56 protein-coding genes (2 of these 56 running past the window's edge) are annotated in these 55,327 nt (G+C 69.6%); 29 read left to right on the top strand and 27 right to left on the bottom strand.

The features are described 5' to 3' along the window. From BM393_RS23185 to BM393_RS23155, 7 genes are all read left to right on the top strand, one after another. A protein-coding gene (locus BM393_RS23185) for an ABC transporter ATP-binding protein (RefSeq protein ID WP_217648508.1) crosses the window boundary here: on the top strand, positions 1-64 show its 3' portion. The gene continues 1,706 nt to the left of window position 1, outside the view; the window shows 64 of its 1,770 coding nt (coding positions 1,707-1,770); its start codon lies beyond the left edge, outside the window; the stop codon is at positions 62-64. Beyond that, positions 61-1,248: an ABC transporter permease gene (locus tag BM393_RS23180; RefSeq protein ID WP_175538477.1), complete on the top strand. Its 1,188-nt coding sequence runs from the start codon at positions 61-63 to the stop codon at positions 1,246-1,248. Before BM393_RS23185 ends, BM393_RS23180 begins: the two co-directional genes overlap by 4 nt. Then, positions 1,245-2,228 carry an ABC transporter permease gene (locus BM393_RS23175; protein ID WP_091733478.1) on the top strand — a complete coding sequence of 328 codons (984 nt, stop codon included), beginning with the start codon at positions 1,245-1,247 and terminating at the stop codon, positions 2,226-2,228. Before BM393_RS23180 ends, BM393_RS23175 begins: the two co-directional genes overlap by 4 nt. A 14-nt stretch (positions 2,229-2,242) precedes the next feature. Next, on the top strand, positions 2,243-3,328 hold the full coding sequence (locus BM393_RS23170; protein WP_091733476.1) for an ADP-ribosylglycohydrolase family protein: 1,086 nt from the start codon (positions 2,243-2,245) through the stop codon (positions 3,326-3,328). After that, a complete protein-coding gene (locus BM393_RS23165) occupies positions 3,321-4,238 on the top strand; it encodes a carbohydrate kinase family protein (protein ID WP_091733474.1) in 918 nt (305 codons plus the stop codon). The genes BM393_RS23170 and BM393_RS23165 overlap by 8 nt, the downstream gene beginning before the upstream one ends. Before the next feature lie 310 nt (positions 4,239-4,548). Further along, on the top strand, positions 4,549-9,351 hold the full coding sequence (locus tag BM393_RS23160; protein WP_091733472.1) for a hypothetical protein: 4,803 nt from the start codon (positions 4,549-4,551) through the stop codon (positions 9,349-9,351). A gap of 89 nt (positions 9,352-9,440) precedes the next feature. Next, complete coding sequence (locus BM393_RS23155) at positions 9,441-9,917, top strand: YhbY family RNA-binding protein (RefSeq protein ID WP_091733470.1); 477 nt, start codon at positions 9,441-9,443, stop codon at positions 9,915-9,917. Positions 9,918-10,003: 86 nt separating this feature from the next. On the opposite strand, the gene BM393_RS23150 is transcribed toward BM393_RS23155, so the two are convergent. From BM393_RS23150 to BM393_RS23130, 5 genes are all read right to left on the bottom strand, one after another. Further along, a complete protein-coding gene (locus BM393_RS23150; protein ID WP_091733468.1) occupies positions 10,004-10,441 on the bottom strand; it encodes a DUF4149 domain-containing protein in 438 nt (145 codons plus the stop codon). 11 nt (positions 10,442-10,452) lie between these two features. Next, positions 10,453-10,932 (bottom strand): transcription elongation factor GreA, encoded by a 480-nt coding sequence (gene greA, locus BM393_RS23145; protein WP_091733466.1) that lies wholly within the window; start codon positions 10,930-10,932, stop codon positions 10,453-10,455. An 83-nt stretch (positions 10,933-11,015) separates the two neighbouring features. Beyond that, positions 11,016-14,282: a carbamoyl-phosphate synthase large subunit gene (gene carB, locus BM393_RS23140; RefSeq protein ID WP_091733465.1), complete on the bottom strand. Its 3,267-nt coding sequence runs from the start codon at positions 14,280-14,282 to the stop codon at positions 11,016-11,018. 18 nt (positions 14,283-14,300) lie between these two features. Continuing rightward, positions 14,301-15,461: a glutamine-hydrolyzing carbamoyl-phosphate synthase small subunit gene (gene carA / locus BM393_RS23135; RefSeq protein ID WP_091733463.1), complete on the bottom strand. Its 1,161-nt coding sequence runs from the start codon at positions 15,459-15,461 to the stop codon at positions 14,301-14,303. A gap of 431 nt (positions 15,462-15,892) precedes the next feature. After that, the gene (locus BM393_RS23130; protein WP_091733461.1) at positions 15,893-16,294 is read right to left on the bottom strand and encodes a heme-binding protein; all 402 of its coding nucleotides are present in this window, start codon (positions 16,292-16,294) and stop codon (positions 15,893-15,895) included. A gap of 105 nt (positions 16,295-16,399) precedes the next feature. Between BM393_RS23130 and BM393_RS23125 the strand changes: the two genes are divergently transcribed. Further along, on the top strand, positions 16,400-17,095 hold the full coding sequence (locus tag BM393_RS23125; protein ID WP_091733890.1) for a Bax inhibitor-1/YccA family protein: 696 nt from the start codon (positions 16,400-16,402) through the stop codon (positions 17,093-17,095). 78 nt (positions 17,096-17,173) lie between these two features. Here BM393_RS23125 and BM393_RS23120 read toward each other — a convergent pair whose 3' ends face one another. Further along, the gene (locus BM393_RS23120) at positions 17,174-17,593 is read right to left on the bottom strand and encodes a hypothetical protein (RefSeq protein WP_091733459.1); all 420 of its coding nucleotides are present in this window, start codon (positions 17,591-17,593) and stop codon (positions 17,174-17,176) included. Continuing rightward, complete coding sequence (locus tag BM393_RS26320) at positions 17,590-17,712, bottom strand: hypothetical protein (RefSeq protein ID WP_255488672.1); 123 nt, start codon at positions 17,710-17,712, stop codon at positions 17,590-17,592. Before BM393_RS26320 ends, BM393_RS23120 begins: the two co-directional genes overlap by 4 nt. A 376-nt stretch (positions 17,713-18,088) precedes the next feature. Here BM393_RS26320 and BM393_RS23115 point away from each other — a divergent pair, with 376 nt between their 5' ends. Together BM393_RS23115 and BM393_RS23110 are read left to right on the top strand one after the other, a co-directional pair. Beyond that, positions 18,089-18,310, top strand: a complete 222-nt coding sequence (locus tag BM393_RS23115; protein WP_091733457.1) for a hypothetical protein — start codon at positions 18,089-18,091, stop codon at positions 18,308-18,310. A 90-nt stretch (positions 18,311-18,400) separates the two neighbouring features. Beyond that, positions 18,401-18,616 (top strand): CsbD family protein, encoded by a 216-nt coding sequence (locus BM393_RS23110; protein WP_091733455.1) that lies wholly within the window; start codon positions 18,401-18,403, stop codon positions 18,614-18,616. Between the two features lie 169 nt (positions 18,617-18,785). On the opposite strand, the gene BM393_RS23105 is transcribed toward BM393_RS23110, so the two are convergent. Then, positions 18,786-20,084, bottom strand: coding sequence for an MFS transporter (locus BM393_RS23105; protein WP_091733453.1), 1,299 nt, complete (start codon positions 20,082-20,084; stop codon positions 18,786-18,788). A 145-nt stretch (positions 20,085-20,229) separates the two neighbouring features. Between BM393_RS23105 and BM393_RS23100 the strand changes: the two genes are divergently transcribed. Further along, positions 20,230-20,709 carry a carboxymuconolactone decarboxylase family protein gene (locus BM393_RS23100; protein ID WP_091733451.1) on the top strand — a complete coding sequence of 160 codons (480 nt, stop codon included), beginning with the start codon at positions 20,230-20,232 and terminating at the stop codon, positions 20,707-20,709. 206 nt (positions 20,710-20,915) lie between these two features. On the opposite strand, the gene BM393_RS23095 is transcribed toward BM393_RS23100, so the two are convergent. The 11 genes from BM393_RS23095 to mltG form a co-directional block, all read right to left on the bottom strand. Further along, entirely contained in the window at positions 20,916-21,464 is a 549-nt protein-coding gene (locus BM393_RS23095; RefSeq protein ID WP_091733449.1) for a hypothetical protein, read from the bottom strand. A 65-nt stretch (positions 21,465-21,529) separates the two neighbouring features. Continuing rightward, on the bottom strand, positions 21,530-21,691 hold the full coding sequence (locus BM393_RS23090; RefSeq protein WP_091733447.1) for a DUF1328 domain-containing protein: 162 nt from the start codon (positions 21,689-21,691) through the stop codon (positions 21,530-21,532). 248 nt (positions 21,692-21,939) lie between these two features. Further along, positions 21,940-22,644, bottom strand: a complete 705-nt coding sequence (locus BM393_RS23085) for a hypothetical protein (RefSeq protein WP_091733445.1) — start codon at positions 22,642-22,644, stop codon at positions 21,940-21,942. Positions 22,645-22,671: 27 nt separating this feature from the next. Continuing rightward, positions 22,672-23,337 (bottom strand): OmpA family protein, encoded by a 666-nt coding sequence (locus tag BM393_RS23080; protein ID WP_091733443.1) that lies wholly within the window; start codon positions 23,335-23,337, stop codon positions 22,672-22,674. A 173-nt stretch (positions 23,338-23,510) separates the two neighbouring features. Next, on the bottom strand, positions 23,511-23,777 hold the full coding sequence (locus tag BM393_RS23075; protein WP_091733441.1) for a hypothetical protein: 267 nt from the start codon (positions 23,775-23,777) through the stop codon (positions 23,511-23,513). Between the two features lie 198 nt (positions 23,778-23,975). Beyond that, positions 23,976-24,764 (bottom strand): ankyrin repeat domain-containing protein, encoded by a 789-nt coding sequence (locus BM393_RS23070; protein WP_175538476.1) that lies wholly within the window; start codon positions 24,762-24,764, stop codon positions 23,976-23,978. A 1-nt stretch (position 24,765) separates the two neighbouring features. Then, a complete protein-coding gene (locus tag BM393_RS23065) occupies positions 24,766-25,551 on the bottom strand; it encodes a TatD family hydrolase (RefSeq protein WP_091733437.1) in 786 nt (261 codons plus the stop codon). A 133-nt stretch (positions 25,552-25,684) separates the two neighbouring features. After that, positions 25,685-26,074, bottom strand: a complete 390-nt coding sequence (locus tag BM393_RS23060) for a PilZ domain-containing protein (RefSeq protein ID WP_091733888.1) — start codon at positions 26,072-26,074, stop codon at positions 25,685-25,687. A 65-nt stretch (positions 26,075-26,139) separates the two neighbouring features. Then, positions 26,140-27,204 (bottom strand): hypothetical protein, encoded by a 1,065-nt coding sequence (locus BM393_RS23055; protein WP_091733435.1) that lies wholly within the window; start codon positions 27,202-27,204, stop codon positions 26,140-26,142. Continuing rightward, a complete protein-coding gene (tmk, locus tag BM393_RS23050) occupies positions 27,198-27,809 on the bottom strand; it encodes a dTMP kinase (protein ID WP_091733433.1) in 612 nt (203 codons plus the stop codon). The genes BM393_RS23055 and tmk overlap by 7 nt, the downstream gene beginning before the upstream one ends. Before the next feature lie 39 nt (positions 27,810-27,848). Continuing rightward, a complete protein-coding gene (mltG, locus tag BM393_RS23045; protein ID WP_091733886.1) occupies positions 27,849-28,844 on the bottom strand; it encodes an endolytic transglycosylase MltG in 996 nt (331 codons plus the stop codon). 110 nt (positions 28,845-28,954) lie between these two features. Between mltG and BM393_RS23040 the strand changes: the two genes are divergently transcribed. The 9 genes from BM393_RS23040 (at position 28,955) to BM393_RS23000 (ending at position 36,426) form a co-directional block, all read left to right on the top strand. Then, positions 28,955-29,932: a folate-binding protein YgfZ gene (locus BM393_RS23040; RefSeq protein ID WP_091733431.1), complete on the top strand. Its 978-nt coding sequence runs from the start codon at positions 28,955-28,957 to the stop codon at positions 29,930-29,932. Next, positions 29,929-30,273 (top strand): DUF4936 family protein, encoded by a 345-nt coding sequence (locus BM393_RS23035; RefSeq protein WP_091733429.1) that lies wholly within the window; start codon positions 29,929-29,931, stop codon positions 30,271-30,273. Before BM393_RS23040 ends, BM393_RS23035 begins: the two co-directional genes overlap by 4 nt. Next, positions 30,273-32,006, top strand: coding sequence for a YbaL family putative K(+) efflux transporter (ybaL, locus tag BM393_RS23030; RefSeq protein WP_091733427.1), 1,734 nt, complete (start codon positions 30,273-30,275; stop codon positions 32,004-32,006). Before BM393_RS23035 ends, ybaL begins: the two co-directional genes overlap by 1 nt. Before the next feature lie 128 nt (positions 32,007-32,134). Continuing rightward, positions 32,135-33,394 carry a hypothetical protein gene (locus BM393_RS23025; RefSeq protein WP_091733425.1) on the top strand — a complete coding sequence of 420 codons (1,260 nt, stop codon included), beginning with the start codon at positions 32,135-32,137 and terminating at the stop codon, positions 33,392-33,394. Positions 33,395-33,437: 43 nt separating this feature from the next. Beyond that, entirely contained in the window at positions 33,438-33,968 is a 531-nt protein-coding gene (locus tag BM393_RS23020) for a GbsR/MarR family transcriptional regulator (RefSeq protein WP_091733423.1), read from the top strand. 66 nt (positions 33,969-34,034) lie between these two features. Further along, positions 34,035-34,637 carry a thiol-disulfide oxidoreductase DCC family protein gene (locus BM393_RS23015; RefSeq protein WP_091733421.1) on the top strand — a complete coding sequence of 201 codons (603 nt, stop codon included), beginning with the start codon at positions 34,035-34,037 and terminating at the stop codon, positions 34,635-34,637. Continuing rightward, positions 34,634-35,515, top strand: a complete 882-nt coding sequence (locus BM393_RS23010; protein ID WP_091733419.1) for an NAD-dependent epimerase/dehydratase family protein — start codon at positions 34,634-34,636, stop codon at positions 35,513-35,515. Before BM393_RS23015 ends, BM393_RS23010 begins: the two co-directional genes overlap by 4 nt. Beyond that, the gene (locus tag BM393_RS23005; protein ID WP_091733417.1) at positions 35,497-35,886 is read left to right on the top strand and encodes a DoxX-like family protein; all 390 of its coding nucleotides are present in this window, start codon (positions 35,497-35,499) and stop codon (positions 35,884-35,886) included. The genes BM393_RS23010 and BM393_RS23005 overlap by 19 nt, the downstream gene beginning before the upstream one ends. Positions 35,887-35,949: 63 nt before the next feature. Next, positions 35,950-36,426, top strand: a complete 477-nt coding sequence (locus tag BM393_RS23000) for a DUF2269 domain-containing protein (protein ID WP_091733415.1) — start codon at positions 35,950-35,952, stop codon at positions 36,424-36,426. A gap of 42 nt (positions 36,427-36,468) precedes the next feature. Here the strand turns inward: BM393_RS23000 and BM393_RS22995 are convergent, their stop codons facing one another. Further along, positions 36,469-37,113 carry a hypothetical protein gene (locus tag BM393_RS22995; RefSeq protein WP_091733413.1) on the bottom strand — a complete coding sequence of 215 codons (645 nt, stop codon included), beginning with the start codon at positions 37,111-37,113 and terminating at the stop codon, positions 36,469-36,471. Here BM393_RS22995 and BM393_RS25485 point away from each other — a divergent pair. Genes BM393_RS25485 through BM393_RS22985 form a run of 3 tightly spaced genes read left to right on the top strand, consistent with a single transcriptional unit; the run spans position 37,112 to position 39,807 of the window. Then, positions 37,112-37,306, top strand: a complete 195-nt coding sequence (locus BM393_RS25485; RefSeq protein ID WP_141225461.1) for a hypothetical protein — start codon at positions 37,112-37,114, stop codon at positions 37,304-37,306. The genes BM393_RS22995 and BM393_RS25485 overlap by 2 nt on opposite strands. Positions 37,307-37,327: 21 nt before the next feature. Beyond that, positions 37,328-37,843 carry a GAF domain-containing protein gene (locus BM393_RS22990; RefSeq protein ID WP_404932677.1) on the top strand — a complete coding sequence of 172 codons (516 nt, stop codon included), beginning with the start codon at positions 37,328-37,330 and terminating at the stop codon, positions 37,841-37,843. 5 nt (positions 37,844-37,848) lie between these two features. After that, positions 37,849-39,807 carry a bifunctional 2',3'-cyclic-nucleotide 2'-phosphodiesterase/3'-nucleotidase gene (locus tag BM393_RS22985; protein WP_217648507.1) on the top strand — a complete coding sequence of 653 codons (1,959 nt, stop codon included), beginning with the start codon at positions 37,849-37,851 and terminating at the stop codon, positions 39,805-39,807. Positions 39,808-39,846: 39 nt separating this feature from the next. Here the strand turns inward: BM393_RS22985 and BM393_RS22980 are convergent, their stop codons facing one another. The 3 genes from BM393_RS22980 to sbcB form a co-directional block, all read right to left on the bottom strand. Beyond that, complete coding sequence (locus BM393_RS22980; RefSeq protein ID WP_091733411.1) at positions 39,847-40,152, bottom strand: flagellar basal body protein; 306 nt, start codon at positions 40,150-40,152, stop codon at positions 39,847-39,849. A 213-nt stretch (positions 40,153-40,365) separates the two neighbouring features. Next, positions 40,366-41,295 (bottom strand): sensor domain-containing diguanylate cyclase, encoded by a 930-nt coding sequence (locus BM393_RS22975; RefSeq protein WP_091733409.1) that lies wholly within the window; start codon positions 41,293-41,295, stop codon positions 40,366-40,368. Between the two features lie 116 nt (positions 41,296-41,411). After that, complete coding sequence (gene sbcB, locus BM393_RS22970; protein WP_091733407.1) at positions 41,412-42,869, bottom strand: exodeoxyribonuclease I; 1,458 nt, start codon at positions 42,867-42,869, stop codon at positions 41,412-41,414. Positions 42,870-42,991: 122 nt separating this feature from the next. On the opposite strand from sbcB, the gene BM393_RS22965 reads away from it, so the two are divergent. From BM393_RS22965 to BM393_RS22940, 6 genes are all read left to right on the top strand, one after another. Further along, positions 42,992-43,870: a CPBP family intramembrane glutamic endopeptidase gene (locus BM393_RS22965; protein ID WP_091733406.1), complete on the top strand. Its 879-nt coding sequence runs from the start codon at positions 42,992-42,994 to the stop codon at positions 43,868-43,870. Positions 43,871-44,070: 200 nt separating this feature from the next. Beyond that, positions 44,071-46,536: a penicillin-binding protein 1A gene (locus BM393_RS22960; protein ID WP_254783577.1), complete on the top strand. Its 2,466-nt coding sequence runs from the start codon at positions 44,071-44,073 to the stop codon at positions 46,534-46,536. Positions 46,537-46,561: 25 nt separating this feature from the next. Further along, complete coding sequence (locus BM393_RS22955) at positions 46,562-47,368, top strand: transporter (RefSeq protein WP_091733403.1); 807 nt, start codon at positions 46,562-46,564, stop codon at positions 47,366-47,368. A 187-nt stretch (positions 47,369-47,555) separates the two neighbouring features. Beyond that, positions 47,556-48,824: a serine hydrolase gene (locus tag BM393_RS22950; RefSeq protein WP_175538475.1), complete on the top strand. Its 1,269-nt coding sequence runs from the start codon at positions 47,556-47,558 to the stop codon at positions 48,822-48,824. 94 nt (positions 48,825-48,918) lie between these two features. Further along, on the top strand, positions 48,919-49,944 hold the full coding sequence (locus BM393_RS22945) for a ribonuclease T2 family protein (protein WP_091733398.1): 1,026 nt from the start codon (positions 48,919-48,921) through the stop codon (positions 49,942-49,944). 124 nt (positions 49,945-50,068) lie between these two features. Next, positions 50,069-51,070: a hypothetical protein gene (locus BM393_RS22940; RefSeq protein ID WP_217648506.1), complete on the top strand. Its 1,002-nt coding sequence runs from the start codon at positions 50,069-50,071 to the stop codon at positions 51,068-51,070. A 74-nt stretch (positions 51,071-51,144) separates the two neighbouring features. Here BM393_RS22940 and BM393_RS25475 read toward each other — a convergent pair whose 3' ends face one another. The 4 genes from BM393_RS25475 to BM393_RS22925 all read right to left on the bottom strand — a co-directional run. Next, positions 51,145-51,696 (bottom strand): hypothetical protein, encoded by a 552-nt coding sequence (locus BM393_RS25475; protein ID WP_141225460.1) that lies wholly within the window; start codon positions 51,694-51,696, stop codon positions 51,145-51,147. A gap of 273 nt (positions 51,697-51,969) precedes the next feature. Beyond that, positions 51,970-52,290: a hypothetical protein gene (locus BM393_RS25470; RefSeq protein ID WP_141225459.1), complete on the bottom strand. Its 321-nt coding sequence runs from the start codon at positions 52,288-52,290 to the stop codon at positions 51,970-51,972. A 4-nt stretch (positions 52,291-52,294) separates the two neighbouring features. Further along, positions 52,295-54,667, bottom strand: coding sequence for an RHS repeat-associated core domain-containing protein (locus BM393_RS22930; RefSeq protein WP_175538474.1), 2,373 nt, complete (start codon positions 54,665-54,667; stop codon positions 52,295-52,297). A 2-nt stretch (positions 54,668-54,669) separates the two neighbouring features. Next, positions 54,670-55,327: the final stretch of a DUF6531 domain-containing protein gene (locus BM393_RS22925; RefSeq protein WP_217648505.1), read on the bottom strand. It continues 1,790 nt past the right edge of the window; 658 of the gene's 2,448 nt are visible here — the last part of the coding sequence; its start codon lies off the right edge, out of view — the gene reads right to left on this strand; the stop codon is at positions 54,670-54,672.

The following is a 55,327-nucleotide window of genomic DNA, read 5'->3' as shown; positions in this document are numbered from 1 at the left end:
CGAGCCCTTCGTGCCCTCCGCTCCCTCCACGCCCTCCGCCCCCGACGAGGAACGCCTGCCGTGACGTCCGCCGCCCCTCCCGCGCCTCGGGCCTCGCGCCGCGCCGGCCTCACCGTCCTGCTCCGGCGCGCCGGTGCCGGCATCGGCACGCTGCCGCTGTCGCTGGCCGCGGCGCTGCTGGTCGGCTTCGCCTTGACCGCGCTGGTCAGCGACGACCCGCTGCGCGCCTGGCTGGCGCTGCTCACCGGCCCGCTGCCGGAGTTCCACCTCGGCGCGCAGGGCTGGGAGCTGCGGCGCGTGGTGCTCTTCGGCGCCGCGATCGAGGACGCCATCACGCTGGCGCTGCTGGGCCTGGCGATCGCGCTGCCCTTCCGCGCCCGGCAGTTCACGCTCGGCGCGGACGGGCAGATGTTCCTGGGCGCGCTGGCCGCCGTGGCCACCAGCCTGGCGCTGGCCGCCTGGCCCGCGGTGGTCGTGCTGCCGGCCTCGCTGCTGGCCGCGATGCTCGTGGGCGGTGCCTGGGGGCTGCTGCCCGGCTGGATGAGGGTGCGCCATGGCGCCAGCGAGATCGTCACCTCCCTGATGCTCAACCTGGTCGCGGTGCAGCTGTTCCGGCTGATCCTCAGCGAGTGGATGAGCGATCCCGGCGCGGGTTTCATCGCCACGCCGCTGCTGCCGCCGGCCGCGTCGTTGGGCGCGCTGATCCCCGGCACGCATGTGAGCGCGATGCTGATCGCGGTGCCGCTGCTGGCCTGGGCCGCCCAGGCGATGCTGGACCGGACCAGTGCCGGTTATGCGCTGCGCGCCGTCGGCCAGGCGCCGGACTTCGCGCGGCGCATGGGACTGCCGGTGGCGCGCACGGTGATGCTGTCGACCGCGCTGGGCGGGCTGTTCGCGGGACTGGCGGGGTTGCATGTCAGCCATGCGCTGCTCGGGCGGCTGCCGGTGGACCTGCCCGCCGGCCTCGGTTACGAGGGCCTGGTGGTGGCGCTGCTGGCGCGCAACCAGCCGCGCGCGATCCCGATGGCGGCGCTGCTTTATGCCTACCTGCGGGCCGGCGGGCAGGCGATGGAGCGCGGCACCGACGTCCCGCGCGAGATGGTGCTGGTGATCCAGGCGCTGATCATCCTGTTCGTCGTCTCCGAGCGCCTGTGGCCGCGGCTGGCCGAGGGCCTCGCGCGCTGGCGGAGCCGGCGCGGCGCGCCCGCCGTCGAGACCGCCGAGCCCTCCCCCGGAGTCGCCTCATGACCGACACCTGGACCCTCGTCGTCGCCGGGCTGGTCGTCGCGCTGCTGCGCGCCACCACGCCCATCCTCTTCGCGGCGCTCGGCGCGCTGGTGTCGGACCTGGCCGGCTGCGTCAACGTGGCGCTGGAGGGCCTGATGCTGGTCGCCGCGTTCTTCGGCGTCATGGGCGCGGTGCAGGCCGCCGAGCTCTGGCCGGCGCTGCCGGTCTGGGCCCACGCGCTGATCGGCGGCGGCGCGGCGCTGCTGGCGGCGCTCGCGCTCGCGCTGCTGCTGGCGGTCTTCCATCTCGAGTTCGGCGCCGACCTGATCGTCGCCGGCATCGCCATGAACCTGCTGGCCGCCGGGCTGACCGTGTTCCTGATGGCCAGCTGGGTCGGCGACAAGGGCTCCACCGCCACGCTCGTCAGCCCCGCGCTGCCCGCGTTGCGGGTGCCCGGCCTGGCCGGCTGGCCGGCGCTGGACCTGCTGGTCAACGGCGAAGGCGGCCGCGGCCATCCCCTGCCGCTGCTGCTGGCACCGCTGGCGGTGGCGGCGGTGTGGCTGCTGCTGCAGCGCACCCCCTGGGGCCGCTGGCTGCGCGCCACCGGCGAGAACCCGGCCGCCGCGCTCGCCGCCGGCATTCCGGTCAAGCGCATGCAGTACCTGGCGCTGCTGGCCAGCGGCGCGCTGGCCGGGCTGGGCGGCGTCTACCTCAGCATGGGCTACGTGACCCTGTTCCAGGCGGACATGAGCGCCGGTCGCGGCTTCCTGGCGCTGGCGGCCGTCTTCCTCGGCGCCCGCGCGCTGGCGGGGACCACCGCGGCGGCGCTGCTGTTCGGCGCCAGCGCGGTGCTGGCCACCCAGCTCGGCGCGCTGGCCTGGCGGCCCCAGCTGCCGCAGATGCTGCCGCCCATCGTCACCCTGCTCGCCATGGCCGTGGCCGGCGCGCGCCGCGCGCGGCGGCCCAGGCCCGCCGCGCCCGAGATTTCCCAGAGACCTTGAAGGACCTTCCCAGGATGAACCAAGAGCAATTGCGCGAGCGCATCCAGGCGTCGCTGACGCTGGCCGGCATGGGCGACGCGCTCGGCGCGCCGACCGAGCAATGGAGCATCGACGAGATCGCGGCCCACTTCGGCGGACTGGTCACGCGTTTCGAGACCCCCACGCCGGACACCTTCGCCGGCGTGAATGGCGGCCTGCGGGCCGAGGTCACCGACGACGCGAGCCAGATGTACTACCTGGCCCGCGCGCTGGTGGCCGCCGAGGGCCGGCTGGACCAGGCCGGCTGGGTCGAGTGCCTGCTGGACTGGGTGCGCACCAGCCCGAAGGCCGGCTTCATGGGCCCCAGCACCGCGGGCATCGTCAAGGCGCTGCAGGAGGGCACGGACCTGGCCAGCGTCGGCGTGATCGGACAGTCGCGCCGCAAGCTCACCGGCATGGGCACAACCAACGGCGCGGCGATGCGGGTCGCGCCGGCCGGCCTGGTCCACCCCGGCGACCTGGCCGCCGCCTGCGAGCAGGCCTTCGTCACCTGCATGCCCTCGCACGACACCGGTGTCGCGATCTCGGCGGCCTGCTCGATCGCCGCCGCCGTCTCGCGCGCGCTGGTCACGCCGCCGTCGCCCGACGCGCTGGGCGAGGTGCTGGCCGCCGCGGTGGAAGGCGCGACCCGCGGCGAGGCGATCGCCCGCCAGCGCGCCCGCGACGTCGCCGGCCCCCGTTACCTGGCGCGGCTGGAGGCGGCGCTGGCGATCGCCGCCCAGGCGCCGGACGACCGCAGCTTCATGTCGCGGATGGAGGGGCTGGTGGGCAACTCGGTGCTGGCGGCGGAGTCCGTGCCCGCGGCCGTGGGCATCGTGGCCTACACCGGCGGCGATCCGATGCGGACCATCGCCATCGGCGCCTCGATCGGCAACGACACCGATTCCATCGCGACCATGGCCGGCGCGATCGCCGGCGCGTGGCGCGGACTGGCCGGCGTGCCGGCGGCGATGCGCGCCGAGTTCGAGACCGCCAACCGCGCCGACTTCGACCTGGACGCGATCGCGGCCGGCCTGGGCGGTCTGGCCTGGCGCCACTGGCAGGAGCGCGGCCATGGCTGAGCGCCGTCGCTGGGACCTGCTGGCCTTTGGCGATCCCTGCATGGACCTGAGCCTGGACGTCGACCAGTGGCCTGAGGCAGGCGGCAAGGTGATGGCGCGCGCGGCGGGCCATTCGGCGGGCGGCACCACGGCCAACGCGGCCTGTGCGCTGTCGCGGCTGGGCGGCCGCGCGGCCGTGTTCGGCCGCATCGGCGCCGACCTGTTCGGCGAGCAGCTGCGGCGCTCGCTGCGCGACGACGGCGTCGATGTGGAGCACCTGCAGGTCGTGGCCGGCGTGGCGTCGGGTCTGGCGCTCTCCCTGCTGCCGCCGGGCGGCGACCGCGGCCTGGTGGTCGCGCCGATGGCCGCCGCCCCACCGCCCTTCCCCGTGCAGCGCCTGCACGACGCGCTGCTGCAGTCGCGCGTGCTCTACGCCATGCCGCGCGACCTGGCGGAGCTGACGCGCATCAGCCAATTGGCGCGGCGCACCGGCACGCGGGTGGCGCTCGACCTCGAACCCTCGGTGGTCGGCGACGCGCGGGCGCTGTCGCAGCAGCTGTCGCTGGCCGACCTGGTGTTCTTCAACGAAGCCGGCTTCCGGGCCGGCACCGGCGAGGCGCCCTCGGCCGACGGGCTTCGCCGCCTGCTGGACCAGGGGCCGTCCTGCGTCGTCGTCACGCTGGGCGCCCAGGGCGCGATGGCGGCCGACCGCGACGGCGTGGTGCGGCAGGCCGCGTTCGACGTGCCGGTGCGCGACACCACCGGGGCGGGTGATGCCTTCAATGCCGCCTTCGTGCTCGCCCGGCTCGAGGGCCAGTCGCTGGCGGCCAGCCTGCGCTTCGCGTGCGCGGTCAGCAGCTTCGTGATCGCGGAGGTCGGCGCCCGCGCCGGCTTGCCCTCGCGGGCGGCGGTCGACGCGCGGCTCGGGTGACTCACAAGACCCTCACCCCAACCCTCTCCCGCAAGCGGGCGAGGGAGCTCCTCCGCCCCCGCCAGCGTGAGAGGGAGTTCAAAGCGCCACGCGGCGCAGTCGCCCCCTCGCCCCCTTCGGGGGAGAGGGAGGGGTGAGGGGGCTCGTGCCACAGCGCCGCTCTCCCGCAAGCGCGCCGACGCTGCCCATCCGGGCGCCGCTTCGCCTCCCCGCTCCGCGCTGCGCATGCGGTGCCGACCCGATGCGGCCTTGACCTAGCCTGCGTTCCAGCGCGCGAGTCCTCGCGCATCGCATCCTGGAGCGCCCCGCCATGGTCACGCTGACGCCCGTCGGTCCGACAACCTCTTCGTCCTCCGCCGTCGAACTCACGCCCCCGCCGGGCGCCACCACGGGCGCCCCGCCCCGCCCCGACACCGCCGGTTCGATGCCCACCGGCTCGGGCGGCCAGGCGCTGGAGCCGAACCCGCGGGCGTCGTCGCAGTCCATGCAACCGCCGCCCCGCGCCGACGTGACCACGCTGGCGCAGCTGCGGACGCAAAACCCGCCCCCCACGACGCCAGCGCCCGCGACGTCGTCCACCTCCGCCGTGGCCCAGGCCCGGCCCGTCCAGCGCACCGACCCCGTCACCGCGCTCGAGGGCGTGCTCGCCGCGCCCCCGGCCGATCCGGCGCGGCTGGCCCAGCTCAAGACCGAGTACGGCGCCACCCGCGAGGACATGACGCGCTTCCTTGGCCGCTTCGAGGCGGCGCTGGTGCCCTCCGCGTCGGCGGGCGCGCAGCTGGCGGACCTCAACGACCACAGCCACGTGCTGAAGCTCACCGCCCACGGCCCGCACGGCATGACGGTGGCCGAGCGCCTGCCGGTCATCAGCCAGACGCTGCCCGGCGAGGCCGAACCGCGCTTCTTCGTCAAGGGCTATGGCGACCGGCTGATCAAGCTGGCCGACCTGGAGGCGCTCGAAGGCACGGGCATGCTCGCCCACCGCCCGCCGCGCGGCGGCGCCGAGCCCGATCTGGAGGCCGGCCCGCCCCGCGCGGACCGCCCCTCGCTGCCCCGCGGCGACATGGAGACCTCGCTGCGCTCCTCGATCAAGCAGCTGTCGATGGATTCGGCGCTGCACGCGCGGCGCTCCCTGGCCGAGTCCGACGACCCGATCATGCAGATGCCGCCCAACCCGAGCGCGATGCCCAAGGAAGCGCAGTGGTGGTCCAGTCCCGAGACCGCGACGCTGCCCGGCTTCGGCCCGACGCTGGCCAATGGCCTGACCGCGCTCACCCCGCATTTCTACAAGTCGGAGCGCCTGTTCCTCATCACCGCGATGGAGGGCTACGAGGAGTTCCAGGGCCGCCCCACCCCGCCGTCCGACCGGCCGCCCGCCCTGCGCGCGCAGACCGCCGGTGACCTGGAACATCCGCCCTCGGCGGTGAACGTGGGCGGGCCGGTGCTGGCCAAGATCCGGGGCGTCAAGCAATGGGAGGTGGTCGGCCCGGCCGAGTTGACCGGCGTGAAGTCCGCCAAGGGCGCGCGCGCCTTCGAGGCGCTGATGGACACGCTGCGCGAGCAGCTCGGCCAGGCCCGCGCGGAAGGGGCGAGCGCCAAGCCCGTCGTCATCCGCTTCACCACCGACGACCAGGCGGTGCACGAGCTGACGGCCAGCACCCAGGGCGCCCGGCTGCGGCTGGTCAACCCGACACCGAGCTTCGGACACAGCGACAGCGCCGGGATGATGCAGGCCGGCCATGGCGCCGCGGCCGACATCGACCTGTACTCCTACGAGGGCCAGTACAACGGCCTGCGCGCCAGCAAGTCCGGCACGCCCGAGCCGGCGCTGGTGCTCTCCACCGGCGAGGCGCTGCCCGCCGGGCCGCTGATCAAGGGCGCCGGGCCCCTGGTCCCCACGGTCCTCAAGCGCACCTTGGTCGCCGCGAGTCGGCTGGCGACCTCGCAGCCGGCGTTCGGCCTCGGCAACCAGCGCCCGCTGGACTACACGATCAACACCGCCGTCAAGGTGGCCGCCAAGACCGGCGTGGTCTACGGATTCAACATGCTGGGCCGCATGGCGTCCGCCGGCATCGGCGTCGCCGGGCTGAGCAGCCAGGGCGGCGGCAACATCGGCTTCGACGGCCTGGCCAAGGCGGTGGGCTGCATGGTGGCGGCGCAGGAGGCCACCACCTTCGCGATGGCGCAGTTCGGCAAGATGATGCCGGCCCACTTCCAGTGGCCCGAGGGCCGGATGGGCCGGTTCGCGATCCGCGCCATGCTGCCCAGCGCCGAGGAGATGCTGCGCCTGTCCCTCAACATGAAGCTGCAGCAGGCCTTCGGGCTGCACCGCGGCAACGCGGTGGACGTGATGGCGCTGGCCTCCGCCTCGGTCGCCAAGGGCGGCGTCGAATGGATGAAGTCGCGCGCCGGCGATCCCGCGAACCACGCCGCCGCCCACCTGTCGCTGACCCTGCTCTACAACACGATCTACAACGTCGCGCGCGGGGTCTCCAACGCGTTCACGCTGCCGGGCGGCGACGGCCATCCGTCCGCGCGCACCGTCGGCGCCACCCTGGCCGCGCGCGCCATCGGCCGGCTCGACACGATGTACGAGCCCATGCTGACCACGATGCTCAACAGCGCCGGCTTCGTGGGCGACAACGCCAGCGCCTACGACCACCAGATGAGTCGCGAGACCCGCGGGATGGGCGACCCGATCTCCATCATCGACCGCGCCATCACCGACGTCTCCAACGCCGCCGCCGGGCTGGCGGGGCGCAAGCTCGAGGAGAACCGGACCGCGATGATGATGCTGCTGAACGTGCGCGAAGGCATGGAGGGCGTGCGGCAGTACCTGAGCCGCTTCCCGCTGGAGCACGAGGCCGGCCGCTTCAGCGAGATCGGCGCCGAGCTGGCGGCGGTCCACGATTCGATCCAGCATGCCTCGCATCCGCTGCATCCCGAGCGCGAGAAGGAGATGGACCTGCGCCTGCAGGAGAAGCTGGATGCGCTCATCGAGGCGGCGGATGGCGGGCCGGCGGCCGACGAGGCGCAGGACCGCCCCGAGGCGCTGCGCTACGACGTCGCGCTGCTGGATGCCAAGGACCGCGAGACCTTCGAGCGGCAGAGCCGCGCCGCGCGCGAGCAATGGTCCTCGCGCGGCAGCCTGCCGCAGACCAGCCAGTTCCACGAGATCGTCAACGACTACAGCAACCGCGGCCGGCCGGTCGACGCGCGCCCGGGGCTGCTGCTCGATTCGGCCGAGGTGCCGCGCAACGTGACCACCTGGACGCGGCGCGGCCAGGCGGCGGCGTGGCCCACCACCCAGCTGATGGCCGGCGCGCGCGGCATCCACACGCCGCGCACCGACACCGGCCTGCCACCGGTGTCCGAGCTGCTGCAGAAGCGGGCCACGAACTCGGCCTTCCTCTACACCGTCGAGTCCGGCATGTTCCACCTGCCGCTGCGCTTCGACTACGTCGGCCAGCTGCAGTACCAGCCGATCCGCCCCAAGAGCGCGATCAGCGTGCCGCACATGGTGCTCACCGCCTCGGCCCACAAGCCGGACGGCGGCGAGGGCCTGGTCGATCCCAGCGCCATCCTGGACGTCAACCTGGCGGCGCGCTACGCGCCGAAGTTCCCCGCCAACCTCGACCGCGCCGCGGTCACCGAGGCGTCCTACATCGCGCCCGGCGGCCAGACCCGCTTCGGGCAGCCGGTGGAAGCCGGGCAATCGCCCAACAAGACCGTCACCGAGGGCGAGGTGGTGGCCCTCACCGAGATGTATTCGGCCACCACCTCCAGCCGCATGGCGGCCTACTTCGGCGCCGGCATCAACGCCGGGGCGACGCGCGACCGCAGCCTGCGCATCCACGCCAAGCTGCTCAGCGGCGTGAACTTCGCCAAGGTGAGCGACCTGGCCCAGGGCGAGGTGGTGGCCGTGCCCGGCGTGCTGATGCGGGTCCGCAAGATCGACGCCGACGCCGGCAAGGGCCCAGGCGTGGACGCCCCGGGGAAGAACGTGCAGGACCTGGGCCAGGTGGTCTATTTCGAGCAGGTCAACACCTACGAGCTGGAGCAGCGCTTCCTGGCGAAGAAGGCGCAGCCGTCGGTGGACCTGCGCGAAGGCGAGGAGGCGATGGAGCCGCGCTCGGGCCATCTGCTCAAGGCCACCCGCCAGCCGGCGCCGGACGCCTGGGTCTTCGACCTCGGCGAGGACCGCTTCCGGCGCCTGGACGCCGTGAAGGACGCGGGCCGGCAGGTGCTCGAATGGTCCAACAACAAGAGCTACTTCCTCGGCCGCGGCCTGGAGGACATGGACCGCGCCGGCGAGCAGGGTCCGCCCGAGCGCGCGCGCTGGCTGCATCCCTACAGCGGCGACCAGTCGATGCGGGCCATCAAGGAGGCAACGCATGCGCTGATCCTGGGCAAGGACCCGCTGGTGTCGGAGGGGCTGCTGGACCTGGCGACGGAGAACGTCCATCACGCCCACTTCCGCGAGGCCGGCGGTTATGCCGCCACCGACGCGGCCCGCGAGGCCGCCGCGCAGCGCCAGGCCATCCGGGAGCAGGCGGGCGCCGTGGCCGACGCCATCGGCGAGAAGGCGCTGTCCAGCCCGCTGTCGACGCAGGACGCCGCGTCCTTCAGCTGGCTCATGACCAGCCTGCTGCGCAAGCGGATCGAGCTGGTGGTGCTCGACGCGGCCGGCCAGGCCGAGCACACCCCCTTCGACATGACCTACGACAAGATCGACCTGAAGCGGGAAGCCGCGCTCAGCGACCTGTCGGACAAGCGCCACGAGCCGGCGCATGTGATCGTGGTGTCGCCCGATGGCGTCTTCACGCCGCAGGTGCGCGGCGGGCGCCGGGAGATGGTCCGCATGGACGAGGCCGGCGACGGCCCGACGCTGGGCGGCCTGGTGCACGCGCTGGTCCGGCAGGCCTATCCGGAGGCCGGCCACTACGCCGAGGACGCCGCCGGCGGACTGCGGCCCGACAAGTCGGCGCAGCGCAGCGCCCAGGACATCCTCGACACCATGAAGGACGCCGCGCGCGCCGACTACCGACCCCTGCAGGAAGCCCTGGTGAAGCAGTTCGGCGTGCCGCAGGCGGCGGCCGAGGCGCCGCGCTGAGCCACGCGGAGGCGTGTCGCAAGCCCGCCTTTTCGCGGGAAACCCGATGCGCAATGCCATGGAGCGGTCCGCTCACGGATAATGCGCGGATGCCTGCTATTCAACTGACCCCCGCCCAGCGCAAGGAAAAGCGCGCCGACGCCCACCATCTCGACCCGGTCGTGATGATTGGCGCCGATGGCCTGACGGCCGCCGTCACCAAGGAGGTCGACGCCGCGCTCAGGGCCCATGGCCTGATCAAGGTCCGCGTGATGTCCGACGACCGCCAGGGTCGCGAGGAGATCCTGGCCACGCTGGCCGAGCAGCTCGACGCCGCCCCGATCCAGCACATCGGCAAGCTGCTGGTGCTGTGGCGCCCGGTGCCGGAGAAGGAAAAGGCCGTCAAGGAGGACGCCCGCTCCGCGCCCAAGGTCGTGAAGATCGTGAAGTTCTCGAAGAGCGGCAACAACCGTCCGCAGATCAAGAAGGTCACCGTGCTGGGCAACCAGCGCGTCACCCAGGGCGGTGAAGTCAAGCGCGCGAAGAAGCCGCGTCAGACCAGCCTCAAGAAGTCCAGCCAGGGCTGACGCCGACGCCGCCACGCGCGGGCGGCCAGGTCCGGCACCAACGAAAAGACGGCCCGCGGGCCGTCTTTCCTTTTTGTCGCTTCCGATCAGCGGGGCCGCGGTCCGCTCACGCGCCACGCCAGCGCAAGCACGGCGATCGTTCGCAGCCCGAAGAACACCAGCGACACCGCATGCAGCTGCAGGAAGGTCCAACTGCCCTGCCCCTGGCGCGCGGCGTCCATCATCGGCTGCAGCGCGTAATAACCGGCGGCGGTGAAACCGATCGCCAGCAAGGGCAGCCAGAAGCCGGGATTCATCGCCGATCCGCCGACCACGCCATCCCGGTGCAGGCGCCGCTCCATCAGGATCAGCAGCACGCCCGCGGCGAGCGCGAAGCGGGCATCCATCTCGAACAGCCGCGCGACGTACTTGCCGGCCATCGCGCGGTCCAGCGTCGCGAACGCGTTCGGCGCGGCCAGCAGCGCCACCGCCAGCAGCTCGCCGGCCCACAGGGCCGCCAGCAGCGCACGGATCCGGAGCAGCATCGGCGAAGGCCTCAGATGTAGCGGACCTCGACGATCTCGTAGCGCTTGATGCCGCCCGGGGCCACCACCTCGGCCACGTCGCCGGCTTCCTTGCCGATCAGCGCGCGGGCGATCGGGGAGCTGATCGAGATCAGGCCCTGCTTCAGGTCGGCCTCGTCGTCGCCGACGATCTGGTAGGTCACCTCGTTGCCGGACTCTTCTTCCTCGAGGTCCACGGTGGTCCCGAACACGACCTTGCCGCCCGCGTCGACCGACGCCGGGTCGATCACCTGGGCCGACGACAGCTTGCCCTCGATCTCCAGGATGCGGCCCTCGATGAAGCCCTGCTTGTCCTTGGCGGCCTCGTACTCGGCGTTCTCCGACAGGTCGCCCTGCGCGCGCGCCTCGGCGATGGCGTTGATCACGGCATGCCGCTCGACCGTCTTGAGCCGATGCAGTTCTTCCTTGAGCTTCTCAGCGCCGCGCTTGGTCAATGGAATCGTCGTGGCCATGTCTCTAGAACCTTGAAAAACAAAACAAACCGCCGCTGCCGCTCAGGGTCGCTGAGCAGCGGCGGCGGAATGGATGGCGCAGTTTAATGCAGTTCGGCGTGCAGTTCCTGCAGCGATTGCACCAGCAGGCCATCCTTGTGCTTCATGCCTTCGACCGCGGCTTCGCAGCCCGCCATCGTCGTGTAGTAGGTCACCCGGTTGGCCAGCGCCGCCTGGCGGATGTGACGGCTGTCGGCAATCGCCGTGCGCGTCTCGTCGACGGTGGTGAACACGAGCTGGATGTCCCCGCCCTTGATCATGTCGACGATGTGCGGGCGGCCGTCCTTGACCTTGTTGACGACGCGCACCGGCACGCCGGCGGCCTCGATCGCCGCGGCCGTGCCCTTGGTCGCCACCACGCCGAAGCCCAGCGCCGCCAGGTCACGCGCCAGCGCGACGGCACGGTCCTTGTCGTTGTTCTTCACGGTGATCAGCACGTTGCCCTGGCGCGGCAGGCGCGAGCCCGCGCCCAGCTGGCTCTTGAGCATGGCCTCGCCGAAGGTCCGGCCGGCGCCCATGACTTCGCCGGTCGAACGCATTTCCGGGCTCAGGATCGGGTCCACGCCAGGGAACTTGTTGAACGGGAAGACGGCTTCCTTGACGCTGAAGTACGGCGGCTGGATCTCGACCGGCGGCTTGCCGCCGGCGGCCTTCTGGTCCTTGAGCTTGACGCCGGCCATGCAGCGCGCGGCGATCTTGGCCAGCGGCTGGCTGGTCGCCTTCGAGACGAAGGGGACCGTGCGCGAGGCGCGCGGGTTCACTTCGAGCACGTACACCGTGTTCTCGGCCAGGCCCTTGGTCACATCGCCCTGGATCGCGAACTGCACGTTCATCAGGCCCACGACCTTCAGCGCCTTGGCCATCGCCGCGGTCTGGCGGCGCAGTTCGTCCTGCAGCTCCTTGGACAGCGTGTACGGAGGCAGCGAGCAGGCCGAGTCGCCGGAGTGGATGCCGGCCGCCTCGATGTGCTCCATGATGCCGCCCATCATCGTGTCCTCGCCGTCGCAAATGCAGTCGACGTCGACCTCGACCGCATCCTCCAGGAAGCGGTCCAGCAGCACGGGGGACTTCTCGCTGACGCGCACGGCCTCGCGCATGTAGCGCTCCAGGTCCTTGTCGCCGTGGACGATCTCCATCGCGCGGCCGCCCAGGACGTAGCTCGGACGCACGACCAGCGGGTAGCCGATCTCGTTGGCCAGCGCGACGGCCTGGTCTTCATTGCGCGCGGTGCGGTTGGGCGGCTGCTTCAGGCCCAGTTCATGCAGCAGCTTCTGGAAGCGCTCGCGGTCCTCGGCGATGTCGATCGAATCGGGCGTCGTGCCGATGATGGGCACGCCGTTGGCCTCCAGGTCCAGCGCCAGCTTCAGCGGCGTCTGGCCGCCGTACTGCACGATCACGCCGACCGGCTTCTCCTTCTCCACGATCTCCAGCACGTCCTCGAGCGTCACCGGCTCGAAGTACAGGCGGTCCGAGGTGTCGTAGTCGGTGGAGACGGTCTCCGGATTGCAGTTGACCATGATGGTCTCGTAGCCGTCCTCGCGCATGGCGAGGGCCGCGTGGACGCAGCAGTAGTCGAACTCGATGCCCTGGCCGATGCGGTTCGGCCCGCCGCCCAGCACCATGATCTTCTTCTTGTCGGACGGATTGGCCTCGCACTCCTCGTCATAGGTGGAGTACATGTAGGCGGTCTGCGTCGCGAATTCGGCGGCGCAGGTGTCGACGCGCTTGTAGACCGGACGCACGTTCAGCGCGTGACGGGTCTTGCGGACCTCATGCTGGTTGGTGCCCAGCAGCTTGGCCAGACGCTTGTCCGAGAAGCCCTTCTTCTTCAGCAGGCGCAGCTCGTCGGCCGACAGGCCGGCCAGTTCGCGGCCCTTGAGGCTCTGCTCGATCTTGATCAGCTGCTCGATCTGGGCCAGGAACCACGGGTCGATCTTCGTCTCTTCGAAGACCTCGTCCAGCGTCATGCCGATGCGGAAGGCGTCACCCAGGAACAGGATGCGCGACGGGCCGGGCTCGCCGATCTCCTGCACGATCTCCTCGCGGTCGGTGCTGATCTCGCTGAGGCCGTCGATGCCGGTCTCCAGGCCGCGCAGCGCCTTCTGGAACGATTCCTGGAAGTTGCGGCCCATGGCCATCACCTCGCCGACCGACTTCATCTGCGTCGTCAGGCGCGAGTCGGCCATCGGGAACTTCTCGAAGGCGAAGCGCGGGATCTTCGTCACGACGTAGTCGATGCTGGGCTCGAACGAGGCCGGCGTGATGCCGCCGGTGATGTCGTTCTTGAGCTCGTCCAGCGTGTAGCCCACGGCCAGCTTCGCGGCGATCTTGGCGATCGGGAAGCCGGTGGCCTTGGAGGCCAGCGCCGACGAGCGCGACACGCGCGGGTTCATCTCGATGACGATCATCCGGCCGTTGTCCGGATTGATCGAGAACTGCACGTTGGAGCCGCCGGTGTCCACGCCGATCTCGCGCAGGATCGCGATCGAGGCGTTGCGCAGCAGCTGGTATTCCTTGTCGGTCAGCGTCTGGGCCGGGGCCACGGTGATCGAGTCACCGGTGTGGATGCCCATCGGGTCCAGGTTCTCGATCGAGCACACGATGATGCAGTTGTCCGCCTTGTCGCGGACCACTTCCATCTCGTATTCCTTCCAGCCGATCAGCGATTCCTCGATCAGCAGCTCATTGGTCGGCGAGAGGTCGAGGCCGCGCTTGCAGATCTCCTCGAACTCCTCCGGGTTGTAGGCGATGCCGCCGCCGGTGCCGCCGAGCGTGAAGCTGGGGCGGATGACCATCGGGAAGCCGCTGCCGCCGATCTCGGCGTGGATGCGTTTCTGCACCGACCACGCCTCTTCCAGCGAGTGCGCGATGCCCGACTTCGCGGAATCGAGACCGATCTTGGTCATCGCGTCCTTGAACTTCAACCGGTCTTCGGCCTTCTCGATCGCCTTCTCGTTGGCGCCGATCATCTCGACCTGGTACTTTTCCAGCACGCCGTGCTTGTGCAGGTCGAGCGCGCAGTTCAGCGCGGTCTGGCCGCCCATGGTCGGCAGGATCGCGTCGGGGCGCTCCTTGGCGATGATCTTCTCGACCACCTGCCAGGTGATGGGCTCGATGTAGGTGACGTCCGCGGTGTCCGGGTCCGTCATGATGGTCGCCGGGTTGCTGTTCACCAGGATGACCTTGTAGCCCTCCTCGCGCAGCGCCTTGCAAGCTTGGGCGCCGGAGTAGTCGAACTCGCAGGCCTGGCCGATGATGATCGGGCCAGCGCCGATGATGAGGATGCTCTTGATATCAGTACGCTTGGACATGTGCAGTCTCCCCCTTCATCAGGCCTTGGACATCAGACCGATGAAGCGGTCGAACAGATACGAAATGTCGTGCGGGCCAGGGCTCGCTTCCGGGTGACCCTGGAAGCAGAAGGCCGGCTTGTCGGTGCGGGCCAGGCCCTGCAGCGTGCCGTCGAACAGGCTGACGTGCGTCGCGCGCAGATTGGCGGGCAGCGTGTCGGGATCGACCGCGAAGCCGTGGTTCTGGCTGGTGATGCTGACGCGGCCGTTGTCCAGGTCCTTCACCGGATGATTCGCGCCGTGGTGGCCGAACTTCATCTTGAAGGTCTTGGCGCCCGAGGCCAGCGCCATGATCTGGTGGCCCAGGCAGATGCCGAAGGTCGGGATGCCGGCCTCGATCAGCTGCGCGGTGGCCTTGATCGCGTAGTCGCAGGGTTCCGGATCGCCGGGGCCGTTGGACAGGAACACGCCATCGGGCTCGAGGTCGAAGACCTCCGAGGCCGGCGTCTGCGCCGGCACGACGGTGATGCGGCAACCACGCGAGGCCAGCATGCGCAGGATGTTGCTCTTGACGCCGAAGTCGTAGGCGACGACGTGGAACTTGGGCGCGGTCTGCTCGCCGTAGCCCTTGCCGAGCGTCCACTCGGTTTCGGTCCAGGTCTCGCGTTCGGTGCGGCTGACGACCTTGGCCAGGTCCAGGCCCGCCATGCTGGGCGCGCCCTTGGCGGCGGCGATGGCCTCGTCGATGTGGGCCTGGGTGATCTGCTCGCCGGCGTTCAGCGCCAGAATGCAACCGTTCTGGGCGCCCTTCTCGCGCAGCACGCGCGTCAGGCGACGCGTGTCCAGGTCGGCGATGGCGACGGTACCCTCATCCTTCAGATACTGTCGCAGCGTGCGGCCCTTGCGGAAGTTCGAATCGAGGACCGGCGCCTCCTTGATGATCAGGCCAGCGGCAAAGATCTTCGACGCCTCGACGTCCTCATCGTTCACGCCATAGTTGCCAATGTGCGGATACGTCAGGGTGACGATCTGCCGGCAATAGCTGGGGTCGGTGAGAATTTCTTGGTAGCCGGTGAGCGAGGTGTTGAACACCACTTCACCAATGGTCCGGCCGGCGGCGCCGAGCGCGGAACCCTTGAAGACCGTGCCGTCTGCCAGGGCAAGAATCGCGGGGGGAGCGGAAAGCAGATCGGGCAGCACGGGAAACTCCGTTGTTGTGCGCGCGCCCGGCTCTGCTTCAGGGCCCTGGACCGCCGCCGGCACGCGCCGTGGACGGCTGGCGCGCGGGTGCGACCGGGTCTCCTGTGAGGGAGTCGATCCGTGTGGGATCCGATGCGATCGGGGGTGAAGTGTGCGGGACGCGGTAGGTTGCGGGTAAACCTGCTGAGTATAACCCGTCGGGTATCTACGGAGAAGATTTGCGCAAACCGCTGGTGTTGGCGGGACCTGGACTGCCACCCTCGAGCGCTTGGCCGCCAAGGCATGAGGCCTCTGCGTCAAGCGCAGAAACCTCACGCCTTGCCGTCCCCGATCCACCGAGGCCCCCGCGACGCAGGACTGCGGGAATGAAGTGGACTGGAGTCGATCGATGGCGCGGTCGGAAGTACGAATTCCGGTTCGCGCCGGGGGCTTCAGCCGAGGGCGGCGATGCCTGCCTTCGCGACTTGCGCATCCTCGTTGGACTTCACGCCGCTGACGCCGACGGCGCCCACGCAGAAGCCCTCGACCATCACCGGCACGCCGCCCTCGAGCAGGCCTTCCAGCGGCACGCTGAGGAAGGCATTGCGGCCGTTGTTGACGATGTCCTCGTAGACCTTCGATTCACGACGGCCCAGCGCCGCCGTCTTGGCCTTGGCCGGCGCGATCACCGCCGAGGTCGCGGCGGCATTGTCCAGGCGCTGCAGCCACAGCAGGTGACCACCGTCATCGACGATCGCGATCGTCACCGGCCAGTTGTTCTTGAGGGCTTCGGCCTCGGCCGCGGCGGCGATGCGCTTGACATCGTCCAGGGTCAGGAAGGGCTTCTGTTTCATCTGCGGCCTCGTGGCGGTGATTGAAGGAAAGACGATCACTTTAACGAAGCCTTAAGGGCCGTGCCTACAATCGACGCCAACTCTCACTTCATGGGGCGCACGCACATGAACGACCGCATCATCGACCTGAACCCGGGCGGCTACGGCTCCTCGCTGTCCGCCGACCGCCAGCGCGTCCTGCGCAACACTTACGCGCTGCTCGCGCTCTCCCTGATCCCCACCGTCCTGGGCGCCTGGATCGGCGTGGCCACCGGCTTCCTGGCCGCGATGGGCACCGGCGCCAGCATGATCCTGTTCTTCGTCGGCGCCTTCGGCCTGATGTTCCTGGTGGAGAAGACCAAGCATTCCGCCGTCGGCGTCGCCGCGCTGCTGGGCTTCACCTTCTTCATGGGCCTGATGCTGTCGCGCCTGCTCGCGGCCATCCTCGGCTTCAAGAACGGCGGCACGCTGATCATGACCGCCTTCGGCGGCACCGCCGCGATCTTCTTCGCGATGGCGTCGCTGGCCACCGTGGTCAAGCGCGACCTGTCCGGCCTGCAGAAGTTCCTGTTCGTCGGCGCCGTGATCGCGATGATCGCCGGCATCGCCAACGTGTTCCTGCAATCGACCGGCGTGCACCTGGCGCTGCTGGTGGCGGTGCTGGGCATCTTCTCGGCCTTCATGCTGGTGGACGTCAAGCGCGTCGTCGACGGCGGCGAGACCAACTACATCAGCGCCACGCTGAACATCTACCTGGACCTGTACAACGTGTTCACCGCGCTGCTGCAGCTGCTGGGCATCTTCGGCGGCGACCGCGACTGACCGGTCATCCTCCCAACAAAAAACGCCTCGGAGTTCCGAGGCGTTTTTTCTTGTCCGGGACGCGGGACCCGTGCGGGATCAGTGCGGCGTCCGGCCCTGGGCTTTGTCCAGCTCCGGATGGGCGCTGGGGGCGGCGCCACCGCCGTCGCCAGCGCTTTCGCCAGCGCCCTCCCCGGACGCCTCGGGACGATGCACGACCACCGGCTTGATGGCGCCGCTGCCGATGAAGCGCGCATATTCGCTGCGCGGCACGACGGCGCTCAGCCGGGCATCACCGTCGTCCCAGCCGATGGTCACGTCGATCTCGTTGATCTCCACGGCCACCGGTCCCGGACGGATCGTCACGAGCGGACCGTCGCCAGTGCGGTAGGTGACCTCCCCACAGACGAAGGCCTGCTGGCTCAGCGGATGCTCGTTGAGCGATTGGCGCTCGGAGGACGCGTCGCCCATGGAGGCGTCGGCGGGATGTTCGGGGGGCAGCGGGGGTCGGGCGCTCATGGCAGGTCCTCCTGGGAATCGTCCCGCCCCAGTTCATCGAGCCACTGCCACATGCGCAGCGCCAACGCGGTGGCGGTGCAGGTGGACAGCGTCATCAGCATCAGCATGTTGTCGTCCATGATGGGCCTCGAACCGGAGCGGAATCAGGTTGCGATGGACGCATCCTCGCCGCGGTGGCGACCGGGACGAAGCAGCGGGCACCGCGAGGCGCTGTAGGTGCTGTCCCACAGCGGGCGCGACGCGCCGGGGCGCGTCCCCAACCACCAGGGAGCAAGGCGCTCGCCAGCCCCTTTTGCAAAGCTGGGTGAAGTCCGGGGCGGCCACCGCGCGCGCCGTCAACGTCGCGGAAACGCCTTCCGTTGAGCCCACACGCTGTAGGACGACACCCGACATGGCCCACCGTCCGGCACCGACATCGCGCACCGAGTTGCGCTTATGGGAAGGACCATGGCCAACGCCGATAGTGAAAGCAAAGGAACTCACCAGGAGAACGACATGAGCCTCCTCCAGATTGCCGCCGACGCCGCCCCGCAATTCGAAGTGCGCTTCGAATCGATCTTCGACGCCGGACGCGCGATGTCCTTCCCATGCGATCCCCAAGGGCATGTCGACCTCGACAGCCTCCCGGCTCGCGCCCGCAACAACTACTTGTTCGCCCGCGCCATGGTCGGCAAGGATTACCTTCCGCCCGCGGTGCGCGGTCGCACCAACCACTGATCCGTTCCTGCGGACCCGACGCCGCTGCGGCCCCGGGTCCGGTAATTGCCAAGTCCCATCGTCACTTACTCGCTTCTGAAAGGAGTTCGTATGAATTGGGATCGCATCGAAGGCAACTGGACCCAGCTCAAGGGCAAGGTCCGTGAGCAATGGGGCAAGCTGACCGACGACGACATCGACGTGATCGCCGGCAAGCGCGATCAGCTGTCCGGCAAGATCCAGGAGCGCTACGGCATCGCCAAGGACGAGGCCGACAAGCAGCTCGACGACTGGCAGACCCGCGCCGATGACCGCTGGCTGAGCTGAGTCCGCTCCGGGTCCTTGACTGCGCCGGCACGGTCCGGCGGAACGCCCGGGGCACTCGCCCAGGGCGTTCGATGATTGACTGCTTCCTCCCTGTTGCCGCGCTGCACCTCCAGGTCGGCGCGGCTTTTTTGCGCCAGCGCGCTCTGGCGACGAGCGCGGCGGAGGGCGCTCAGCGCGTGACGGCCGGGGTGGCTTCCTCGAACCGGTCGACGGTGCGCAGCGGCTTGAACAGCGCCGCCCAGCCGGCGACGACCCCCAGCGTGCAGACCGCGCCCGTCACCGCCGCGGGTACCGCGCCCAGCGCCGCGGCGGCGCTGCCGGCGCGGAACTCTCCCAGCTCGTTCGACGAGCCAATGAACAGCATGTTCACCGCGTTCACGCGGCCGCGCATCTCGTCGGGCGTCGAGAACTGCACCAGCGCGCCGCGGATATAGACGCTGACCATGTCCGCCGCGCCAGCGATCGCCAGCGCGCCGAAGGACAGCCAGAAGGTCGTCGACAACGAGAACACCAGGTTCGCCAGCCCGAACACGGCCACCGCCGCGAACATCGCCTTGCCGACATGGCGGTTGAACGGCCGCAGGCTGAGGTAGAAGCCCGCCGTGACCTCGCCGACAGCCATCGCGCTGCGCAGCGCGCCCAGGCCTTCCGGCCCGGCGTGGAGCACCTCGTGCGCATAGATCGGCAGCAGCGCCACCACGCCGCCCAGCAGCACCGCGAACAGGTCCAGCGAGATCGTCCCGAGGATGATCGGTCGCGACCGGATGAAGTGGATGCCGGCGCCGAAACGCTGCCAGATCGTGCCGCCGGCCGGCGACGGCGGTGCGGCGAAGCGCACCGGCACCGCGCCGACCAGCAGCGCGGTGCCCAGGGCGAAGCAGACCAGGCAGACCAGGTAGGTCAGCCCTGCCCCGCCGAAGCCGTACAGCAGGCCGCCGAGGAACGGGCCGCCGATGCTCGCGACGCGCAACAGCATGCTGTTGGCGGCGATGGCCTGGGCCAACTGCTCACGCGGCACGATCTGCGGCAACAGGCTCTGCAAGGCCGGGCCGGAGAAGGCCCGCGCGCAGCCGAACACCACCAGGACGGCGTAGATGCCGGTCACGCCGGCATGGCCGTGCCCGGCCAGCCACCACAGCGCCAGGCTGCAGGACGCGCTGACGCCCCAGCTGAGGGCCAGGATCGGCTTGCGGCTGAAGCGGTCGATCAGGTCGCCGGCCGGCAGCAGCAAGAGCAGCATCGGGATGAACTGCGCCAGGCCGACATAGGCCAGCGCCAGCGGCTGGCGCGTGAGGTCGTACACCTGCCAGGCCACGACCACCGCCTGGATCTGGCCGGCGAACACGGCGGCCAGGCGGCACACCAGGAAGGCGGTGAATCCCGGATGCCGGAACACGCTGACGCGCGGGGCTGGCGAAGCGTCGGACGGGGAGGCGGGATCGGGGGTGGAAGCAGGTGGAGCAGTCACGGCGGCGGTGTGTTCGGGGCCTTCTTGGTCGGGCGCCGGCCAGTTTAGCCAGCCGGTCCACCCGCCTGGGCGCAGGGCGATGTCACACGTGCGCGGGCTGTTTCGTCTTGTCGTTACCAACCCTCTTTTCACCCCGGAGCCCACGATGAGCCAACGCTTCAACTACATGCAACAGTCCGCCCCCGCCTTCAAGAAGCTGGTGGAGCTGTCCATGGGCCTCAAGGAAAGCGGCCTGGAAACCGGCCTGCAATACCTGGTCGAGATCCGCGCCTCGCAGCTCAACGGCTGCGCCTTCTGCCTCGACATGCATGTCAAGCAGGCGGTGATGGGCGGCGAACGCGCCCTGCGCCTGCACCACGTCGCCATCTGGCACGAGTCGCCGCTGTTCTCCGCCCGCGAACGCGCCGCGCTGCGCTGGACCGAGGTTCTCACCCGCATGCCCGAGGGCGGCATCGCCGATGCGGTCTACGCCGAAGTGCGCGAGCAGTTCAGCGAGAAGGAACTGTCGGACCTGACCTGGCTCGTGGCCTCGATCAACGCTTGGAACCGCTTGAATATCGCGGTCCGCAGCGTGCCCGGCACGCAGGACAAGGCCTTCGGACTGGACAAGGCAGGCCTGGCCTGATCCGCGCCGGCAAGATCCGCGTCGGCAAAAGAAAACGGCGCCCTTCGGGGCGCCGTTGCAACAGGTGTCGACAGGGGGGTCCGGGCGATGTTCGAGTTGTTGGCCCGGATCCGCCGGTTCAACGACAGCGCGGTCCGGACCTGGCCGGCTCGCGCCCCCACCGGGGTTGTCTGGTTGAACGGGATCAGCGCTGGATCAGCGCTGGGTCAGCGCTGGCTGTAGCGGGCCTTGGCCGAGTTCACGCACACGTCCTTGGCGTCGCCGGACAGGGTGTTGCACTTCTCGGAAGCCAGCTTGTAGTCGGCCTTGACGCGGGTTTCCTCGGCGTCATCGACGGCCTCCGCCACCTTCTTGTTCATCTTGAGTTCGGCCTTCGCCTTCTCGTAGGCGGTCTTGGCCTCGCGCTGGCAGACATCCTTGGCCTCGCCCGAGCGATCGTCGCAGCGCTCCTTGGCCACCTCGTAGCGCGCCTCGTAGCGGGTCTCGATCAGCTTGGCCTCGTCCTTGGCGTTGCCGCTGTAGTTGTATTCCAGCTGGGCCAGCGCCACGTCCTCGCGACCCTTGGCCTCCTTGACGCAGATGTCCTTGGCATTGCCGGACAGCTTGTCGCAGGCATCCTTGTCGACCTTGTAGGTCTTCTTGATGTCGTCCTTCGCGCCGTCGTAGACCGACTTGGAGAAGTTGGCGGCTTGCGCCATGCCGGCGCACAGGCTCAGGGCGGCGGCGATCAGGGCGGCGGTAGCGGGCTTGTTCATGGCGATCCTTTCTTTGTTGTGGAGGGCAGCAGTTCAGTCAGCAGTTCGAGCGATGACGGGGATCGTCACTTTCGCAACAGGCTCATCACGAAGGTCGCGACGGCCATGATCACGAACACGAAGAACAGGATCTTCGCGATGCCGGCGGCACCGGCGGCGATACCGCCAAAACCGAACAACGCGGCGATCAGGGCAATGACGAAGAAGACAACGGCGTAGTGCAGCATCTTGGTTCTCCTGCGCGGCACCGTGCCGCGATGGAATGACTGTAGGGACTGGCCCGGCCGCCGCGGGCAGTCCCGCACCGCAACCCCGCGTCGGAGCGTCAACCGCCGCGCTGTAGGAGAGGACCTACCGCGCCGGACTGCGCGGAATCGCGTCCCCGGCGCCCGCTCGAAAACGGCAGCGCCAATGCAAAAAAGCCGGCTGACGCCGGCTTGCAAAGAGAAGGAAATGCGGTGGTGCGATGCGGCCGTTACCAGACCTTCTGGAAGGTCACGCCCACGCGGCCGCCACGCGGCCGGAAGGTCAACGAGGACTGCCCGCTGAGCTCCATGCGGAAACCCTTGCGCAGGTCCGCGTAGGGCTTGCGGGTGTTGAAGACCATGCCCACCCGCACCTGGCGCTGATCCCGGTTGTTGATGCCGGGGACGGTGAACTCATCGATCTGCGCGCGTTGCGCGTCGACGAGCGGCGTCTGCACGTAGGCATGCGAGCGCGGCCCGGTCGGCAGCGCCAGACCGACCAGCACGCCGGCGTCGCCGGCCGCGCCCGGCCTGGCGTTCTGGTACGGCGTCGAATACAGGCCGCCGCCGATCGCGGCGCCGCGCTGCTCGACACCCACGCCCAGCCGCAGCCCGCTGCCGGACCAGGGGCGCGCCCACAGCATCGTCTGCGTGGCCTGCGGCGCGCGGCCGTACCAGGCGGCGGCGCCGGCGGGCTGGTTGGCGGTTGCCAGCGGCTCGGCGGCGTGCTGCGTCACGGTATAGCGGCTGCTCGCCGCGGCACTCCGGCTGGTCGCCGCCTGTCGCGACCGCTCGGACAGGCTTCGGCCGGTCAGCTCGACATGGTCATCCAGCGAGGTCGGCGACAGCTCGCTGGCGGGGCCGGCCTGGGCGAAGCTCAGGGCGGCCGGGGCCAGCACGGCCATCAGCAGCAGGCGGGGGCAGCAGGCGTTCATGACTCAACTCCCGTACTTGATGACAACTTAGGACGCGGGTTGCGACAGGAAAATCTCGATCCGACGATTGGCGGCCCTTCCGGCCTCGGTGGCATTGCTGGCCACGGGCTGGCGTCCGCCGCGCCCCTCCACCAGCAAGCGGCCGCGCCGCACGCCGTGGTGGACCAGGTATTCGCGCACGGTCTCGGCCCGATCCAGCGACAGCGGCCCATTCACCGCATCGCCGGCCGAGCTGTCGGTGTGCCCGACGATGGTGATGCGGACCTGCTCGTCCAGGTCGCGGCTGGCTTCATCCAGCGCGGGGCGCATCGCCGGCTTGAGCTCGGAACGACCCAGGTCGAAGGCCGCGTCGGTGGGCAGGGTCAGCTTGAGCTGGTTGTCCGCGGTGCGGACCACGCCGATGCCGGTGCCTCCGCTGGCTTGCACGATGGCCAGGCGGCGCTCCTCCATGCGGGGGGACCACAGATTCCCGCCGATGACGGAGCCGGCGGGAAGCGCCGGCGTGACGGTGGTGGACGGTGAGGTCGAGGGGGCACCCGAATGGCCCCCCATCGAAGCGCAGCCGCCCAGCGCCATCAGTGCCAGCGCCAGGACCGACAGGCTGGTCGCCGCGAGCCACCGCCAGCGCGGTCCGGCGAGGACGCCTGGGGCGGCTTCGGCAACGTGACGGGAGAGGACTCGGGGGCGGCGCATGACAGTCTCCAGGCGGGCTGTGGGCTCGGTCACACGATAGAGGGACCTCGGTTGAGCGTCATGCTAGGGAGATCGCGGGGGGCCGGGTGTAGTCGGCTGGCGGAAGCGCGGGTCAGACAGCACCGACAAGCGCCGCGCCAAGGCGTCCGGGACCCTTGCCCCGGCAGCGAATCTCAGGCGCTCAGTTCGGTGCCGATGGACGGCTGGTCGTCCAGCGGGAGCAGATCGGCTTCGGACAACTCGGCCGCATCGACTTCCTCGTCGTAGGCGGCCTGGTCGCCGGCGTCGCGGTGCGCGATCAGCGGCTTGTCCAGCGGGCGGTAGATGCGGCTGCGCAGGCGCGCCAGGCGTTCGGAACCGGCCACTTCCAGGGCGACGCGCTCGGGATCCAGCAGCATCGCGAACGGGTTGGCGGCGAAGTCTTGGGTCGTGGTCAGCATCTCGGTCTCCGGCGCCGACACCGTGTCGGCATGGGATGAACTGTAGAGACCGACCCGGGCCGCCAACAGTGGGCGGGCCGCCAAACCGCGTGTCAGACGGATTCCTAGGGGAATGCCAGCAGCTGCCTCACCGCGCCGTGCGGCGTGTGACCGATGCCTCGGAAAGGCGCGGGAAAGCGTCGCGCCGGGGGACGCCGCCTACGGCGCCGGCGTGGCGGCGGCCTTAGCACGCGCCCGGGCGAGCTTGTCCAGCTTGTCGGCCATCTCGTCCTGCCCGGCGCGACGGGCGAAGTCGGCCGCGCTCAGCTGATGATCGTTGCGCAGCGTGACGTCCGCGCCGGCGGCGATCAGGATCTCGGCGCCGGTCAGCCCGCCGTAACCGGACGCCATCATCAGCGGCGTAGTCCCGTTGGGCGACCGCGCGTCGATGTCCGCGCCCTGCCCGACCAGCCAGCGCACCAGGTGCTCGTTCGGCCCGGCGGCCGCGTAATGCAGCGCGGACCACCCCGGCTCATTGACCAGCGCGCCGCGCTTGACCAGCTCGCGCGCGATGTCCAGGTTGCCCTTGATCGCGGCCAGCATCAGCGGCGTCTCGCCGGCCTGGTTGATGGCGTTGACGTCGGTGCCGGGGCTCTTGAGCAGCGCCTCGACCGCCTTGCCGGACTCCTCCCGGATCGCCACGTGCAGCGCCGTGTTGCGCTGCGCGTCGCGGACGTTGGGATCGGTGCCCGCCAGCAGCAGCTTCATGACAGTGGCGGCGTGGTCGTTCCGCGCGGCGACATGGAGCTCGGGCGGCGCGACGGCCTCCGACGCCGCCGCCACCGGCGCCCGGGCGTCGAAGCGCCCCTGCGCCCACGCTGGCGCGAGCAGCCCCGCGGCCAGCGTCAAGCCGCCCACCGCCGCGAATGCCTTGAATGCCTTGAACGCTGCCAGCTTCGCCCGCACCGACCACCGGCCGCCACGCGGCCCGCTCGATCGCCCCGCCATCTCAGGCCGCCTCCGGCAGCCGGAACAGCCGCCGCGTGTTGGCCGTGCATTGCGCCGCCAGGTCCTCGACCGGCACGCCCCGGACCTCCGCCACCAGCTTGGCCACATGCGGCACGTAGGCCGGCTGGTTGAGCTTGCCGCGGAACGGCACCGGGGCCAGGTAGGGGCTGTCGGTTTCGATCAGCAGGCGGTCGGCGGGCACGATCTTCGCGACCTCGCGCAGATCGGCCGCGTTCTTGAAGGTCACGATCCCCGAGAACGAAATGTGGAAACCCAGGTCCAGCGCCGCCCTGGCGACGTCCATGGTCTCGGTGAAGCAGTGCACGACGCCGCCGGGCTGGCCGGCGTCCTCCTCGCGCATCAGCCGCAGCGTGTCCTCGGCGGCCGAGCGGGTGTGGATCACCAGCGGCTTGCCGGTCCGCTTGGCGGCGCGGATGTGGTTGCGGAAGCGCTCGCGCTGCCATTCCATCTGCTCGACGGTGCGGCCGTTGAGGCGGTAGTAGTCCAGGCCCGTCTCACCGATGGCGACGACCTTGGCCCGCGCCGCGCCGGCGACCAGCTCGTCGACGCTGGGCTCATGGACCTCGTCGCTGTCCGGATGGACGCCGACCGTCGCGAACAGCGGCGCGTGCGCCGTGGCCAAAGCGTGCACCTCGGGGAACTCCTCCATCGTCGTGCAGATGCAGATGGCCTGGGTCACCCGGGCCGCGTCCATCGCGGCCAGCAGGTCGGGGAGTTGGGACTGGAGCTCGGGGAAGCTCAGGTGGCAGTGGGAATCGATGTACATCGCGGGAACTCTGGGCCGGATCGTCGCGCGGCGCAGCGCCCGGCGGAAATGCCCTTCGCAGGCAGAGGCGCGGAGCGCGCCGCGCGGGGTCAGCCGGACGCCGTCCGCTGGGCGCGGCCGGCGATCGCGGCGTTCAGATGGTCTGCGTCGGCTTGGCCGAGGAGATCGCCGTGCCCAGCAGTTCCTCGATCTTCAGCTTGATCAGCCGGGTCTTCTCGTCGCCGGGGAAACGCACGCCGACGCCCTGGGTGCGGCCGCCCGACGCGTTGGCCGGCGTCAGCCAGGCGACCTTGCCGGCGACCGGATAACGGTTGGGATCCTCGGGCAGGGTCATCAGGAGGTAGATGTCCTCGCCCAGCTTGTATTCGCGCGTGGTCGGCACGAACACGCCGCCTTCCGAAAAGATCGGGATGTAGGCGGCGTAGAGGGCGCCCTTCTCCTTGAACACCAGCTGGATCACGCTGGGTCGGGCACCGCCGGCGGGGGCCGGGACGGGGGCGGACGCGGGCGGAGTGGTGCTCATCGGTTTCAGGCTGAGTTCGCTCATGGGCGCCGAGTCTACTCGCCGCGCCCGCGGGTCAGATTCGGTTACCGCGCCGGCCGCATCGCCTGTTGCCCCTGGGCCACCAGCGATTCCATCAGCAGGCCGGCATTGAGCGGATGGTCCGCATGCCGCGCCGCCTGCTGCAGCGTGCGGGCCCACTGGTCGAGCGCCGCGCGCACCGCCGGCAGCTTGGGCAGCGCGTCGCGCGGGAAGTAGGCCGGCCCGGCGCCGTGGGCGATGCGCATCAGGTCATGCACCAGGCGCTGCATCGCGGCGATCGCGCGCGGCACCGGCCAGTCGGTCAGCGCGCTGGCCTCGCCCCGCGCGATCCGGCGCGGCAACTCCAGCCACGTCTTGGCGCCGACGCCCTCCTCGCTCCACAGCAGCGCCTCCTGCGGCCGGCCGCCCGTGGCGTCCAGCAGCACGCCCGGCTGGTCGACGCCCTGGGCCGTCAGCCAGGCCAGCGCCGCCTCGCGCGCGGGCAACGCCATCTGCAGCGGCTGGCAGCGGCTGCGGATGGTCGGCAGCAGCTGCTGCGGCGCCGCGCTCGCGAGCACGAAGCGCAGCAGCCCGGCCGGCTCCTCCAGCGTCTTGAGCAGCGCATTGGCCGCGATGGTGTTCAGCGCCTCCGCCGGGTAGACGACCACGACCTTGGCCCGCCCCCGCGCCGCGCTGACCTGCGCGAACGCGAGCATCTGGCGGACCGCCTCGATCTTGATCTCCTTGCTGGGCTTGGTCTTGGCGGCCTTGGCCGAGCCGCCGCCCTCGCCTTCCGCGTCCATCGCGCCGAAACCCAGCGGCTCGCGCAGCGCGTCGGGCAGCAGCACCTGGAAGTCCGGATGCGAGCGCGAGCGCAGCAGGTGACAGCTCGCGCACCGGCCGCAGCCGGGCTGGTCCGGCGCCGGGCGCGCCTCGCAGAGCCAGGCCTGGGCCAGCAGCAGCGCCAGGTCGAACTGACCGACCCCGGCGGGCCCCTGCAGCAGCAGCGCGTGGCTGCGTCCCTGGATCAGCGCCTGGTGCAGCGGCGCGGCGAGCCAGGGCAGCGGCAGCTGGCCGCCATCGGCCAGCGCGGCGGCGCCATCGGCGGTCACGGAGGATTCGATCACCATCCGCGGCGCTCCAGCTCGGCGCGGATCTGGGCCGCGACGCCCTCGATGGTGTCGCCGGCATCGATGCGGACGATGCGGCCCGGCGCCGCTTCGGCGCGGCGCTGGTAGCCCTCGCGCACGCGGGTGAAGAAGTCGAGGTCCAGCTGCTCGAGCCGGTCGGCGTCGCGGGCCTGGGCGCGGCGGCCGGCCGCGATCGCGGGGTCGACGTCGAACCAGAAGGTCAGGTCCGGCTCCCGGCCTTGCTGCACCCACTGCGCCAGCGTGCCCAGCACCTGCAGGTCCATGCCGCGGCCGCCGCCCTGGTAGGCGAAGCTGGCGTCGGTGAAGCGGTCGCAGAGCACCGTCCGGCCCGCGGCCAGCGCCGGCGCGATGACGCGCTGCACATGGTCGCGGCGCGCGGCGAACACCAGCAGCGCCTCGGTCAGCCCATCCATGTCCTGGTGCAGGAACAGGTCGCGCAGCGACTCGGCCAGCGGCGTGCCGCCCGGCTCGCGGGTCTGGACCAGGTCCGCGCCGCGCTCGCGCAGGCGCTGGGCGACGGACTCGACATGGGTGGACTTGCCCGCCCCGTCGATGCCCTCGAAGGTGATGAATCGGCCGCTCACGCGTGGATGCTCTCTCGGAAAAAAGCGCAGCGCGGACGCTCAGCGGCCGCGCTGGTACTTGTTGACCGCGCGATTATGCGCGGCCAGGTCCTCGCTGAACTGGCTGGTGCCGTCGCCGCGCGACACGAAGTACAGCGCCTTGGACGGGGTCGGGTGCAGCGTCGCCTGCAGCGCCGCCAGGCCCGGCATCGCGATCGGCGTCGGCGGCAGCCCGCCGCGGGTGTAGGTGTTGAACGGGGTGTCCGTCTGCAGGTGGATGCGGCGCAGGTTGCCGTCGAAGTCGGTGCCCAGCCCGTAGATCACCGTCGGATCGGTCTGCAGCGGCATGCCGGCCTTGAGCCGGTTGACGAACACCGCCGCCACCAGCCCGCGGTCCGCGGCGGCGCCGGTTTCCTTCTCGACGATGGAGGCCAGGATCAGCGCCTCGTCCGCGCTCTTGAGCGGCAGGCCGTCGGAGCGGCCGGACCAGGCGCTCTCCAGACGCTTCTGCATCAGCGCATGGGCGCGCTTGAGCACCGTCAGGTCGCTCACGCCGCGGCTGTACGCGTACGTGTCGGGGAAGAAGCGGCCCTCCGGCGCCTGGCCGGGCGCGCCCAGCGCCGCCATGATCTGGGCGTCGGTCATGCCGGCGGTCGTCTGCTTGAGCGCCGGCGCGGCCGCGATCGCGGCGCGTAGCTGGCGGAAGTTCCAGCCCTCGATCAGGCGGAGCTGCTCCAGCACCTGGTCGCCGCGGACCATCTTGTCCAGCAGCTCGCGCGGCGTGATGCCGGCATGGACCTCGTAGCTGCCGGCGCGGATCTTGCGCGCCTGCCCCGAGTAGCGGAACCACGCGTAGAGGAAACGCGGATCGGTCTGCACGCCCGCCCCGACCCAGGCCTGCGCGACCTGCTGCGGCGGCGTGCCGGGTTCGATCGAGAGCTCCAGGCTGTCCTTCTCCAGCGCCAGCGGCGCCTGCAGCCACCACCAGACGGCGCCGCCGGCGCCCGCGGCCAGCACCGCCAGCGCGACCAGCACGGACAGCAGCCAGCGTCCGATCCGGCCCGATTGCTTCTTCGATTTCCTCGCGGCGCGGCGAGGGTTGTGCTTCGCGCGTGACAAGACCCGGGGCCCTTCGTGAAATGCGGGGGCTGATGATAATCGGCCCCATGATCGAAGACCTCCACCACGCCCCGCCGCCCGTGCCGTCCTCGGCCCTGGGTGCCGTCCGTCTCGCCGACTGGGGCGTCATCCGCGCCCAGGGCGAAGAAGCCGCCAAATTCCTGCACACGCAGCTGACGCAAGACCTGGCCCTGCAGACGCCGGTCCAGGCCCGCCTGGCGGGTTACTGCTCGGCCAAGGGCCGGCTGCTGGCCACGATGCTGGCGGTCAAGCCGGACGAACAATCGGTGCTCCTGGCGCTGCCGGCCGAGGTGCTGCCGGCGACGGTCAAGCGGCTGTCCATGTTCGTGCTGCGGGCCAAGTGCAAGCTCAGCGACGACAGCGCCGCCTGGTCGGTCTGGGGGCTGTCCGGCGCCCAGGCGCGCGACTGGCTGGGCGCCGCCGCGCCGGCCGGGGTCTGGACGGTGGGCCGCCTGGCGCTGGCCGACGGCCGCGAGGCGCTCGCCACCCGGCTGCCCGACGACGGCCTCACGCCGCGCTTCCTGCTGCTACAGCCCGCCGATGCCGCCGCGCCGGCGCTGCCGTCGATCGATCCCGAGGAATGGCAGGGGCTGGACGTCACCGCCGGCCTGGCCTGGATCCGGCAGGCGACGGTGGAACAGTTCGTGCCGCAGATGCTCAACCTCGAGCTGCTGGGCGGCGTGAACTTCCAGAAGGGCTGCTACCCGGGCCAGGAGGTCGTCGCGCGCAGCCAGTACCGCGGCACGATCAAGCGCCGCACCCACCTGTTCGCGATGGACGGCAGCGACGCCGACGCCACGCCGGGCCAGGAGATCTTCCACAGCGCCGATCCGGAGCAGCCCGCCGGCATGGTCGCCGGCTTCGGCCGCCTGGAAGGCCGTCCGCTGCTGCTGGCCGAGGTGAAGCTGGCCGCGCTCGAGTCCGGCACGCTGCACCTGGGCAGCGCGCAAGGCGCCGTGCTCACGCCCCGTCCCCTGCCCTACGCCATCGGAGAACCGGAATGACCTCGTCGCCGCCAACGCGGGCCTCGGCCCCTGGGACCGCTTCGCCCGATCGCCCGGCCGGCGCGCCGGTCGAGCTCTACGTCTACTATCGCGTCCACACGAACGACCTGGCGGCCGCCCTGGCCGCCTTCGAGCAGGCGCGCGCCGGCCAGCCGGTGCGGCTGCTCCAGCGCCATGACAACGATCCGGTCTTCCAGACCTGGATGGAGATCTACGGCCCCGCCCTGCCCGACGCGGCGGACGCGGAACGCCGCATCGCCGCCGCCCTGGGCGCCTTCGCGCAGGGTCCCCGCCACCGCGAGGCCTTCGCCGCCGTCGCCGGTCCGGGAGCGGCGCGCTGATGGAACACAACGTCTCCCTCATCTCCACGCTGGCGGCGGGCTTCGGCCTGGCGCTGATCCTCGGATTCATCGCCGAGCGGCTGCGGCTGCCGGCGCTGGTGGGCTACCTGCTCGCCGGCATCGCGATCGGGCCGGCCACGCCGGGCTTCGTCGCCGACGTGGGCATCGCCGCGCAGCTGTCGGAGATCGGCGTGATGCTGCTGATGTTCGGCGTCGGGCTGCACTTCTCGCTCAAGGACCTGATGGCGGTCAAGCGCATCGCGCTGCCGGGCGCGGTCGTGCAGATGGGCGCGGCCACGCTGCTGGGCCTGGGCCTGGCGATGTGGTGGGGCTGGAGCACCGGCGCCGCGCTGGTGTTCGGACTGTCGCTGTCCTGCGCCAGCACCGTGGTGCTGCTCAAGGCGCTGGAGGCGCGCGGCACGCTGGAGTCGGTCAACGGCCGCATCGCGGTGGGCTGGCTGGTGGTGGAGGACCTGGCGACGGTGCTGATCCTGGTGCTGCTGCCGCCGCTGGCGCCGGTGCTGGGCGGCGCGACGCAGCCCGGCAGCGCCGACGTGCCGCTGTGGCGCACGATCGCCGAGACGCTGGCGCAGATGGCGGCCTTCGTCGTGCTGATGCTGGTGGTGGGCCGGCGCGTGCTGCCCTGGCTGCTGTGGCAGGTGGCGCGCACCGGCTCGCGGGAGCTGTTCACGCTGATGGTCATCGCGGTGGCGATCGGCATCGCCTACGGCGCCGGCGTGCTCTTCCACGTGTCCTTCGCGCTGGGCGCGTTCTTCGCCGGCATGGTGATGCGCGAGTCCGAGTACAGCCACCGCGCCGCGCAGGAGTCGCTGCCGCTGCGGGATTCGTTCTCGGTACTGTTCTTCGTCTCGGTGGGCATGCTGTTCGACCCGATGACGCTGGTGGACCAGCCGCTGCACCTGCTGGGCGTGGTGGCGATCGTGATGCTGGGCAAGGCGATCGCGGCGACGGCCATCGTGCTGCTGTTCCGCTACCCGCTGAACACGGCGATGACGGTGTCGGCGAGCCTGGCGCAGATCGGCGAGTTCAGCTTCATCCTCGCGGGCCTGGGCCTGCAGCTGGGCCTGCTGCCCAAGGCCGGCATGAACCTGGTGCTGGCGGCGGCGCTGGTGTCGATCGCGCTGAACCCGGTGATGTTCGCGATGATCCAGCCGCTGCAGCGCTGGGTGCTGAGCCGCTCGGCCTTCGCGCGCAAGCTCGAGGCCCGGGACGATCCCTATGCCGAGCTGCCCCAGACCACCGAACGCCAGTACCTGGAAGGCCAGGTCGTGCTGGTGGGCTTCGGACGCGTGGGTCGGCGCATCGCCGACGCGCTGGCCGAGCGCGACATCCCCTTCGTCGTCGCCGACCAGAGCCGCGAGACCGTGGAAGCGCTGCGCAAGCGCGGCCTGGCGGCAGTCAGCGGCGATGCCAGCGACCCGATGGTGCTGGTCCAGGCCCACATCGCCAATGCGGCGATGCTGGTGGTGGCGATCCCCGACTCGATGCGAGCCCGGCAGATGGCCGACACGGCCCGGCAGCTGAACCCGGGCATCGAGATCGTGCTGCGCACCCATGGCGAGGAGGAGTCCGCGCTGCTGCGCAAGGAGCAGCTGGGCACCGTGTTCTACGGCGAGGAGGAACTGGCCAAGGGCATGAGCCGGCATGTGCTGCGGCGCTTCAATGCCGAGCTGCCCGAGAACCTCGCGCCGCTGGCCACGCCCGCGCATTGAGCGCCCGGGCCGGGCGTGGCAAGCGGCCCATCGGGGACGCTTGCCGCAACACAACGCACCACGGCGCCCAGCGCGCCCTTCCCGGCCAGCAATCCCGGCTTTACATCGCCCGCTTAGCGTCGCCGCCCATGATCGACCCGACCCTCGACCGTCCCGCCCCGTCGCCCGCACCTGGCCTGCGCCCGCGCCTGCGCGCTGGCGCCTTCGCCCGGACCGCTGGCGCCCTGCTCACCGCTGCGCTGCTGCTCAGCGGCTGCGGCGGCGGACCGCCGAAGGCGCGACTCGAGGAGCAGCAGCAACAGCGCGAGTTCGCCGCGCGCGGCTACGCGCCGTCCGGGGAGGCGGTCACGGTGCAGTCGCTCGCCTGGCGGCTGCGGGGCGACGACGTGCGCCTGAGCCTGGCGCTGCCGGCCGGTGCCGCCGACGGCGCTTCACCGCGTCCGGTCGTGCTGTACCTGCCGGGCCTGGGGGAGTCCGAAAACGCCGGCCTGGTCTGGCGCCGCGCCTGGGCCGCCGCCGGCTACGCGGTGCTGTCGCTGCAGCCGCTGGACGACGACGCGATGGCGTGGTCGTCCGACCTGGCCCGCTCGGCCGAGTTCACCGAGCTGGGCCGCCGGCATTACGCCGACGCGCAGATGCGGCGGCGCCTGGCGCGGCTCGACGAGCTGCTCGCCGAGGCCCAGCGGCTCGGCCGCCAGGGCGAGGCGCCGTGGCGTGGGCTGGACTGGTCCCGCACCGCGGTCGCGGGCTACGAACTCGGCGCCCAGTTGGCGCTGGCGCTGGCCGGCGAGCGGCAGACGGATGGCGCGCTGCTCGCGCTCAAGACCGTCCGCCCGGTCGCCGCGATCGTGATCAGCCCGCAGCTGTTCGCGACGCCCGATCCGGCGCGCTACCGGGAGGTCGCCGTGCCGGTGCTCGGCCTGACCGGCCCGGACGACAGCGACGTGCTGCAGCTGGTGCGCGACCTGGCCTGGCGCCAAGCCCCCTTCGCCGCGATGCCGCCGGGACGCGGCTGGCTGCTGAGCGCCAACGAGGTCCGCCATGCCGCCTTCGGCGGCAACGAGCCGCGGCCGGAAGACGCCGAGCGCGAGCGCAAGCGGATCCAGGCGGCGGAGGACCAGGCGCAGTCGCAACCGCAGCCCCAGGGCCGCCGCGGCGCAGGTCGCGGGCAGCGCGGACAGGACGCGCCGGTGCGGATGGCGCCGGTGCCGCCGCTCCCGGACTACCGCCAACGCCACGCCCAGCAGCTGGGCCTGATCGCCGCGCAGCAGGTGAGCGTCGCCTTCCTCGACCACGAGGTGAAGCGCTCCGAAACCGCCCGCGTCTGGCTGGCCGGCCCGGCGCAGGCCTGGATGGGACGGGTGGGCGGCTTGAGCTCGTCGCATTGATTTCTGTATTGACAGAAATTTCTGTCCCGCTACAGTCGCGGCCATGGAACTCAGCAACACCGCCCGCCGCTTCGTCCTGCACTGGGGCGAGATGGGCAGCGCCTGGGGCGTGAACCGCACCGTCGCCCAGATCCACGCCCTGCTCTACTTCCACGGCCGCCCGCTCAATGCGGAGGAACTGGCCGAGACGCTGTCGGTGGCGCGCTCCAACGTCAGCACCAGCCTCAAGGAACTGCAGAGCTGGAACCTGATCCGCGTCACCCATGTGCTGGGTGACCGGCGCGACTACTTCGAGACGACCGCCGACGTGTGGGAACTGCTGCGCACCATCGTGCGGGAGCGCAAGCATCGCGAGTTCGATCCGACCGTGCGGATGCTGTCGGAGCTGGTCGCCGAAGACGGCTTCCAGGACGAGTCGCCCGACGCCCAGGACCGCGTGCGCGAGTGCCTGCGCCTGATGCAGACGCTGGGCGCCTGGTCGGAGGAAATGATGCGGCTGTCGCCGTCGACGCTGGAGAAAGTGCTCAAGCTCGGCGCCAGCGTGCAGCGCTTCGTGCGCGGGGACGGATCCTGATCCGCCCCTTTTTTTGGCGATGAATTTCTGTCTTTACTGAAATATCGAGCAACGAAGGAGGATGCGATGCGCTTCACCCCCGAATCCGGCCGGCATGCCACCCAGCGCGACCCCGGCGCCTATCCGCTGACGCTCTACTTCGACGGCGCCTGCCCGATCTGCAACGGCGAGATGCGCAACCTGATGCTGCGCAACACGGCGGACCTGCTCCGCTTCGTGGACATCTCCGAGCCGGGCTTCGCGGCCTTCCCCGCCGGCACCGACATTGCGGCGCTGATGGGCACCCTCCACGGCGTGCGGGCCGACGGGCGCCTGTCGACGGGCTCGGAAGTGCTGCGCCTGGCCTATCGCGGCGTCCAGCTCGACGGGCTGGTCCGCTTCACCGAATTGCCGGGCCTGCGCTGGCTGTTCGACCACGCCTACCCGCTGGTCGCGCGCCATCGCTACCTGGTGCCGAAGCCGCTCGCGCGGCTGGTGCTTGAGACCGCGCTGCGCCGTGCCGCTGAGCGCCGCGCCGGCGCCTCGGCCTGTCATGCCGGTGCCTGCTCGATCGCGTCCGAACACGCGGCTTCGACGCGGCCGGACGGCCCGGCGAACGAGGCCTCGGCCGCGCTGGCAACGTCGGCCGCGCCGGCCTCGGCGGACCGCCCCGCCGGAGTCGCGTCATGAGCGCCGCTCCGATCCGCTCCGTCCTGGTCTGCGGCGCCAGCGGCTTCGTCGGCCGGCGCGTCGTGCGCGCGCTGCGCGAGGCCGGCCTGTCGGTCACCGCCGGCGACTCCCGCACGCAGGACTTCCAGCGCGACCTCAGCCCCGAGATCTGGCTGCCGCGCGTCACCGGCTTCGATGCCGTCGTGAATGCGGTCGGCCTGCTGCGCGACACGCCGCGCCGCCGGCTCGAGACCGTCCACCACGAGGCGCCCGCCGCGCTCTTCGAGGCCTGCGCCCGGGCCGGCGTGGCGCGCGTCATCCAGGTTTCGGCCAATGGCGTGGCGCACAGCCCGACCCGCTACGCCACCACCAAGCGCGCCGCCGACGAGGCCCTGCTGCGCCTGCGCGCGCAGGGCCGCCTCGACGCCACCGTGCTGCGCCCGAGCATCGTCTTCGGTCGCGGCGGCGCCAGCGCGGCGCTGTTCATGAACCTGGCCCGGCTGCCGCTGCTGGTGCTGCCCCGGGCGGCGGTCCAGGCGCGCGTCCAGCCGGTCGCGGTGCAGGACGTCGCGCAGGCGGTGCTGCGGCTGGTGCGGGACGGCGGGCCCGAGCTGGTCACCGCCGTCGGTCCGCGCGCGCTCAGCCTGTCGGCCTTCATCGGCGAGCTGCGCCGCCAGCACGGCCATGCGCCCGCGCGGGTGCTGCCCTTGCCGGACGCACCCAGCCGCTGGAGCGCCCGGCTGGGCGACCTGGTCAGCGCCCAGCCCTGGAGCAGCGAAGCCCTGGCGCTGCTGGAGCAGGACAACATCGGCGACGCCGCCGCCTTCGAGCGCGTGCTCGGACGCCCGGCCGTTCCGGTCGAACGATTCGTGGAGGCCGCATGGGCATCGGGCGAGTGAACTTCCGCCACCGCCGCACCCGGGTCGTGGCGCGCGCCGGACTGATCGCGCTGTGGCTCGCCACCGGCGTGGTCAGCCTGATCGGGCTCGACGGCCAGAGCCGCGCGCTGATGGTGTCCGCCGGCACGCCCGAGGCCTGGATCGCGCCGGTGATCGTGGCAGGCGCGCTGGCCGACCTGCTGATCGGCCTGGCGATGTGGCGCTGGCACCGCCGCTGGGTCTACCGGCTGGCCGGCGCGGTGATGCTGCTGATGACCGCCGTGGCGACGATCATCCTGCCCACGCTGTGGCTGGATCCGCTGGGCAGCCTGACCAAGAACCTGCCGATCGCGATCCTGCTGCTGATCCTGGACGAGGACGCGCCGGCCTGAGGCCTGTCCCAGTCCGGCGGCAGGCTTCGACATCCAACAACAAGACCTCAGGGGGAAAACACCATGAACACCTATCTCGTCATCAAGTGGCTGCACATCGTCTCGAGCGTGCTGCTGGCCGGCACCGGCTTCGGCTCGGCCTTCTACCTGTTCTTTGCCAACCGCAGCGGCTCCATCGCCGCGCAGGCGGTGGTGGCGCGGCTGGTCAAGCGCGCGGACTACTGGTTCACCACGCCGGCGGTGATCGTGCAGCCGCTCACCGGCGTGTGGCTGGCGATGCAGGCCGGCTGGACGCTGGACACGCCCTGGCTGGCGCTGTCGATCGGGCTGTACCTGCTGGCGGGCGCCTGCTGGCTTCCGGTGGTGTGGCTGCAGATCCAGCTCTCGAAGATGGCGGACGCCGCGCTGGCCAGCGGCCAGCCGCTGCCGGCGCTCTACTGGCGCTACGCCCGCTGGTGGGAGGGCCTGGGCTACCCGGCCTTCCTCGCGGTGCTGGTGGTCTTCTACCTGATGGTGAACAAGCCCGCCCTCTGGGGGTGAGCGCCGGCGGGCGACCGCCCGGCGGGCCTGCCTGCGGGCCGCTCAGTCCACGATGAGCGTGTAGCTGACCGCCTGCGACATGTCCGGCAGCGCACCGCCGAAGTTGATCGTGTGACGGCCACGCGCCAGGGGCTTCAGCATCACGTAATAGCCGTTGGAGGCCGCCGGAAAGGCCCGCGCCCCACCGGGATACCGCGCATAGGCGTTGAAACATTCGGGGCTGAGCTGCCGATGGCGCTCCAGGCCCGCGTAGCGGACGCCGTCCACCTCGAGCACCAGCATGGCGACACCGTCCGTCATGCGGCCGGCCAGCGCCGTCACGTCGGCGCAGCTGGGATTCCAGCCCGGCGCCTGCTTGACGACGTAGTTGATCAGCGGGAAGAACAGGTATTTGTCGGCCGGCACGCGGCAGGTGCGGACGGTGCGGGCCGTGCCATAGGTGCCGGCCAGGAAGAAGACGTCGCCCGCCTGCCGGTTGCCACACTGGGCGCCGGTGCGATCGGCGACCGGGCTGATGTCGTTGCTGAAGGACAGCGCCCATTCCCACCAGCGGCGCGACCATTCGCCCTGGGTCACCCAGCCGACCTGCTCGTCCGGGCCCAGGACCGGCGACGCCGCGGGCGACGAGGCCGCCGCGTCGCCGGGCTGAGGCGCGTCCGCAGCGGCAGCGGCGACGCCAGCGCCCATGCAGGCAGCCAGGCAGGCCGCGCTGCCCAGCGCCCTCCCGATCGCACGCCAACCCGACCGCCTGGCCAACCTTGAAGCGGTCCGCCGCGCGACCGTCCGTCCCTTTGCCCCCGATGCGTCCATCGTCGTGATCTCCCTGAATTCCTCTGAAGCGGGGCGCATTCTCGCCGTGCCGGACGACCCGTCCGCATGACCTCCGCCACAATCCCGCCCCATGAGCTTCGAACCCACCCCGCTGCTGGACATGGCCAGCCCCGAGGCCAAGCGGGCCTCCTACGACACCCTGGTCGCGCAGACGCAGGCGCTGCTGCATGGCGAGCGCGACGCGATCGCCAACCTCGCCCAGTTCGCCGCGCTGGTCTTCAACGCCGTGCCGACGCTGAACTGGGCCGGCTTCTACCTCGTGAACCCGAAGAACGACCAGGAGCTGGTGCTCGGCCCGTTCCAGGGCAAGGTCGCCTGCGTGCGCATCCCGTTCAGCCGCGGCGTGTGCGGCGCCTGCGCCCGCACGCGCGAGACCCAGTTGGTCGAGGACGTCCACGCCTTCCCCGGCCACATCGCCTGCGACGCGGCCTCGCGTTCGGAGCTGGTGCTGCCGGTGGTCGCGGGCGGCGCGCTGCGCGCGGTCTTCGACCTCGACAGCCCCGAGCCCGCCCGCTTCGACGCGATCGACGCCGAGGGCTTCCGGCGCGCGCTGGACCTGCTGATCGCCGGCACCGACTGGGCCTGAGCCGCATGCGCACGCGCACGATGCGCGCCCTCGCGGCGCTGGGCTTGGTCGCCGCCTCGGCCCTGTCGGTCGTGCCGATGCCGCTGTCGGCGGCGGAGCTCAAGCTCCGCGTGCTGGAGACCAGCGACATCCACATGAACCTGCTGAGCTACGACTACTACCAGGACCGACCGGTCCAGGAGTTCGGCCTGGCTCGCACCATCACGCTGATCCATCGCGCCCGCGCCGAGGCGCCCAACAGCCTGCTGTTCGACAACGGCGACCTGCTGCAGGGCAATCCGCTGGGCGATGTCGTGGCCCGGGTCCGGCCGCTCGCGGCGGACCAGGTCCACCCGGCCTACAAGATCCTGAACCTGCTGGACGTGGACGCCGCCAACCTCGGCAACCACGAGTTCAACTACGGCCTGCCCTTCCTGCGCCAGGCCATCGCCGGCGCGGCCTTCCCCTACCTGAACGCCAACGTGATGGAGGCCGACGGCCGCCGCCACGCCTTCACGCCCAGCGTCATGCTCGAGCGCGAGATGCGCGACGAGGCGGGCCAGGCCCATGCGCTGAAGATCGGCGTGGTCGGCGTCACGCCGCCGCAGATCCTGGAATGGGACCGCCAGCACCTGGCCGGCAAGGTGCGGGTGCGCGACATGGTGGAAGCCGCCACCGAGCAGGTCACGGCGCTGCGCCGGCGCGGCGCCGACCTGGTCGTGGTCATCGCCCACACCGGCATCGACCGCACCGAGCTGCCGCGGCTGTCCGAGAACATGGCCGCACAGCTCGCGCGCGTGAAGGGCGTGGACATGCTGCTGCTGGGCCATGCGCACACCGAGTTCCCCGGCCCGGGCTTCGCCGGCTACCCCGGCGTGGACCTGGCCAAGGGCCGGCTGTACGGCACGCCAGCGGTGATGCCGGGACGCTGGGGCGACCACCTGGGCGTCGTCGACCTGACGCTGCGGTCCACCGGCCAGGCTGGCCCCGGCGCGCACTGGCGGGTCGCGGACAGCCAGTCCAGCCTGCGGCCGATCTTCGACCGCGCCGCGCGCCGGCCCCTGGCGGACGCCGACCCGATGCCGGCCATCGTCATCGCCGAGGAACACCAGGCGACCCTCGACTACGTCCGCAGCCAGGTCGCGGTGGCCGACCAGCCGATCCACAGCTACTTCTCGCAGGTGCTGGACGGCAACGCGGTGCGGCTGGTCGCGCAGGCGCAGCTGGCCTATGCGCGCAAGGCCGTCCAGGGCACGGCGCTGGAGCAGCTGCCGATGCTCAGCGCGGCGGCGCCGTTCAAGTCGGGCGGCCGCCAGGGCTGGACGCAGTACACCGACATCCCCGCCGGCCCGGTCGCCATCAAGCATGTGGCCGACCTGTATGTCTACCCCAACACCATCAAGGTGGTGAAGCTCACCGGCGCCCAGGTGCGCGACTGGCTGGAGATGTCCGCCGGCCAGTTCCGCCGCATCGATCCGCAGGGGCCGGCGCGGCAGGACCTCGTCGATGCCGGTTATCCGAGCTTCAACTTCGACATGATGCTCGGCCAGGACGGCGCACTGCGCTACGAGCTGGACCTGACCCAGCCGGCGCGTTTCGACAAGGACGGCCAGCGCCAGGGCGACGGCCACCGCGTCGTGAACCTGAGCTGGCGCGGCCAGCCGCTGGACGAGCGTGCCGACTTCCTGGTCGTGACCAACAACTACCGCGCCTACGGCGGCGGCCACTTCCCGGCGCTGGCGGCGGACAAGGTCGTTGTGGACGCGCCGGACGAGACCCGCGAGGCGGTGGCCCATTTCCTGGCCGCCCAGCCCTCGCTGAGCGCGGCGGTGGCGGCGCCGTCCTGGCGCATCCGGCCGGTGCCCGGCGTGGCGATGCAGTTCGTCTCGGGCAACGGGGCGCTCGCCCACCTGAGGGAGACGCCGCAGGTGCGGCAGGTGAAGGACAACGGCGACGGTTCGTCGCTGTTCGAGCTCGCGCCCTGACTAGACGGCTTTACCGGGCCTCAGGCGCCCGGGCGGGGCTCAGACGTGGATATCGAGCAGCGCGCCTTCCGCGCGGAGCTGCGTCTGCAGCACGCGCAGGTTGGCGACGTAGGCGTAGGTGGCGGACTTCTGCTCGACCAGGTCGGTCGCCAGGTCCTCGCCCGGGGTGGGCAGCTTCTCCACCCGGGTCGTCACGCCATTGCCGTCGGCGGCGGTCTCGGCCTCGATGCGCTCGCGGTGGTAGCCGGGCGTGGCGACATTGGCGATGTTGTTCGCCGACGCCCGCAGCCGTTCATTGGCGGCGGACATCCCGGACAAGGCGGTCGACAGGCTGACGGTGGACATGGGTTTCTTTCCAGTAACCCGGCCTCAAGCGCGCGGGCATGCCGCCGTCATCGGCAGATTCCGGACGATCTTTAGAAAAGAAATGGCTTTCCCCGCCATTTCTTTTGATCACCGATCCGCTATTCGCCCAAATCCACCGGATCGCCGCCCGCCGAGCGGGGTCGCCGGGCCGCGCGAGCGGCTGGCCCCCGCCGGCTGAGGCGCCCGGCGCCCTCAGGCGCCCGCCAGTTCCTCGAAGCTCCCGCTCGAGATGAACACACGGACCGAGTCGCCGCCCGAGGCCTTGGCCTCGGTGCAGGCCAGTTGACCGGCGCCGAGCACCGCGTCGACCGTGTCCAGCGACGGCTGCAGCTGCACGACGCCCAGGCTGGCCTTGACCCGCGCCCGGTGCAGGCCCCAGCGCAGCCGGAAGCTGGCGATCGACGAGCGGATCTTCTCGGCCACGATCTGCGCGTAGTGCTGGTCGCAATCGGGCAGCAGCACGACGAAGTGATCGTTCTCCATCCGGGCGACCGTGTCCGACGCCCGCACCTTGGTGATCAGCATCTGGCCCAGGCCGTACAGGAAGTGGTCGGCGACCTCGGCACCCATGCCCTGGATGACCTCGGTGAAGCGGTCGATGTCGACGAACAGCACCGACACCGGCTCATGGCGGCGGCTGCCGACATGCTCGGCCAGACGGCGCTCCATCTCACGGCGGTTGGCGAGTTCGGTGACCTCGTCGTGCTTGGCGGACCAGGTCGGCTGCAGGCGCTGCTGGCGGGCGGCGGTGACGTCCTCGACGATCCACATCGCCTCGCCGGCCGGCTGTTCCCAGTGCACCGGCGTGGCCTGCAACCGGCCCCAAAAACGCGACCCGTCGCGGCGCACGAACTCGACCTCCTCGTCCAGCGGCCGCCCGGCGCCGAAGGCGGTGCCCATGCGGGTCTGCAGCGCCTGGTGGGCGGCGTCGGACACGACCGAGCCGCGCTGGTCGGTGCCGCTCAGGTCGGTGTCGTCCCCATGTCCGAACAGGTGGTTGAAATGCTCGCTGACCACCTCGAAACGGCCGGCGGCCACGAAGGCCACGGCCAGCGGCGCCCGCACCAGCAAGGCCCGCATGCGGGCGGCGATCGGGTCGGCGGCGTCGTGTTGGGATTGCATGTCGTCTCCTGGCGTATGGCGCAGGTGTACCTGTTTTGATCAGGCCTGGGAACCCCGGACAGGCCCCCGTTCCGGCGCCGGACGGCCGCTTCGGGGCGGCGGCGCCCAAGGCGGCATCAGGGTGGCGGCGGTGCGATCTGCTCCGCCCAGTCGTACAGGGCCGACAGGATCTCCCCGGCGCGTTCGTCCTCCGACTCCTCCGCCGCCTGGGCCAGCGTGTCGATGCGCTCGAAGAAGGCCTCCAGCGTCTGGGCCCCGCCCTCGCCCGCGTGCAGCCGCGCCGCGCGGTGGTGCTCCCAGCGCGCCGCCTCGTCGCCGCTCAGGCTGTCCGGGAAGTTGCGGGCGCGGTAGCGGAACAGGATCTCCTCCAGCCGCCCGTCCTCGAACGCGACCTTGCCCTGCGCGACGCGATCGGCCAGCGCCTCGGGCGACAGCCCGCGCAGCCGCTCGAGCGCGCGCCGGTCGTCGTTGGAGACGAAGCCGCCGTACAGGTCCTCGTCCACGTCGACGCCGCCCTCGCCGGCCGGGCGCTGGAACACCTCGGGCCAGCGCCCGGCCAGTTCGCGGCCGCGGGAGGCCAGCAGCTCCGCATGCGCCAGGCCGCGGGCGATGTCCAGGCCCCAGCGGGCGGCCATCTCCGGCGACAGGATCTTCAGCGACGAGATCACGATCGGCGACTTGTTGACATGGATGGTCTTGATCGGCAGCCGCGTCACGCCCTCGGGCAGGGCCTCCTGCTTGGTGTAGAGGCGCAGCCGGATCGCCTCGGCGTCGAGGCCGAGCAGCTCCGCGGGATCGCTGCCCAGGTCCCAGACGATCAGCTCGTTCTTGTTGGTCGGATGCGGCGCCAGCGGCCACACCAGCGCGATGCAGCCGCGCTCCGGGCCGTACATGCCCGACACGTGCAGGAAGGGCCGGTTGGTGCCGATCTCGGCCCAGACGGCGTCCTTGCGGCGCAGTTTCAGGCAGAAGTCCCACAGCCGCGGCTGCGCCTGACGGATCAGCCGCGCCAGCGCGATGGTGGCACGCACGTCGGACAGCGCGTCGTGCGCGGCCTCGTGGGCCAGGCCGTTGGCGGCAGTCAGGTGCTCCAGCTTGAAGGACGGCCGGCCGTCCTCGTGCCGCGGCCACTGGAGGCCCTCGGGCCGCAGCGCGTAGGCGCAGCGCACGACGTCCAGCAGGTCCCAGCGGCCGCAGTCGTTCTGCCACTCGCGGCCATAGGGATCGATCAGGTTGCGCCAGAACAGGAAGCGGGTGACCTCGTCGTCGAAGCGGATGGTGTTGTAGCCCAGGCCCACCGTGCCGGGGCGCGACAGCTCGGCATGGATGTCGGCGGCGAAGCGGTGCTCGGGCAGGCCGTGCTCGGCGCAGGTCTGCGGCAGGATGCCGGTCAGCAGGCAGGACTCGGGATCGGGCAGCGCGTCGGTGGGCGGCTGGCAATAGACCATCAGCGGCTCGCCGATCTCGTTCAGCTCGGCATCGGTGCGGATGCCGGCGAACTGCGCCGGGCGATCGCGGCGCGGCACGCGCCCGAAGGTCTCGTAGTCGTGCCAGTAGAAAGTCATCTCATGCATGGGGCGGCACGATACCTCAGACCTCATGGATACTTCGGCGCCCTGGCGTGGGCCTTCCGAGGGGGGAACTTCGGGGGAACCGCCCCCCGCGCCCTCCCCCCAAGATCGGACGAAGACCCGAGATGCCGCTCAGCCACCTGCTCCTGTGCCTGTCGATCCTCGCCACCCTGCTGCCGGTGAGGGCCCCGTGGCCCTGGCTGTCGCTGCTGATCATGGCGGTCACCGCCGGACAGATCCACGGCCAGCTGACGATCGCCGCGCTCGTGCCGGTGGCCGCGATGGCGGCCCTGGCCTGGATGGCGATCGCCGCGCGCCACCGGCCCCGGCGCGAGGCGGTGCTGATGGCGCTGATGCTGGTCATCGGCCTGGCGCTGGCGCTGCATCTGCTGCCGGGCTTCCTGAACCCGACCTACCTGGTGGCGGCCTCGGACGCGCGCCCGCCGACGCTGCGCTACCTCAACTTCGACAAGGGCGTGGCCGGGATGCTGATGCTGGCGGTGCTGGCCGCGCAGCAGCGGCGGCGCGCCGAGGGCGTCGGGCTCGCGCCCGCACCGGCCGTCGCACCCGGCCGGCCGGCCGTCGCGCTCTGGGCGACGGTCGCGGCGACGCTGGCGCTGCCCTGGCTGCTGGCGGTGGTCGGCGGCCTCGGCCGGCCGACGCTGCGCTGGCCGGAGAACGCCGGGCTGTTCCTGGCGTCCAACCTGTTCCTGACCTGCGTCGCCGAGGAAGCCGCCTTCCGCGGCGTCATCCAGGGACTGCTGGCGCGGCGCCTGGGCACCGACCTGCGGACCGTCAACGGCTGGCTGCCGGTGCTGCTGGCGGCGGTGCTCTTCGGCCTGGCGCACGCGGCCGGCGGGCCGCTCTACGTCGGGCTGGCGATGCTGGCCGGGCTCGGCTACGGCCTGGCCTATGCGCTGAGCGCCCGCATCGAGCTCGCCATCGCGCTGCATTTCGCCCTCAACGCGCTGGTGTTCCTGACGCTGGACCTGCGCATCGGCTGACGCCGCCAGAGCCGCCAGCACCGCGACGGCCCTATGCCGCGCGGGCACGGCGCCTGCCCTGGGCCGGTCCACCGTCGCCGTCCGCCGGGCGCGTACGCGGTTCGTGTGTCTCCCGTGTACGGATTGTTGCCGTCCGCACGCGGCCCCGGACAGGCCAGCATGTCTGACGATAATCCGCCGACCTGAACTCGGCGCCCCGCATGCAGCAGCTCGCTCAATTCGCTCGCACCGTCGCCACCGCCGTGGCCGGCTTCTTCCAGGCGCTGTGGCGCCGCACCGCGCCGATGCGGGCCTCGCTGCGCACGCTCCCGGCGTGGAAGCGCATCGCGGTCTGGTCGGGCGCGGGCGTGCTGGCCGTGGTGCTGCTGCTGGCGGGCGCGGCGGCGGTGGTCTGGCCGGGCCTGCCCGACCTGGACCGGCTGACCGACTACAACCCCAAGCAGCCGCTGCACGTCTACACCGAGGACGGCCAGCTGCTGGCCGAGTTCGGCGCCGAGCGCCGCAGCTACCTGCCGCTGGACCGCATCCCCAAGACCATGCAGCAGGCGCTGCTGGCGGTCGAGGACGCCAGCTTCTACGAGCACCAGGGCGTCTCCTTCACCGGCATCTTCCGGGCGGCGCTGGCCAACCTGTTCTCGTCGCGCAGCCAGGGTGCCTCGACCATCACCCAGCAGCTGGCGCGCGACCTCTACCTGACCAAGAAGAAGCTCTACACCCGCAAGTTCGTCGAGATCCTGCTGGCCTTCAAGATCGAGAGCCAGCTCTCCAAGGACAAGATCCTGGAGGTCTACATGAACCAGATCTACCTGGGTCAGCGGGCCTACGGCTTCGAGGCGGCCGCGCATGCGTACTACGGCAAGCCGCTGAAGGAGCTGTCGATCGGCGAGACCGCGATGCTGGCGGGCCTGCCGCAGAACCCCTATTACGCGAACCCGATCATGAACCTGCCGCGCGCGCAGCGCCGCCAGGCGGTGGTGCTGCAGCGGATGGTGGACGTGGGGATGATCACGCCGGCGCAGGCGCAGCAGGCGCGCGACGAGCCGGTCCGGCTGCGCAGCGCGCAGGAGCAGCGGCTGCCCTACGGCCAGTACGCCGCAGAGATGGTGCGGCAGGTGGTCCACGCCCAGTACGGCGACGAGGCCTACAGCCGCGGCCTGCGGGTGACGACGACGCTGCGCATGGACGACCAGGTCGCCGCGTACAAGGCGCTGCGCCGCACGCTGATGGACTATGAGCGCCGCAAGGCCTGGCGCGGCCCGGAGGGCGAGGTCGACCTGCCCGAGGGCATGGACGCGCAGGACCAGGACACCGCGATCGCGCAGGCGCTCAACGAGCATCCCGACAACGACGACCTGCGCGCCGCCGTGGTGACGCAGGTCGCGGCCAACCGACTCCAGGCGACGCTGGCCGATGGCGAGGACATCGAGATCAAGGGCGACGGCCTGCGCTCGGTGCAGTCGGCGCTGTCGGCCAAGGCCAAGCCGGAGCTGCGCATCCATCGCGGCGCCATCGTCCGGGTGCTGCGCGGCAACCCGACCAAGGAGTTCCCAAAAGGCGCCTGGGCGGTGACGCAGTCGCCGGAGGCCGAAGGCGCGCTGGTCTCGGTCGAGCCGGACAGCGGCAAGATCCTGGCGCTGGTGGGCGGCTTCGACTTCAACCGCAACCAGTTCAACCACGCGACGCAGGCCTGGCGCCAGCCAGGCTCCAGCTTCAAGCCCTTCATCTACTCGGCGGCGATGGAGAACGGCGCCAGCCCGGCGACGCTGGTGGACGACGCGCCGATCTCGGTGGGCGACTGGAGCCCGCGCAACTCGGACGGCAACTTCGATGGTCCGATGACGTTGCGCCAGGCCCTGGCCAAGTCCAAGAACATGGTCACGATCCGGGTGCTGGAGCAGCTGACGCCGGCGCGCGGCCGCGCCTGGGCCGGCAAGTTCGGCCTGGATGTCGACAAGCAGCCGGAGAACCTCACGCTGGCGCTGGGCTCGGGCTCGGTGACGCCGCTGCAGATGGCCAGTGCGTACTCGGTCTTCGCCAACGGCGGCTACCTGCTCAAGCCGCTGCTGGTGACGAAGATCGTCGACGCGCAGAACCAGGTGCTGTTCGAGGCCGAGCCGGAGAAGCTCACCGACGAGCGCCGCGCGATCAGCGAGCGCAATGCGTTCATCACCGGCTCGCTGCTGCGCGAGGTGGCGATCCGCGGCACGGCCTACCGGGCGAGCCAGTCGCTCAAGCGCTACGACCTGTACGGCAAGACCGGCACGACCAACGACGCGGTGGACGCCTGGTTCGCCGGCTTCCAGCGCCGCGTGGCGACGGTGGTGTGGATCGGCTACGACCAGCCGCGCAGCCTGGGCGCCAGCGAGACCGGCGGCGGCATCGCGCTGCCGGCGTGGATCGACTACATGGCCGTGGCGCTGCGGGACATCAAGCCTTCTGAGATCGAGCCGCCCAAGGACGGCGGGCTGGTGCAGGAGGAAGGGCCGTATGGACCGGACTGGGTGTACAGCGAATTCGCCGGCGACGCCGGGCTGAAGACCATTGGCCCGATGCCGCCGCCCTTGCCCGCATCCGACGCGGCGTCCGGCGCCGTCCCGGGAGCGCCCGGCGCCTCCGGCGTGCCCCCTTCCTGGTGGATGGGCGGCGAGCGCAGCGGCGGTCAGTGATTCGAACCGACAGGGAGCTTCCGACATGACCTCCAGCCTGCTGCGCGGCGGCACCGCCGCCCTGCTGATCGCCGCCGCATCGATGTCCGCCTGGGCGGCCGACGAGGCCGACGCCATCGAGCCCGACCAGCCCGGCATCGTCGAATCGAGCAGCACCGTCGGCCAGGGCCGCGCGCTGCTGGAGACGGGGCTCGGCTACCAACGCGACAAGAGCGACGGTGTGCGCAACCGGCTGTGGTCGACGCCGACGCTGCTGCGTTTCGGCTTCGCCGAGGACTGGGAGCTCCGCGTCGAGACCGACGGCTACCAGCGCCTGCGCGCGACCGACGCCGACGGCACGACGCGCGCGAGCGGCTGGGCCGACACGGCGCTCGGCGTGAAGTGGCACTGGCAGGACAGCGATGGCGAGCACGCCAAGCCGGGCCTGGCGTGGCTGCTGCACATGGACATGGACAGCGGCTCGGCAGCGTTCCGGGGCCAGGGCTTGCGGCCGTCGCTGCGGCTGACGGCGGAATGGGACCTGCCGCGCGACTGGTCGGCCGGTGTGATCGGCGGCCTGTACCGCGACCGGCGCGAGGACGGCGGGCATTTCGTCGGCGGCATCCTGGGCGCCTCGCTGGGCTGGCCGATCGCCGAGCGCTGGAAGGGCTACGTCGAGATCGCCGGCGACCAGCTCGCGTCGACGCGCAACGGCGGCCGCAGCGTCTCGGCCGGCACCGGCGTCACCTGGCTGGTCGACCGCCGCGTGCAGCTCGATGCCTCGCTCAACCGCGGGTTGACGAAGCAGACGCCCGACTGGGTGTTGGGGCTGGGGGTGTCGATCGGGTTCTGAGTTCGGCCACCATTGTGGGCACCAACGCGCCGAACTGGGCTGCTCATCGTTAAGCCCGCGATGGCCGGCGACTTATCGCCAGGTCTGCTCGCTCACCGGGGATGCGCTGCGCATCATGCCGTGCAGACCGTTCTTTGGGCCTGGCCTGAGTAGACTTCGCCGATCGCCAGCTCTTCAGGACCGTTCGATGCTCGCAAGCCACCCGCGCCGCCGTCCCGTACTCGCAGCCTTGGCGCTCCCATTGATCGTCTCCAGTCCATTCGTGCAGGCGCAGACTTCAGCGCGCATGGCGCTTGACGCACTGCTGGCGCATGCGAAGACAAGCGAAAGCGACCGCCTGCTTGTGATGCAAGACGGCAAGCCGGTGCTCGACTATCACCGAGACGGCGTTCGAGACGAGCAGAAGTTCGAGATGATGTCTTGCACGAAGTCACTGGTCGCGCTGGGCATTGGACGACTGCTTACACAGGGGAAGCTGCGCTCGCTCGACCAACCCGTGTCGGACTTTCATCCTGAATGGAAGCAGGGGCGCAAGGCCGAGATCACGCTGCGCATGCTGCTGAATCACACGTCGGGTCTCCAGAACGTTCTCAACGCCGCCATTGAGATATATCCGGCTCCTGACGCGCAGCAACTGGCACTTGCGGCTGAACTGAGCGATCCGCCAGGCAAGTCCTACGTCTACAACAACAAGGCGACGAACCTGCTTGCCGGCGTGGTCGAGAAGGCAACGCGACAACGGATGGACGTCTATCTCGAGCAAGAGGTGCTTCGTCCCATCGGGGCACGCGGCCCGATCTGGAGTCAGAGCGGATTCGACAAGGCGGGCCATCCATATGCGATGGCCGGTTGGATATCCAACGCGCGAGACGCTGCCCGGGTGGGGCAGCTCTTGCTTGACGAGGGCGAGGTCAATGGGACGGTCCTGATAGATCCCGCATTCATGCGCGAGATGGTGGCGCAGAGTCAGCCATATAGCGCTGCGCAAGGACTGCTTTGGTTGAGACATTCCGAACGCATGTCGTGGACCGTCCACGCTGCCGGTCTGGATAGACTGGCCGCAGCGGGCTTGTCGACGGCCTCGGTCGATCGGCTGAGACCGCTGGTGGGACGGTCCTACGCTGATGTGCGAGAAGTCCAGGTGGCCATCGACGAAGCCCTTGGAGCGGAGAGGCCCGTGTTCATGGCGGAGTTGAACAGGAGCGGGAACGCGTTGGGCGCGATTGTTCGTCGGGAAGTCGGCGCGATCGAGGCCTATGTCGCTGAGGGTTTCTTAGGGCAGTACATCGTTGTCGTGCCCGCAGCCAGGCTGATTGCGGTGCGCCAGATCGCCCCGCGCTCCGACCTGACCGGCGATCAACCATGGCCCTACGGGTTCCCAGATTTCGCTTCGCGCGTCATTGAAACTTCCCACGCACTTGAGCGAGTGAGTCCAAGCGTGTCGATTGGCTCCTGAACCACATCGCGTGACCCTCCCCTCGCTGGACGATTCCCGGCGCCCCCGGGATGACGTACAAAGCCGGCTGTCGTTTCAGCCTCGCTGGATGCCCATGCGCCTCGCTCTCCGCTCCGTTCTTCACTCGACGCTCCTCTCGCTCGCCTGCTGCGCCCTGCCCTCGGCCTGGGCGGCGCCCGCCAGCGGCACCTTCACCGCCTCGCGCGCCTGCGAGGCCTTCCAGTCCTTCCGCAAGAGCACCAATCCCGACGGCGCGAAGCTGTCGCCGGGCACCGGCTACACGATCCTGGAGACGCACGACGCGGGCTGGACCCGCGTGCAGGTGCCGGGCGCGCGCCCGCCGGAACGCTGGGTGCAGAACGACTGCGGCAGCGCGGTCGGCGGCTCGGAAGTCTCCGGCCCGGCGAAGTCCGGCCGCGCGCCGGCCGAAGGCAATGGGCCGTCGATGTCGGGCCGCGGCGGCATGTGCTCCACGGCCAACGAGTACGACAGCTTCGTGCTGGCGATGTCGTGGCAGCCCGGCTTCTGCGAATGGACAGCAGGCGGCAAGCGCGGCAAGCCGGAATGCGAGGCGATGGAGAGCGGCAAGCTCAAGGTCAGCAACCTGACGTTGCACGGGCTGTGGCCCAACCGCCAGCAATGCGGCATCAGCTACGGCAACTGCAGCACGGCGCCGATGACACTGTCGAAGGAGACGATCGCCTACATCGGGCCGTGGATGCCGAACTTCCTGTACGAGAAGGACTTCGGCGAGCACGAGTGGCGCAAGCACGGCACCTGCCAGGCGATGAATCCGGACGCGTATTTCCGCCGCGCGGTGAACCTGGTGAAGCAGTTCAACGATTCGGGCGTCGGGCAGTACATCCGGCAGAACATCGGCGGGTCGATTTCCAAGCGCGCGTTCTACGACAAGCTGAAGGCCGAGACCGGCAGCGACGCGTACCGGGACAGCGTCAAGCTGATGTGCTCGGGGCAATACCTGACGGAGATCCAGGTGAAGCTGCCGCGTGATTACCAGGCGGGCGGGTCGCTCAAGCAACTGCTCGGCGACCAGCCCGGCGGGAGCGGCGGCGGCACCTGCCGCGCGGACGAGATCCGGATCGAGGCGAGCGGGCGCTGAGGAATTCGGATTTCCGTTCGTCCATTCGGCGGGTACACGCGCCCGCCGGACCCATGCCGTCCAATGGGTTTCTCCTGCGTTTCATGAATGGGAGAGAACGGCAATGGGAAATATATGCGGCCGAATGGACGGTGCCCAAGCGCCCGTGACCTACGGCGAGCAGATGCGACCGTCGTCCTCTCAACAAAGGACTGCAACCAGTAGCCCCGCCCAGGGTGACTCGCCGTTGCATCAGCTCGGTCGCCGCCCGGTCCCCTCCTCGTCCGAGAGCAGTACTGCGAGCCGCAGGTATGTTTCTTTATCGAGCCTGCACGATCCGCGCCTCGATTCGTTGCCTGCGGGGCAGCGCAATGAAACGGTCATACCGGTCTCCACCGCCACGTTCAACATGATGTCGTTGGCGCACGACATCCTGCTGAAAACTGCCCATGAAACCTTTCCGGATGGTCCGGGGAATCAGGTAGCCAATATCTTGATGAGCGGCGGCCGCAGCTGGATGCGCAAGCAGATGTTCCGTGGCCGCGTCGACGAGGGCGCGAGCCAGGAGCTGCAAGTCAAAGCCATCAAGGAGACGGGTGGCGGCAATTGCGGCGAGTACGCAAACATGGTGCTTGCCGAACTCCAAAGCCATCGACGGGACCAGCCGGTATTCAAAGTGCTGGAATCGAAGAAACACAGCCTGGTGATCATCGGGGATTGGCGAACTCCCCAGGCGGGAGATCATGCGATCGTGGTGGATCCATGGCAAGGTCTGAAAAAGGTCCACACCTACGGCGAGAGAAGCAACCCCGAAACGCCTTTCGTGACCGCCACGCTGGGAACTGGCGCGCCCATACTTCCGTCAGGCAAGTTGAAAACTGCCTTCTCCCTCAAGCCCATGTCGGCTGAGGCAGTGGACGCCGAAATAGGAAGAACTTCCGGCTGCCTCTCCAGCGGCCCTCGGTATGCCAAAGGGGTGATTCGCGACAATCCCGAAGTGATGTTCGACCATATCGCCGGCACCAATAACCTCCACGCGGTCTATCGAGATCCGAATGGAAGGGCGTCGGCCTTCAACAGCCTGCCGCCTTCTTACCTTGGGAGCTATTTGGACAGCCGGGAAGGTATCGTCAAGAAGTTTGCTTGATCGACTGTCAGTCTCGCCGCTGTCGTAGCCAACGAACCTCCCCCATGAGCGTTCTCCGCTGGGTAAACGGCGGTTTACGGCAAAACGGAGCCAGCGACTCGCACTACTCGGCGCCCTCGGAGTACGACGAGCACGAAGGCGTTTTCCGGACCACCGTAAACGAATCCTCGCTCGCCGGGAAGAATTCCATGGGCGCTGGTCTGCGGCACCCATACTTCGTCCGGCTCGCCGAGAGCACTCCTGACGTCATTATCAGATTCACCAAGAGCAACCGGGCTCACGACGAAGCCAGGGCCTTCAACTGAAACCGCCTTACAGTTTTCCGGTGGACCGTTGGAAGCGACATCCAAGGCTGCAGGACTTTCCAAACCTCCAGTGGAACGCAGGTCATATTGCAGGCGGAGGAAAATTCCGGCACGCCGAATATAGATCTCCTTGATCCCTTCTTCGACCTCAGACCCTCTCGTGCCGTAAGCCTCTTCAACCTCGGACAAGGGCCACATGCTGCCAATGCATTTGTTGACGCCAATACAGACTCGATGAGGGGCGATCTTCTCCGGCTCTTTCGCGCAGGGAGCCATAAGAATCCCCAGTCCGAAGGCGCCAGAAAGTAGAAAATGCTTCATTCCTCAATGTCCTGGCTCGTCTGAAAATATAGATATAACGTTCCATCAAGCATCAGGAGGCGGTAGCGCGAGCGACCCACTGAAGATCGTCTTCCGCTTGCTCATAATGAATCAACCCATATTTTTTAAAAGTTGATCATGACTCCTTTTTTCAGGCATTCCCACTGCCCCCCGAGTATTCTTCAGCATCAATCGAAAACACTACTTCACCGGTATCATCGCCAAGCATTACTTGGTCACCGACCCTCACCTCTTGTCCAGTTGCATATTTCATCATCTTAAGAGTTGAATGACTGCAATGCCTCCGCCACTTAGTCCAACCTGGAGCACTCCATTAACTTGCCCCCCGGACCTAGTGCCATCTCCGAATGAAAAACTCAAAGAGTCCACTTCGGAGTCATATGATGCCCTCCATACGACACTTGCCAAAAGTGAAGCCGCATGGATTGCGACGTCCGCCCCCAAGGAGTCGGCAATTCCAAACACTTCAGCCGCAAAAGGCTCTGAAAATTCATTGACTTCGATTGCCGCCTCGAAGTCAAATACCTTTTCCGCTGAAGATTTTTCAAAACCAAATACTGGCTTTCTATCCATTTTATTACCTCGTTGGGTTGCCAATTCTTGAACTCACGACTCCATCGCGGCCAACAACAACGGTTACATTATTTATGGCATCGTAGTAACTCGTTGTACCGTCGCGCGGATTGAATCTGGGCACGCCATTTGCAATGGCATTATCAATCACGCTTCCCGGCATATTTCTGACAGGTCCGGTTTCAGTTCCATAGTGGCGAGTAAACGGAATACCGTTAGGCGTAGAGCCATAGTCAATACGCGGCCTTGGCAGACCATTGGCAGTACAAACTGCCGATTCTTCGTACTGACGCAAGAGGTCGCGCAAAAATTCAACGTCTCGCTCGTTGTATCGGTACCCCCGAGGCGCGATGGTCGCATAGTTGAAGTTTGCGTCATATCTTCTGATTTGAGTAACGAGCGACGAAACTTGTGCGGCAGATATCGTCGCCGTATAGCTGCTCGGCGGAACTGTGATTACCCTGCGCTGCAAGCCGTCGGCATCGACGGCAGAGATGGGATTCCCCTCGACGTATGCATACGTGTTGATGCCGCCCGCCAATCCAATCGGATCGCTTTGGACATACCGACCAAGTTCGCCTTTGTAGTCCCGAGCCATGTTGTAAAACAGGTCCGTTTCCGTATCAGCGTACTGACCGGGGAAGCGCAAATTCTGCGCGAAAACCCCAAGACCGCTAGGATCTGTCTCTGGCGCGGTGGTACCAAAGGGTTCCGCTAGCCACCGCCAGCGGATGGCGTTGTTGCCGTCGACGATCATCCGGGGTGTATTCAGATGGTCGCTGTGAATATAGTAGACAACTGGCGGATTGGCGCCGTTCGCTGGATCCGGCGTAAAGACTGCAAGTGGGGCGGAGCCTAGCCAAACATACTCGCGGATCGCCTGCCCGCTGCCGTCGTATTCGCCCAATAGTTGTCCGCCCTGGTCATACACGAACAGCACCGTGCTGCTGGCTCCGGACGTGCTGAACTTGCGCACTCGCCGACCAAAAGCGTCGTAGCTGAAAGTCGCAGTGGCACCCCCAGCCGTCAACGTCGCCAGCCGTCCTGACAGGTCATACGTGCTCGAGTAGCTCGCGCTGTCGCTGGTGGTGTTTCCAGCCGAGTCGTAGGCAAAACTCCTGGCGGGGTTGGTGATCGCGTTCAGCCGGTTGCTCGTCGCGCTCGTCGTATATGCGCTGCTCGTGCCGTTGAACGTGACACCCGTGCGATTGCCATTGGCGTCGTAGGTGATCGTCCAGGAATTGCCGCCAGCGGAAATACTGGTCAGGCGTCCGAGTTCGTCGTAGCTGAAGCTCTGATCCAGGCTCGGGCTGGCAGTTCCCGTGGAGGCGTCGTAATGGGTGTAGCTCACGATGCGGTCAGCCGCGTCGTAGGTGAGGTCGCGGACGGTGTTGCCCAGCCGGTAACGCACCAAGCGCCCCGAGGTGTCGTAGACGCGGACATTGGCTTGGGCGCCACCGCTCATCTGCCAGTTCCAGCTCAGCAGGCCGCCGAATGGGCTGTAGCCGATCTGGTCCAGCAGCGTGCTCGCGGCGCTGCTGGCGTCCTTGGCGAGCGTAATCGTGGTGGCCAGCCCGCCGCTGTAGGCAATGGTCAGCACCCGTCCCGAGGGGTACGTGATGCTGGTCATGTGCCCAGCCGCGTCATAGCCGTAACTGACGGGCGTGATCACCGCACTCGCGTTGGCGCCGCTTTGCGCGTTCACCGTCTGGGTCTCGGTGAGCAAGCTCCCTTGCGGGTCGTAGGCGTACCGGGTAGCGCCATTCGGGTGGCTGGTGGAGGTCAGCCGTCCGATGCCGTTGCTGAAACCCGTGCCCGTCTCGTCATAGGTCCAGCTGTAGGTGAGGCTCGCCTGGCCGCTCTTGCTGAAGACGACGCCGATGAGGCGATTCAGCGCGTCATACGCATGGGTCGCCAACACGCCGCGACTGTCGGTGCGAGTCGTGATGTTGCCCGCGGCGTCGTAGGTGTGCGTGGCCGTGCCGGTATCGGGACTGATCAGGCTGGTCACGTCTCCCAGGCCATTGCGCGGATATTGGGTCAGCAGGCTTCTCGGGTCTGAGACGCTGGTGTTGCGGCTCATCGCGTCGTAGCCGATTTGCGTCAGCCCGCTCTTGGCGTCGGTGACGGTCTTGCGCCGATTCAGCGAGTCATAACTGCTTTGCGTGACGAAGTTGTAGCCGCTCACGCCAGGAGCCAGCCTGATCTTTGTCTGGTTGCTCTGGGCGTCGTACTCGTAGCTCACCACGGGCGCCGGCGAAGCCGGCGGGGCGGGCAATCCCTGTGCGCTCGCATGCGGCGCCAGGACGCTCAAGGTCAACACGACCGGCATCAGATGGAGGCCGTCTCTCGAGTGCCGTGCTTGATGGGTGCTCATCATCACTCCCGGCCTGTGGTCTGCTGTACCCGCCCGAGCCCATCCATCGTCCTGCTCAGGCTGCGGGCCAGAGCGCCCGAGGGGTCCTTGGCGCTTTGCCCCGTCACGTTCCCGGCGTTGTCCAGCACGAACTCGATGCGATTCCCCAGGTTGTCCTTCACCGCGGTTCGGCGGTGCGCAAGGTCGTATTCGTAGCCGATCCAGCTCGAGTCCGGCGCCGTCACCTTGAGCAATTGACCCGCCGCGTCGTAGCTGTAGCTCGCCCCCTGCCCGCCTACGGTGGTGCTCAGGAGCCGGCCCCTGAGGTCGAAGCTGCTGGCCGACACGACACCGTTCGGGTCCACGCTCTCCAGCAGGTTGCCGCGTCTGTCGTACTTGGTGAACGTGGTCACCTGCCCCTTCGCATTGGTCACGCTTTGCAAGTCGCCCAGCGTGTAGCCCACCGCGTTCGGATCGGTTCCAGTGAAGCTGGTGGCCGCGTAATACGCGTAGCTCGTCGTGTGGTTGATCGGATCGGTCTCGCTCAGCATCTGGCCGAGGCTGTTGTAGGTCCAGCTCCAGACTCGATTGGCCACGCCGCTCTGCAGGCTCGCGTTGAAACCCTGGCCGCCGTTGGCGTCCGTCGTCGCCTGCTCGACCTGCTTGCACAGCACGGGGATC

Source organism: Mitsuaria sp. PDC51, assembly GCF_900113225.1.
In the GTDB taxonomy this organism is placed as follows: domain Bacteria; phylum Pseudomonadota; class Gammaproteobacteria; order Burkholderiales; family Burkholderiaceae_C; genus Roseateles.
Note: the sequence above shows the minus strand (reverse complement) of the source record. Positions and strands in the feature narration are given on the sequence as shown.

Excerpts from the sequence above, each read along its gene's own strand:
- BM393_RS23175 (WP_091733478.1), top strand. The coding sequence starts at position 1,245 with ATGACCGACACCTGGACCCTCGTCGTCGCCGGGCTGGTCGTCGCGCTG.
- BM393_RS23170 (WP_091733476.1), top strand. The coding sequence starts at position 2,243 with ATGAACCAAGAGCAATTGCGCGAGCGCATCCAGGCGTCGCTGACGCTG.
- BM393_RS23165 (WP_091733474.1), top strand. The coding sequence starts at position 3,321 with ATGGCTGAGCGCCGTCGCTGGGACCTGCTGGCCTTTGGCGATCCCTGC.
- BM393_RS23160 (WP_091733472.1), top strand. The coding sequence starts at position 4,549 with ATGGTCACGCTGACGCCCGTCGGTCCGACAACCTCTTCGTCCTCCGCC.
- BM393_RS23155 (WP_091733470.1), top strand. The coding sequence starts at position 9,441 with ATGCCTGCTATTCAACTGACCCCCGCCCAGCGCAAGGAAAAGCGCGCC.
- BM393_RS23150 (WP_091733468.1), bottom strand. The coding sequence starts at position 10,441 with ATGCTGCTCCGGATCCGTGCGCTGCTGGCGGCCCTGTGGGCCGGCGAG.
- greA (WP_091733466.1), bottom strand. The coding sequence starts at position 10,932 with ATGGCCACGACGATTCCATTGACCAAGCGCGGCGCTGAGAAGCTCAAG.
- carB (WP_091733465.1), bottom strand. The coding sequence starts at position 14,282 with ATGTCCAAGCGTACTGATATCAAGAGCATCCTCATCATCGGCGCTGGC.
- BM393_RS23130 (WP_091733461.1), bottom strand. The coding sequence starts at position 16,294 with ATGAAACAGAAGCCCTTCCTGACCCTGGACGATGTCAAGCGCATCGCC.
- BM393_RS23125 (WP_091733890.1), top strand. The coding sequence starts at position 16,400 with ATGAACGACCGCATCATCGACCTGAACCCGGGCGGCTACGGCTCCTCG.
- BM393_RS23120 (WP_091733459.1), bottom strand. The coding sequence starts at position 17,593 with ATGAGCGCCCGACCCCCGCTGCCCCCCGAACATCCCGCCGACGCCTCC.
- BM393_RS26320 (WP_255488672.1), bottom strand. The coding sequence starts at position 17,712 with ATGGACGACAACATGCTGATGCTGATGACGCTGTCCACCTGCACCGCC.
- BM393_RS23115 (WP_091733457.1), top strand. The coding sequence starts at position 18,089 with ATGAGCCTCCTCCAGATTGCCGCCGACGCCGCCCCGCAATTCGAAGTG.
- BM393_RS23110 (WP_091733455.1), top strand. The coding sequence starts at position 18,401 with ATGAATTGGGATCGCATCGAAGGCAACTGGACCCAGCTCAAGGGCAAG.
- BM393_RS23100 (WP_091733451.1), top strand. The coding sequence starts at position 20,230 with ATGAGCCAACGCTTCAACTACATGCAACAGTCCGCCCCCGCCTTCAAG.
- BM393_RS23095 (WP_091733449.1), bottom strand. The coding sequence starts at position 21,464 with ATGAACAAGCCCGCTACCGCCGCCCTGATCGCCGCCGCCCTGAGCCTG.
- BM393_RS23090 (WP_091733447.1), bottom strand. The coding sequence starts at position 21,691 with ATGCTGCACTACGCCGTTGTCTTCTTCGTCATTGCCCTGATCGCCGCG.
- BM393_RS23085 (WP_091733445.1), bottom strand. The coding sequence starts at position 22,644 with ATGAACGCCTGCTGCCCCCGCCTGCTGCTGATGGCCGTGCTGGCCCCG.
- BM393_RS23080 (WP_091733443.1), bottom strand. The coding sequence starts at position 23,337 with ATGCGCCGCCCCCGAGTCCTCTCCCGTCACGTTGCCGAAGCCGCCCCA.
- BM393_RS23075 (WP_091733441.1), bottom strand. The coding sequence starts at position 23,777 with ATGCTGACCACGACCCAAGACTTCGCCGCCAACCCGTTCGCGATGCTG.
- BM393_RS23070 (WP_175538476.1), bottom strand. The coding sequence starts at position 24,764 with ATGGCGGGGCGATCGAGCGGGCCGCGTGGCGGCCGGTGGTCGGTGCGG.
- BM393_RS23065 (WP_091733437.1), bottom strand. The coding sequence starts at position 25,551 with ATGTACATCGATTCCCACTGCCACCTGAGCTTCCCCGAGCTCCAGTCC.
- BM393_RS23060 (WP_091733888.1), bottom strand. The coding sequence starts at position 26,074 with ATGAGCACCACTCCGCCCGCGTCCGCCCCCGTCCCGGCCCCCGCCGGC.
- BM393_RS23055 (WP_091733435.1), bottom strand. The coding sequence starts at position 27,204 with ATGGTGATCGAATCCTCCGTGACCGCCGATGGCGCCGCCGCGCTGGCC.
- BM393_RS23040 (WP_091733431.1), top strand. The coding sequence starts at position 28,955 with ATGATCGAAGACCTCCACCACGCCCCGCCGCCCGTGCCGTCCTCGGCC.
- BM393_RS23035 (WP_091733429.1), top strand. The coding sequence starts at position 29,929 with ATGACCTCGTCGCCGCCAACGCGGGCCTCGGCCCCTGGGACCGCTTCG.
- ybaL (WP_091733427.1), top strand. The coding sequence starts at position 30,273 with ATGGAACACAACGTCTCCCTCATCTCCACGCTGGCGGCGGGCTTCGGC.
- BM393_RS23025 (WP_091733425.1), top strand. The coding sequence starts at position 32,135 with ATGATCGACCCGACCCTCGACCGTCCCGCCCCGTCGCCCGCACCTGGC.
- BM393_RS23020 (WP_091733423.1), top strand. The coding sequence starts at position 33,438 with ATGGAACTCAGCAACACCGCCCGCCGCTTCGTCCTGCACTGGGGCGAG.
- BM393_RS23015 (WP_091733421.1), top strand. The coding sequence starts at position 34,035 with ATGCGCTTCACCCCCGAATCCGGCCGGCATGCCACCCAGCGCGACCCC.
- BM393_RS23010 (WP_091733419.1), top strand. The coding sequence starts at position 34,634 with ATGAGCGCCGCTCCGATCCGCTCCGTCCTGGTCTGCGGCGCCAGCGGC.
- BM393_RS23005 (WP_091733417.1), top strand. The coding sequence starts at position 35,497 with ATGGGCATCGGGCGAGTGAACTTCCGCCACCGCCGCACCCGGGTCGTG.
- BM393_RS23000 (WP_091733415.1), top strand. The coding sequence starts at position 35,950 with ATGAACACCTATCTCGTCATCAAGTGGCTGCACATCGTCTCGAGCGTG.
- BM393_RS25485 (WP_141225461.1), top strand. The coding sequence starts at position 37,112 with ATGCAGGCAGCCAGGCAGGCCGCGCTGCCCAGCGCCCTCCCGATCGCA.
- BM393_RS22995 (WP_091733413.1), bottom strand. The coding sequence starts at position 37,113 with ATGGGCGCTGGCGTCGCCGCTGCCGCTGCGGACGCGCCTCAGCCCGGC.
- BM393_RS22990 (WP_404932677.1), top strand. The coding sequence starts at position 37,328 with ATGAGCTTCGAACCCACCCCGCTGCTGGACATGGCCAGCCCCGAGGCC.
- BM393_RS22985 (WP_217648507.1), top strand. The coding sequence starts at position 37,849 with ATGCGCACGCGCACGATGCGCGCCCTCGCGGCGCTGGGCTTGGTCGCC.
- BM393_RS22980 (WP_091733411.1), bottom strand. The coding sequence starts at position 40,152 with ATGTCCACCGTCAGCCTGTCGACCGCCTTGTCCGGGATGTCCGCCGCC.
- BM393_RS22975 (WP_091733409.1), bottom strand. The coding sequence starts at position 41,295 with ATGCAATCCCAACACGACGCCGCCGACCCGATCGCCGCCCGCATGCGG.
- sbcB (WP_091733407.1), bottom strand. The coding sequence starts at position 42,869 with ATGCATGAGATGACTTTCTACTGGCACGACTACGAGACCTTCGGGCGC.
- BM393_RS22965 (WP_091733406.1), top strand. The coding sequence starts at position 42,992 with ATGCCGCTCAGCCACCTGCTCCTGTGCCTGTCGATCCTCGCCACCCTG.
- BM393_RS22960 (WP_254783577.1), top strand. The coding sequence starts at position 44,071 with ATGCAGCAGCTCGCTCAATTCGCTCGCACCGTCGCCACCGCCGTGGCC.
- BM393_RS22955 (WP_091733403.1), top strand. The coding sequence starts at position 46,562 with ATGACCTCCAGCCTGCTGCGCGGCGGCACCGCCGCCCTGCTGATCGCC.
- BM393_RS22950 (WP_175538475.1), top strand. The coding sequence starts at position 47,556 with ATGCTCGCAAGCCACCCGCGCCGCCGTCCCGTACTCGCAGCCTTGGCG.
- BM393_RS22945 (WP_091733398.1), top strand. The coding sequence starts at position 48,919 with ATGCGCCTCGCTCTCCGCTCCGTTCTTCACTCGACGCTCCTCTCGCTC.
- BM393_RS22940 (WP_217648506.1), top strand. The coding sequence starts at position 50,069 with ATGGACGGTGCCCAAGCGCCCGTGACCTACGGCGAGCAGATGCGACCG.
- BM393_RS25475 (WP_141225460.1), bottom strand. The coding sequence starts at position 51,696 with ATGAAGCATTTTCTACTTTCTGGCGCCTTCGGACTGGGGATTCTTATG.
- BM393_RS25470 (WP_141225459.1), bottom strand. The coding sequence starts at position 52,290 with ATGGATAGAAAGCCAGTATTTGGTTTTGAAAAATCTTCAGCGGAAAAG.
- BM393_RS22930 (WP_175538474.1), bottom strand. The coding sequence starts at position 54,667 with ATGAGCACCCATCAAGCACGGCACTCGAGAGACGGCCTCCATCTGATG.